The organism is Pseudomonas sp. AS2.8 (assembly GCF_014190935.1).
GTDB lineage: Bacteria > Pseudomonadota > Gammaproteobacteria > Pseudomonadales > Pseudomonadaceae > Chryseomonas.
Genome location: NZ_JACHVV010000003.1, coordinates 57,204 through 113,535 on the forward strand (window position 1 = coordinate 57,204; position 56,332 = coordinate 113,535).

The window sequence follows — 56,332 nt, forward strand, 5'->3', positions numbered from 1 at the left end:
GTCAGGCGCTTCATTGCAGTTTTCCTTTGGCGGGATCGCGGGAGCCCGGCTCGAACTTGGGCGGCGGATCGGTCACCAGACCGCGGATTAGGGATTCCGGATGACGGCCGAGGTAGTCGCCGAACACGCGCAGGGAACGCGCCATGCGCTGCATCTCTTCGAGGGTCTGGGTCAGATTCTGCTGCACTGGCGAATCGGCGCCCAGACTCTGGCTGGCGCTGCCGGTGAGCTGCTGCACGCCCATCAGGGTGGTGGTCAGCTGCGGCAGGACGCCGGCGTTGAGCTGCTTGAGGGTACCGCTGAGCTGCGCCAGGCTGGTGTCGAGATTCTTGCCGATGGAATCGAAGGGGATCTTGTCGATCTTGTTGACGATGCCGGCCATCTGCTCCTGCAGGCGATCGAAGCTGCCGGTGACGGTGGGGATCGACAGCGGCTTGGCCTGGGGATCGAAGGCCACCTTGGGCGCATTGGGCACGAAGTCGACGGAAATGTAGAGCTGGCCGGTCAGCAGGTTGCCGGTGCGGGCCTGGGCGCGCAGACCGCGCGCCACCCAGCCGGCGAACAGCTTGCCGTCGCGGTCCTTGGTCTCGATGCGCTTGCCGACGTCGCCCAGCCGCTGGGGATAGATGACCGCGCCGACGATCAGCGAGAAGCGATCCTGGGCGTCCTCGTAGTCGGGGGTCAGGGAGACCACCCGGCCGACGTTCATGCCGAGGAATTCCACCGGCGCTCCGGTCGCAAGCCCGCGCAGCGACTGCTGGAATCTCATCCGCACATAGAAGGGCTCGCCATCCGGCGGCGCCAGGGCGCTGGTCTGGTCGTCGAACAGGGTGAAACTCTGGTCCTCCTGGGCCTCTTGCGGATCCTTGGGCCATTCGGGGGTGACGAAGGCGATGCCGCCCGCCACCACCGTGGCCAGCGACTGGGTATTGAGCTTGAGCCCGGAGGCGCTGAGCGAGACATCGACCCCGCTGGCGTTCCAGAAGCGGCTGTTGGCGGTGACGAAGCGGTCGTAGGGCGAATCGACGAAGACCTGGGCGCTGACGCCCTTGCCGTCCGGATTGAGATGGAAGGACACCACCCGGCCGACCTGGATGCGCCGGTAGTAGACCGGCGAGCCGACGTCCAGCGAGCCGATGTCGTCGGCGGTGACGATGAATCTCTTGCCCGAGGCGCCGTGGATCAGCGCCGGCGGCTGCTCCAGGCCGCGGAAGTCGCGATGGGACTCGCTGGAATCGCCGATGTCGGCACCGATGAAGGCGCCCGACACCAGGGTGTCGACCCCCGAGACGCCGTTGACGCCGAAGCGCGGCCGCACCACCCAGAAGCGCGCGTCCTTGGTGGCGAAGCCCTCGGCGGACTTTTCCAGCTCGATGGTGGTGATCACCCGGTTGCGATCCGGCGCCAGCTGGATGTCGCTGACGGTGCCGATCACCACGTTCTTGTACTTGACCTGGGTCTTGCCGGCTTCCAGGCCCTCGGCGGTGAGAAAGGTCACCGTGATGGTCGGCCCGCGCGAGGCCCAGCTGTGGATCACCATGGACAGCCCGATCAGGGCCGCCACGATGGGCACCAGCCAGATCAGCGATACGCTCCAGCGACTGCGGCGTACCTCGGGGGTAGGCGCCAGGGCGTCGGGTTCATGCCTGTCCGTCATCGTTCACCTCTGCATCCCAGATCAAGCGGGGATCGAAACTCATCGCGGCGAGCATCGTCAGCACCACCACGAAACCAAAGAACACGATACCCAGGCGCGGCGCCGCCGAACTCAGGGCACCGAAGTGCACCAGCGCCGAGACCAGGGCCACCACGATCACGTCGAGCATCGACCAGTAGCCGATCAGCTCGACGAAGCGATAGAGCCGGGCACGCTGGGCGGTGGCCCAGTCGCTGCGGCGCTGGCAACTCACCAGCAGGGTACCGAGCACCAGAAACTTGATGGAGGGCACCGCCACGCTGGCGATGAAGATCACCAGGGCGACGCCCCAGGAGCCGTTCTCCCAGAATTCGATCACCCCTTCGAGGATGGTGCTTTCCGTGCCGCGGCCCAGGGTACCGGTGAACATCACCGGCAGGGTATTGGCCGGGATATAGAGGATCAGCGCGGCGAGCAGATAGGCCCAGGTCTTGGCATAGACATTGGGCTTGCGCCGGTGCAGCGCCGAGCCGCAGCGCGGGCAGCCGGCCTTGTGCCGGCGCGGCGCGGTGCAGACCTTGCCGCAGACGTGGCAGAGGCACAGGCCGAGTTCGTCGGCGCGCGGCGGCAACTGCGGCGCGCTCAAGACTCGCGCTCCCCGACGGCGTCCCACAGCGGGTGCAGGTCGCGCTTGGCGATGATCAAGAGGACCACCATCAGCCCGACCATGCCGAACAGCCCCAGGCCCACCACCACGTGCAGCAGTCCGGCGAGCTTGATCACCGCCACCAGGGCGCCGAGCACGAAGACCTCGATCATGCTCCAGGGCCGCAGGTAGTGCAGGGTGACCATGGCCGTGGCGAAGCCGGGCGCGCGGCGGCCGAGCTGGGCGAAGCCGAGCACCCAGAGCAGCAGGACGATCTGCAGCAGCGGCACCACGAACAGGGTCATGGCCACCACCAGCGCCATGGGTCCGGCAAAGCCGCGACTCATGGCGACCACCGATTCCAGCAGGGTCGCCTCGCTGTGCAGGCCGCGAAAGCTGAGTTGCAGGATCGGCCCGACATTGGCGATCACGAACAGCACCGCCGCGGCGATCGCCAGCGCCAGCAGGCCCTGGATGTCCAGGCGGCTGGCGCGATAGAGCAAGGCGCCACAGCGCAGACAATGCGCCCGCTCGCCCACCGCGAGGGGTTCGAGGCGATGCACCGAATCGCAGTGCTCGCAGATCACCAGGCGCGTGCCGGCAGCAGGCGCGGAAGGGGACGGTGGCTGGACGGACATGGGTTACCCGGTGACGCTCCTGGAAGGGGGCTGCAGGTTGGACGCGCGAGTCTCGCGGTCGTTACCGCAACGCTGCGAAGACCGCTGAGCAAAAGGCCCCGGCATCTTACCTTCCTCGACGAAGGTATGCGCGGCCCGCTGCCGCGGACAAGTATCAAAACTTTTTGATGCTTTTCTTGCGAGGCCCGGGACGGGTCTCTAGACTAGCGCCCCATGAATCCGCTACGCGTGCCGGCGCTCGGCCAGGAACCAGGAGACACCCTCGCCGCCCTGTGCAAGGCCGGTGGCGATCCCCTGCGCCTGAACGTCCTGCGCGCCCTGCACAGCGCCTCCTTCGGCGTGCTGGAACTGGCGCAGATCTTCGCCACCGGCCAGTCCGGCATCAGCCACCACCTCAAGGTGCTGGCCCAGGCCCAGCTGGTGGCCACCCGCCGCGAGGGCAATGCCATCTTCTATCGCCGCGCCCTGCCGCGCCCCGGCAGCCTGGGAGGCGCCCTGCACGCCGCCCTGCTCGAAGAGGTGGACAGCCTGGCCCTGCCCGGCGCCGTGCAGGCGCGGATCGGCGAGGTGCATGCCCAGCGCGCGGCGGTGAGTCGCGACTTCTTCGCCCGGGTGGCGGAAAAATTCCAGGCCCAGCAGGACCTGATCGCCAGCCTGCCGCAGTATCGCGACGGCCTACTCAGCCTGCTGGACGCCCTGGCCCTGGATCCGCGCGGCTGCGCCCTGGAGGTGGGTCCGGGCGACGGTGCATTTTTGCCGGACCTGGCGCGGCGCTTCGCCCGGGTGGTGGCGGTGGACAACAGTCCGGCCATGCTCGAACTGGCGCGCCAGCGCTGCCAGCGCGACGGTCTCGGCCATGTCGAACTGCAACTGGCCGACGCCCTCGCCGAGCCGCTGCCAGCGGCCGACTGCGTGGTCCTCAACATGGTCCTGCACCATCTGGCCGCACCGGCGGAAGCCCTGCAGCAACTGGCCCGCCGCGTGGCGCCGGGCGGCAGCCTGGTGATCACCGACCTCTGCCCCCACGACCAGACCTGGGCGCGCGCGGCCTGTGGCGATCTCTGGCTGGGCTTCGACCAGGACGAACTGGCGCGTTGGGCCCAGGCCGCCGGCCTGCAGCCGGGCGAGAGCCTCTACCTCGGCCTGCGCAACGGCTTTCAGATCCAGGTGCGCCAGTTCGCGCGCCCGGATCAGGGAAACACCCCGTCATGAGGCCAACTGGCCAGTGGCGGGCGGACCCGACGCTCAAGGGCGTCATGTCCAGCAAGGAAACTGCTGTCTCGACCGGCCTGCGGGCCCCTACCCCTTGGTAATTTAGGAACCATTCGATGAGCGAATATTCCCTGTTCACCTCCGAGTCCGTGTCCGAAGGCCATCCGGACAAGATCGCCGACCAGATCTCCGATGCCGTGCTCGACGCCATCATCACCCAGGACAAGCACGCCCGCGTGGCCTGCGAGACCCTGGTCAAGACCGGTGTGGCCATCGTCGCCGGCGAGGTGACCACCTCCGCCTGGGTCGACCTGGAGCAACTGGTGCGCGACGTCATCGTCGACATCGGCTACGACAGCTCGGACGTGGGCTTCGACGGCGCCACCTGCGGCATCGTCAACATCATCGGCAAGCAGTCGGTGGACATCGCCCAGGGCGTCGATCGCAGCAAGCCGGAAGACCAGGGCGCCGGTGACCAGGGCCTGATGTTCGGCTATGCCTGTAACGAGACCGATGTGCTGATGCCCGCGCCCATCACCTTCTCCCACCGCCTGGTGGAACGTCAGGCCGAGGCGCGCAAGTCGGGCCTGCTGCCCTGGCTGCGTCCGGACGCCAAGTCCCAGGTGACCTGCCGCTACGAAGGCGGCAAGGTGGTCGGCATCGACGCCATCGTGCTGTCCACCCAGCACAATCCCGAGGTCAAGTACGCCGACCTGCGCGAAGCCGTGATGGAGCTGATCGTCAAGCACGTCATCCCCGCCGAGCTGCTGCACAAGGACACCCAGTTCCACATCAACCCGACCGGCCAGTTCATCATTGGCGGCCCGGTGGGTGACTGCGGCCTGACCGGCCGCAAGATCATCGTCGACAGCTACGGCGGCATGGCCCGTCACGGCGGTGGCGCCTTCTCCGGCAAGGACCCGTCCAAGGTCGACCGCAGCGCCGCCTATGCCGGTCGCTACGTGGCCAAGAACATCGTCGCCGCCGGCCTGGCCGATCGTTGCGAGATCCAGGTGTCCTACGCCATCGGCGTGGCCCAGCCCACCTCCATCTCGATCAATACCTTCGGCACCGCCAAGATCAGCGACGAGAAGATCGTGCAGCTGGTGCGCGAGCATTTCGACCTGCGCCCCTACGCCATCACTACCATGCTCGACCTGCTGCACCCGATGTACCAGGCCACCGCGGCCTATGGTCACTTCGGCCGCCACCCGCAGGAAGTCACCGTGGGCGACGACACCTTCACCACCTTCACCTGGGAACGCACCGACCGCGCCGCCGCCCTGCGCGCCGCCGCCGGCCTGTAACACGCCTCCCGGCAAACAGCCCCGCCACCTCCGGTGCCGGGGCTTTTTTCTGGGTCTGCAAGCGGGATCCCAGCGCTTTCTTGCGCCAGTCCACAGCCTGGCACGCGCGATGCAACCTCTGGGCGTCTGATGGTCAGAATGCCTCGTCTTCCCCAGGAGTCTGCTTATCCATGTGGCTGTTCATCACCAACTTCGGCGATTCTTCGGTGATGCTTCCCTGCGCCGTACTGATCGCACTCTGGCTGCTGGCCGGTCTGTCTGCACGGGCGGCGCTGCTCTGGTTGCTGCTGTTTGGTGCCGCCGGTCTCAGCGTTGCCCTGTCGAAGATCGCCTTCTTCGGCTGGGGCCTGGGCATCCCCCGCCTGGACTTCACCGGCTTCAGCGGCCACTCCATGCTGGTCGGCAGCGTGCTGCCAGTCCTCGGCTGGCTGCTGGCCAGCCGGGCGCGGCCGTCGCTGCAGCTGACCGCAGCCGCCCTCGGCGCGCTGTGCGCCCTGCTCATCGCCGTCTCGCGGGTGGTGCTGGGCTATCACTCGATCTCGGAAGTGGTGACCGGCCTGCCCATCGGCTACGCCGCCAGCGGCAGCCTGCTGTGGCTGCTGCGTGGCCAGGAGGTCAACCTCAAGCCGCGCCAGGCCGCGCTGGGCGCCAGCCTGCTGCTGTTGCCGCTGTTGCTGCTGCATGGCACCAACGCCCCGACGCAACGGGTGCTGGAACGTCTGGCGGTGAAATTCGCCGACGAGCAGAAGCCCTGGACCCGCGCCCATCAGCGTGCCGGGGTGGCACCGCTGCAGAATTGAGGGCTAGCACTCGGCGCGTGCAATAGACGGCACCGCGGCTGGCGAATACCCAGAGGACTCCTAGACTGGCAAGAGCCCCGACGTTCCCGGGGTGAACGCCAGGGCCTTTCGGCCCCTCCTAGTTAAGTCAGTCCTTGCCGCCGAGTCGTCCGCATGCGCTACTGCCTCCCCCTTGTCTGCAGCCTGGTGCTCACCGGGCTGCCCGCGTCACCCGTGGCGGCTGCCGAGTCCTTGCGGCTCTATACCTGGGAAGGCTACTTCAGCGACACCCTGCTGCAGCGCTGGGCCAAGGCCCATACCACCGTGCAGGAAATCCATTTCGACAGCAGTGACGTGCGCGACGCCACCCTGGCGCGCGGCGATGTCGATCTCGACCTGGTGGTGATCAACGAGGTCAGCGCCACCCGCCTCGGCCAGGACGGCCTGCTGATGCGCATCGATCCCCAGCGCCTGCCCCATCTGAGCGAGCTGGATCCGCGCTGGCGCCAGAGTTGCGGCGACTATGCCGTGCCCTACGTCTGGGGCACCCTGGGTCTGCTCTATCGCAGCGACCGCCTGACCCAGGCACCCTCGTCCTGGCAGCCGCTGCTGCAGCCGGAGCCGGCCCTGCACGGCCATATCGCCATGCTCGAAGACCATGACGATCTGCTGGTCGCCCCCCTGATCACCCTGGGCGCCGCCATCAACAGCGACGATCCCGAGCTGCTCCGACGCAGCTTCGCCCTGCTCAAGGCCCAGGCCCCGGCGGTGCTGACCTATCAGTACGTGGTCAGCGCCCTGCACAATCCGGCCTACAGCGATCGCATCGAGCTGGCCCTGGGCTATAGCGGCGACCAGCACCTGCTCAATGCCGCGACGCCCGGGCAGCCCTGGCGCTTCGTCACGCCCCGCGAGGGCAGCCTGCTGTGGGTGGACTGCGTGGCCCTGCTCAGCAGCTCCCGGCACCAGGCAGCCGCCTGGCGCTTCATCGATTTCCTCAATGAGCCGCGCAATGCCGCGCTGGCGACCGAGGAATTGCACCTGGCGACCCCCAATGCCGGTGCCCTGCGCCTGCTGTCGGCTGACCTGCGCCAGGACCCCAGCCTGTTCCCCCCCGACGACGTGCTCGCCCGCAGCCAGGTCTTTCGTGAAGGTCCGCCCGACACCTTCCAGACCCGGCAACGCATCGGCAGCGCTCTGGTAGGTCGCCATGACGCTCAATAGGCGCGCCCTGCTGCTGATCTTGCCGGTCGCCCTGCTCTGCAGCCTGACCCTGGTGGGGCTGGGCTACACGGTGCAGCGCGAGGCGGTGATCGGCCTCGAACGTTCGCGGCTCAACCACGACCTGGCGGCGCTGGAAACCACCTATCGCGAGTACGATCACTTCAGCCGCAACCTGCTCTATGCCCTGTCCAACAGCGCCGCCCTGGGCAACTTCCTGCGGCAGACCGAGGTGCCCTATCGCAACGAAGCCCTGGGGACCCAGCTGCAACTGGCGGTGCGCCAGCTGGCCGGCGACGATGCGCCCAGCCACATCTCCCTGGCCATCGCCCGCCCCGATCTCAGCCTGGCCTACTACTACGAGCGCAGCGGCGATCCCTTCGCCCAGCTGAGCGGCGTCCAGCGCCAGTTGCTCGCACGCCTGGCCAAGGAGCCGAACGGTCCGCTGGAGCGGCGCGACTATCTGCTCGACGAACAGGGACGCTCACTGCTGGTGGCGACCACCTCGCTGCTGCCGAGCACCGCCGGACCACCCCTGCCGGGCCAGCGCGGCCTGGCGATGACGCTGCAACTGGCGGTCAGCCCGGACCGGGTGGAGGCCCTGCGCCGCAGCCTGGAGCAGAGCTATGGCGCGCCCCTGGAATTCACCCGGACGCCGCCCGTCCGGACCAGCGACTTCACCGCCGTCGAGCGGCTATCGCCCGATCTCTATGTACGCCTGACCCCGGACCCGGGACGCCTGGATAAGGAGCTGCGTCGCCTGGCGATCGCCTACTTCAGCGGCGGTCTGCTGGTGACCCTGGCCTGCATCCTGGTGCTGATCGTGCTGATCCGCCGCTACATCACCCGGCCCATCGCCCGCCTGGACAGCCAGCTCACGGAGGTCCTGGAAGGCCAGCGCCAGGCGCTCGAAACCGGCGACGAACCCGGTGAGATCGGCCACCTGGGCGCCAACATGAAGCGCCTGCACGACAACAACCTGGCCATCCTGGCGCAATTGCGCACGGCCTTGCGTACCGATGTCCTCACCCAGATCGGCAACCGCCGCTATTTCCAGCTCATGGGCGAATCCTGGCTGGCGGGCAAGCCGGACGGTCGTCGTATCGCCCTGCTCTATTTCGGCCTGGACCACTTCAAGTCGGTGAACGACAGATTCAGCCACGAGGTGGGCGATGAACTGCTGCAGGCCGTGGCCCGGCAGACCCAGCACCTGCTCGAAGCCCATCAGGTGGACAACGAACTGGTGTTCACCCGCCTGGCGGGCGATGAATTCGCCATCCTGCTGCGCGGCCCGGCGGCGGCGACCGATGCCCTCGCCCTGGGCGAGCAGCTGCAGCAGAACTATGCCAACGGCACCCTGGTCGGCGAACGCCGCTATGCCGTGACCCTGAGCATCGGCCTGGCGGCCCCCGAGGCGCCGCTGGATCTGGCCGATCTGCTGGCCCAGGCCGACCTGGCCCTGGAGCGGGCCAAGAACGAAGGTGGCAATCGCCTGGTGCATTTCACCCCGGAACTGGCCGCGCGCCAGCGCCGCCAGGATATGCTCGACGAGCACCTGCGACGGATGAATCCGGACGAGGAATTCCATCTCGTCTACATGCCGGCGGTCGACAGCAACGACCAGGTGCGCTCCGCCGAAACCCTGCTGCGCTGGAATTCGCCACGTCTCGGCCCGGTATCACCGGCGGAATTCATCCCCATCGCCGAACGCCAGGGGCACTTCCGCTGGATCGATCGCTGGGTCGTGGACCAGGCCTGCCGCGAATATCCGGCGCTGCAGGAGGTGCTGGGCAACGAGCTAGTGCTGTCCGTCAACCTGTCGTCCGCGCAACTGGATCAGGCCGACATCGTCCCCTACCTGCGCGAACGGGTGCGCCACCATGGCGTCGATCCGGGCCGCCTGGAACTGGAATTCACCGAGACCTTCGCCGCCGAGCTGAACGAGCGGACCCTGGGACTGCTGCACGAATTGCGCGCCGAGGGCTTTCGCGTGGCCATCGACGACTTCGGCGTCGGCTACACCTCCATCCAGCAGGTCACCGACTATCCGGCCGACACCATCAAGTTCGACCGACTCATCGTCGAGCGCCTCAGCCAGCCCGGCAACCAGGCCAGCCTGGATGCGCTCATCGCCTTCTGCCATGCCCGCGACGCCCAGGTGATCGCCGAGGGGGTGGACACCGAACTCAAGCAGCTCTGCCTGCAACAGGCCGGCTGCGATCTCCTGCAGGGCTTCCTGGTCTGCCCGCCGCGGCGCCTGGACGAACTGCGCGACTGGCAGCGCCAGCGCCTGGGCGATCCCAGCCGGGTCTAGCGGCGCTACCCACTGACACGCCATCAGTGGGTAGCGCCCGTACCGTTGCGCTTAGAAGTCCAGCGACAGGCCCAGGCCCACACCCTGCTGATGGGTATCGCCCGCACCGGCATAGCTGTAGCCGCCGCGCAGGGTCAGTTCCGGGGTCAGCCGCTGGACCACGCCCAGGCTCAGCCGGGTGCGGTCGCTGTCGGGCTGGTAGCCGTCCAGGGTGTAGTCCAGGCCCGGGACACTGTTCAGGCGCATGGTCACGTCGCGGGTACCGTCGGAGAATTCCCGCTCGCGGCCCAGGTCGGCGAACAGCGCCGTGGCCGGGGCGAGTTGCCAGCGCCCCTGCAGGCCCAGCCCCAGCCGCCGCGAGGTGCTCGACTGGTCGTCGAATGCCAGCGCCGTGGCGTCGTTGCCGCGCTCCCGGTAGCCGTCCACCTGGACGCGGGCATAGTCGGCGCTGAGATAGGGACTCAGGTGCCAGGGACTGCCGGCCGCCGCCAGGTCATAGCCCAGCCGCGCCGAGAGGGCGCGCAGATCGCCGTCGGTGTCGCCCTGCTCGCTGCGGGTGGTCGGGCCGAGGGCGAAGCGACGGCTCAGGTCGTCGTAGTCCAGCCGGCCACCGGTGGCGGTGAGATCGCCCCAGAGACGCTCGCCCTGGTACTGGGCGAAGGCGCTGAGCAGATAGCTGTTGAGTCGATAGCTGGAATCGGCCGCGCCGGGCTCCAGGCGCTGGCGCGCGACACCGGCGGCCACGCCGAGGCGCCACTCCTCGCTGAGTCGATAGCTACCACCCAGGTCCAGGCTGTAGCCGTTGCCGTCGCCGCCGGCAGTGCTGCGCTGGTCGTCGACGTCCAGGCGCCGCGCGCTGGTATCCACATAGCCCTGCCAGCGCCCCACCGGCTGCCAGGCATGCCAGTCGCCCAGCCAGCGCTGGTGCAGGCCGTCCTGGTGCGCCCTGAGGGTGGACTGGGCCATCTCCGGCAGCAGGGTGACCTCCCAGGGCGCTGCCAGCAGCGAATAGGCGTAGTCGGCGATCAGCCGCTGGCCGGTGATGGTCGGGTGGACGCGATCGTTGAACAGCAGCTGGCTGGGATCGGCCGCCGCCGCACCCAGGCCATAGGTGGTGTTGCGGGTGCAGCTGTCGCCGCTGAAGCAGGTGCCGGTGAGATTCTGCCCGCTGGCCAGGCCATAGCGGCCCGGTTCGGCCACCACCTCGGCCAGCAGCTGGGGCACGTTGAGGCCGATGATCTCGGCGTCGATGCCGGCCAGACGCGCCACCAGCGCCTGGTTGTAGACCCGGCTCAGGGCCGAGCTGGCCGCCTGTTGCGGCGAACCGGCCAGGGCCGGGGTCTGGCCGATGTCGGGCAGCAGCCAGACCACCATATAGCGGGCGCCGGCCTGCTGCAGGGCAGCCACGCCGTCGCCCAGGCGATTGGCCGCCGCCGCCGCAGTGGCCGGCGAGGTGACCAGGCCCTGGAGGAAGTCGTTACCCCCGCCGCTGAGGTAGAACAGGGTGTTGGGATCCAGGCTCAGTCCCTGGCTGGCGAGTCCGGGCAGGTAGCCATCACGGCTGCGCAGGGTCAGGCCTCCTACCGCCACCACCGAGCCGTTGCGAGCGGTGATGGAATCGCGGATCTGCGCCGTGGTGTAGCCACCCGTGGCCCAGTTGTCGCCATCGCTCAGGCCGATCCGCTGGTTGATCAGCGAGGTCGAGGCGTCGAGGGTACGGACATCGAAGCCCAGTTGCTGGCCGAGCAGGATCGAGGACACCAGTCCGGTCACCGCACCGCTGGCCGGGCTGTAGCCGGGCCCAACGCGGTTGGTGAATCTGAGACTGGCGCCCGTGACCCCGGTGTCGGGAAATTGCCCGGCATCGAGCAGGCTGTCGCCGAACACGGTGAAGCCACTGTAGGGATTGGGAGCCGCCTGGACGGTTGCCGCGAGCGCCGTGGCCAGGGCGATGGCCAGCGGCAGGCGTTGCCTGAGGAAAGATGTCATGCCTGCATCCTTGGTTGTTGTTTTCGGAGCACACGTCAGGGCGTGTCGGCTCACGCTAGACGGTTTTTGTGACGTTGTATCTGGGTGTAAACAAAAAGGTGGAAGACGTTCATTCGGCCTGGACGGCATGCCAGACGGCTGTCGGCGATTCGACTGGAGGGGCGTGCCATGACTGTCGAGTCCGCTGATCAACCCATGGCAGCGCTTATCGGGGCGATGACGCTGAGCGCCCGTTCGGATAGCCCCCTCTCCCCCGGGGAGAGGGTTGGGATGAGGGAACGGCGAGATCCCTGTCCCGCCGGATACCTCACTGCCCCAGCTTGCCCGCTTCGCAACCGGTGCTGGCGCATTCGCGCAGGCGCTCCTTGAGCACCTCCAGGCGGCTGTCGGTCAGGCTGACGGCGCAGTCCAGGTTGACGAAGTAGCCATCGGCTTCCTCGCGGGCGCACTGGCTGTCGCGCTGCTTGATCCAGGCCAGCTGGCTCTGCTTGAGCACGGCCTGCTGATCGGCCGGCAGCTGCTTGCGCAACTCGCCATAGGTCTGGTTCAGCGACTTGTCGCTCTGGGCGAACAGGTTGCTGGCGCAGTAGACGGTATCGAAGGCATTGCGTGGCGTGCCGCAGCCGGCAGCCTGAGCAGTGGCGAAAACACAGAGACCGCTCAGGGTCAGGGCGGCGGCGAGGGTGGTCTTGAGCATGGCAGCATCCTGCAGAGGGGGCCGTCCCGAATGGCGCGGCCGTAGGGCAAACGCTAGCAGAGCCGCCAGTCATGCGCGCGGCATCAGCCGAAAAACGGGCAACAAAAAAGCGCCCGAAGGCGCTTTCCTGCATTACCGGAGCGGGATCAGACCTTGGAACGCTCGAAGCGCTTGCGGTCGTTCTCGTTCAGGTACTTCTTGCGCAGACGGATGGACTTCGGCGTCACTTCCACCAGTTCGTCGTCGGCGATGAATTCCAGCGCCTGCTCGAGGGTGAACTTGATCGGCGGCACCAGGGCGATGACTTCGTCCTTGCCCGAGGCGCGCATGTTGTCCAGCTTCTTGCCCTTGGTGGGGTTGAGCACCAGGTCGTTGTCACGGCTGTTGATGCCGCACAGCTGGCCTTCGTAGATCTCGTCGCCCGGCGCCAGGAACAGCTTGCCGCGGCTCTGCAGGGTTTCCAGCGAGTAGGTCAGGGCGGTACCGGTGGCCATGGACACCAGCACGCCGTTCTGACGGTTGGTCACTTCGCCGGCCTTGATCGGGCCGTAATGGCTGAAGGTCGAGGTCAGGATGCCGCTGCCCGAGGTCAGGGTCAGGAAGTTGTTACGGAAGCCGATCAGGCCACGCGCCGGGATGGTGTATTCCAGGCGGATACGGCCCTTGCCGTCGGGGATCATGTTGGTCAGATCGCCCTTGCGCAGACCCATCTGCTCCATCACCGAGCCCTGGTGCTGCTCTTCGATGTCGATGGAGACGTTCTCGTAGGGCTCCTGCTTCACGCCGTCCTTCTCGATGATCACCACTTCCGGACGGCCCACGGCCATCTCGAAGCCTTCGCGGCGCATGTTCTCGATCAGTACCGACAGGTGCAGCTCGCCACGGCCGGAGACCTTGAATTTCTCGGCCGACTCGCCCGGCTCGACGCGCAGGGCCACGTTGTGCAGCAGTTCCTTCTCCAGACGGTCCTTGATGTTGCGGCTGGTGACGAACTTGCCTTCACGACCGGCGAACGGCGAGTCGTTGACCTGGAAGGTCATGCTCACGGTGGGCTGGTCGACGGTCAGCGGCGGACGGGCTTCGACGTTCTGCGGATCGCACAGGGTGTCGGAGATGAACAGCTCGTCCATGCCCGAGACGCAGACGATGTCGCCGGCTTCGGCTTCGGCCACTTCCACGCGCTGCAGGCCGGAGTGGCCCATGATCTTGAGGATACGACCGTTGCGCTTGCTGCCGTCGTCGCTGATGGCCACGACCGGGGTGTTGGCCTTGATGCGGCCACGGGCGATGCGGCCGATGCCGATCACGCCGAGAAAGCTGTTGTAGTCCAGCTGGGAGATCTGCATCTGGAAGGGACCGTCCAGATCGACCTGGGGGGCCGGCACGTGGTCGACGATGGCCTGGAACAGGGCATCCATGTTGTCGTCCATCTTCTCGTGGTCCAGACCGGCGATGCCGTTCAGGGCGCTGGCGTAGACGATCGGGAAGTCCAGCTGCTCATCGGTGGCGCCGAGGTTGTCGAACAGGTCGAAGATCTGGTCGATGACCCAGTCCGGACGCGCGCCGGGACGGTCGATCTTGTTGACCACCACGATCGGACGCAGGCCGGCCTTGAAGGCCTTCTGGGTCACGAAGCGGGTCTGCGGCATGGGGCCGTCCTGGGCGTCGACCACCAGCAGCACGGAGTCGACCATGGACATCACGCGCTCCACCTCGCCACCGAAGTCGGCGTGGCCGGGGGTGTCGACGATGTTGATGTTGTAGTCGCCCCACTTGAGGGCGGTGTTCTTGGCCAGGATGGTGATGCCACGTTCCTTTTCCTGGTCGTTGCTGTCCATCACCCGCTCGTTTTCCGCTTCTTTGCGGTCCAGGGTGCCGGACAGGCGCAGCAGCTTGTCGACGAGGGTGGTCTTGCCATGGTCGACGTGCGCGATGATGGCGATGTTGCGTAGATTCTCGATCACAGTGGTGTTCTCGGTATAGAAATGAAGGAGCTTCAGCCAGCAGGCTGACAGCCGGAGATTGCAAAGGCGCGAAACGCGGCCGACCGGTACGCGGCCGGAGGGCTAGAAGAGGTCGGGAGGGCGGTGGCGGATACTGCCACCCAGCAGGCCCGGCTGCTTAGGCCGGACGATAAACGCGCACATTGGCGTGCCCTTCGGTGAGCAGGTGATGGGCGTGCAGCCGGCTCATCACCCCGCGGTCGCAATAGAGAAGGTACTGGCGATTCTCGTCCAGTTCCTTGAAACGGCTGTTGAGTGCGAAGAACGGCATGGTCTGCACCTCGATGCCGGGCAACTCCAGCGGCTGGTCTTCCTGGGCGTCGGGATGGCGAATGTCCACCACGACCTGCCCGGGCAGCGGCTGATCCACCTCTTCCACCTGCACGTCCTTGCCCAGCTCCTCGATCACCTTGTCGACGGTGATGAAGCGCGCGCGTTCCAGCGCGGCGTCGAGCACCGCCAGGTCGAACTTGCCTTCCTCGTGCTCCACCCGCAGGGCCTTGGCCTTGGTGGTGGGATTCACCGAGATGATGCCGCAGTACTCGGGCATGTGCTTGGCGAAGTCGGCGGTGCCGATGCGCTGGGCGGTGTCGATGATGTCCTGCTTGTGGCTGGCCAGCAGCGGGCGCAGCACCAGGGTATCGGTGGCCTTGTCGATCACCGCCAGGTTGGTCAGGGTCTGGCTGGAGACCTGGGAGACGGCCTCGCCGGTCACCAGCGCCTCGATCTGCAGCTGCTCGGCGATGCGACTGGCCGCGCGCAGCATCATGCGCTTGAGGATCACGCCCATGTGGCTGTCGTCGCACTGGGTGAGGATCTGCCCCACCACTTCCTCGAAGGGCACGCTGATGAACAGCACACGCTGGGAGCGCCCGTACTTCTCCCAGAGATAGTGGGCCACTTCCATCACGCCCAGTTCGTGGGCGCGCCCGCCGAGATTGAAGAAGCAGAAATGGCTGACCATCCCGCGTCTCATCATCTGGTAGGCGGCCACGGTGGAATCGAAACCACCGGACATCAGCACCAGCACCTGCTCCAGGGCGCCCAGCGGATAACCGCCCAGCCCTTCGTGGTGCTCGTCGATGATGAACAGCTGCTGGTCACGGATCTCCAGGCGGACGTTCACCTCGGGATTCTTCAGGGCGATGCCGGCGCCGCCGCAGCGTTCGCGCAGGCCACCACCGACATGGCGCTCGACGTCCATCGAGGAGAAGTCATGGCGACCGGCACGCTTGCAGCGCACCGAGAACACCTTGCCGCGCACCCGCTCGCCGAAGTGGCGGACGCACAACTCGAGAATCGAGTCGAAATCGCCCAGCGGATACTCGTGCACCTCGAGGAACTGGCCGATGCCGGGGGTGCAGGCCAGCCGCTGCTTCATCTCCGCCAGCAGCCGCGGCTCGTCGAGCGCGGTCTCCAGGGTGATGTTGTCCCAGACCCCTTCCACGCGGACATCCGGATCCAGATCGCGCAGCACGACACGAATGTTCTTCACCAGCTGGCGAATGAAATTCTTGCGCACCGGGCGACTCTTGATGGTGATTTCCGGAAAGACCTTGATGATGAGCTTCATGAGCGGGAAACGGGGGGCGGGTAACGCGAAAGAAAAGGGCGAATATCATACCTGAAAACCATCACGCACTCGAATCCAGCCGACAAAATCACCTGCGGCGCCATTTGAGTGCAGAGACGAATTTACAAGCACCAATTTGGTGCGTAGATACGCCGCCGATTGGCCTGAAAACGGCACGACTGGCGTCAGGATGGGCTTCCAGCCCATTTGAGGGCACTGGCATACAACTTGCTCTCTTGTGAGGCAGCCGCCCCTGGGCCAGCATAGGGCGCTTTTCGTGGAACGCCGGTCGCTGACCAGGCAGTACGGAAGCGCCCCTCAAGGGCACAGCTGATACCGGGAGTACCGCCAACCGCTCCCGGCCGAAATTCCTCTGGAGGAAACCATGTCGAAGGCTGTTCAACTGATCAAAGAAAACGACGTGAAGTGGGTAGACCTGCGCTTCACCGACACCAAAGGCAAGCAGCAACACGTCACCATGCCGGCGCGTGACGCGCTGGACGAAGACTTCTTCGCCCACGGCAAGATGTTCGACGGCTCCTCCATCGCCGGCTGGAAAGGCATCGAAGCCTCCGACATGATCCTGCTGCCCGACGACAGCACTGCCGTTCTGGATCCCTTCACCGAAGAGCCGACCCTGATCCTGGTCTGCGACATCATCGAACCCTCCACCATGCAGCCCTACGAGCGCGACCCCCGCGGTATCGCCCGTGCTGCCGAGGAATACCTGAAGTCCACCGGCATCGGCGACACCGTGTTCGTCGGCCCTGAGCCCGAGTTCTTCATCTTCGACGAAGTGAAGTTCAAGTCGGACATCTCCGGCTCCATGTTCAAGATCTTCTCCGAGCAGGCTTCCTGGAACACCGATGCCGACTTCGAGTCCGGCAACAAGGGTCACCGTCCGGGCGTCAAGGGCGGCTACTTCCCGGTACCGCCGGTCGATCACGACCATGAAATCCGTACCGCCATGTGCAACGCCCTGGAAGAGATGGGCTTGGTCGTGGAAGTCCACCACCACGAAGTGGCGACCGCTGGCCAGAACGAGATCGGTGTGCAGTTCAACACCCTGGTCAAGAAAGCCGACGAGACCCAGACCCTGAAGTACGTCGTGCACAACGTGGCCGATGCCTACGGCAAGACCGCCACCTTCATGCCCAAGCCCCTGTACGGCGACAACGGCTCCGGCATGCACGTGCACATGTCCATCTCCAAGGATGGCAAGAACACCTTCGCTGGCGAAGGCTATGCCGGCCTGTCCGATACCGCCCTGTACTTCATCGGCGGCATCATCAAGCACGGCAAGGCGCTGAACGGCTTCACCAACCCGTCCACCAACAGCTACAAGCGTCTGGTGCCCGGCTTCGAAGCCCCGGTCATGCTGGCCTACTCGGCTCGCAACCGTTCCGCCTCCATCCGTATCCCCTATGTGTCGAGCCCGAAAGCCCGTCGCATCGAAGCCCGCTTCCCGGATCCGGCTGCCAACCCCTACCTGTGCTTCGCCGCCCTGCTGATGGCCGGCCTGGACGGTATCCAGAACAAGATCCACCCCGGCGATGCCGCCGACAAGAACCTGTACGATCTGCCGCCGGAAGAAGGCAAGAAGATCCCGCAGGTCTGCGGCAGCCTGAAGGAAGCCCTGGAAGCCCTGGACGCCGGTCGCGCGTTCCTGACCAAGGGCGGCGTCTTCACCGACGAGTTCATCGATGCCTACATCGAGCTGAAGTCCGAGGAAGAGATCAAGGTGCGTACCTTCGTGCACCCGCTGGAATACGACCTGTACTACAGCGTCTGATCCCGCTGCGGTAACGCCAAGAGGCCTCCTTCGGGAGGCCTTTTCTTTTGCCTTGGGAAAACCGCTGCGACCGACGCCAGCGCGGAGCGGCCGAGCTGCCTACCTGCCCACACGACGCGCCTGCTACCCTTGATCTCCATCGCCCGGCCGAGATTCCGCCATGCCTCGCCTGCTTGCCTGCTGTCTGCTCTGCCTCGCCTGCTCCGCCCAGGCCGCGATCTACAAGTCGGTGGATGCCGAAGGCAACACGGTATTCAGCGACCAGCCCTCGGCCAACGCCAAGCCGGTGCAGGTGGCGCCCACCAATACCGTGGACAATCCACGGCCGGCGCCGCCCATCCCCAGTGCGCCTGCGGCGGCGACCCCTGCCGGTCCGGCCTTCAGCCGCCTGGAGGTCAACGTGCCCGACGATGAGGCCATCCGCGCCAACAACGGTACCTTCTCGGTGGGGGTAGCCGTGGAACCGGCCTTGGGTGCGGGGCAGTCGCTGCAATTGCTGGTGGACGGCGCCCCCTATGGCAGCCCCGGCCAGAGCACCCGCTTCGGCGTGGCCAATCTGGAGCGCGGCGAGCACCGCTTCGCGGCCCAGGTGCTGTCCGGCAACGGCGAGGTGATCCAGACCAGTGCCGAAAAGATCGTGACCGTGCAGCGCATCAGCGTCAACAGCCCGGCCCGCTGATGCGTCCGCTCCTGATCCTGCTGCTGCTCTGCCTGCTGCCGCCCGCCCAGGCGGCGGTCTACAGCTATGTCGACAAGGAGGGCAACCGCGTCTACACCGACCAGCCACCCAAGGGGGTCAAGGCGACCCAGGTGCCGATCACGGTGCCCAACAACCTCAACCAGCAGGGCCAGCCGACCCGCAAGCTGAGTCCGACCCCCGCCGCGCCGGTGGCCAGAACGCCCAAAGCAGCGCCCTTCCGCTACCAGATGCTGCGCATCCTGGTACCCGAGCCGGATGCCACGGTGATCGATCAGGAAGGGCAACTCATCGTCAGCCTGGTCAGCGAGCCGGCGTTGCAGCCGGGGCACAGCTACCGGCTGCTGCTGGACGACAAGGAAGCCGGTGCCGGTCGCAGTCCGGTGTTTCCCCTGGGCAACCTGGATCGCGGCACCCACAGCCTGGTGGCGGAGATCCTCGCCGCCGATGGCAACGTGCTGGAGCGGACGCCGGCGCAGCCCTTCCATCTGCGCCGCCCCTCGCTGGAGCAGAAACGCCTTGCCCATCCCTGCAGCGACAAGGATTGGGGCAAACGCCCGGAATGCCCGCTGGACATGAAACCGCCCGAACCCAAGAAATCCTGGCTACCCTTCCTCTAGCGCACCTATTTGGTGCGCTTTTTCATTGCGCACCATCTTGATACAAATCCGGTTTCGCTCCGCCAGTCGCGCGGCGGCTGTTAGTGCACGTTACAGCCATCTGCCCTAACTCGGGGCGTCTTGGTTTGCTTCTTGCATTTTCCTATCGTCCCTATAGCGCTGTGGCCCCTCATGCCTACCGACGTCATCCACCGACTCCTGCTCGACAACCTCACTACCGCGGTCATCCTGCTCGATGCGGAGTTGCGCCTGGAGTACATGAACCCGGCGGCCGAGATGCTGCTGGCCATCAGTGGCCAGCGCAGCCATGGCCAGTTCATCAGCGAGCTGTTCACTGAATCGCCCGAGGCCCTGCAGGCCCTGCGTCAGGCGGTGGACCATGCCCACCCCTTCACCAAGCGCGAGGCGCTGCTGATCTCCACCTCGGGCAACAGCCTCACGGTGGACTATGCGGTGACCCCGATCCTGGATCGCCACAACACCCTGCTGCTGCTGGAAGTCCATCCTCGCGACCGCCTGCTGCGCATCACCAAGGAAGAGGCGCAGATCTCCAAGCAGGAGACCACCAAGCTGCTGGTGCGCGGCCTGGCCCACGAGATCAAGAATCCCCTCGGCGGCATCCGCGGCGCGGCCCAGCTGCTGGCGCGCGAGTTGCCGGAAGAAGCGCTCAAGGACTACACCAACGTCATCATCGAGGAAGCCGACCGGCTGCGGAATCTGGTCGATCGCATGCTCGGCCCCAACAAGCTGCCGAAGCTCGCCATCACCAACGTCCACGAGGTACTCGAACGGGTCTGTAGCCTGGTGGAAGCGGAAAGCCAGGGCCTGATCAATCTGGTACGCGACTACGATCCGAGCATTCCCGACCTGCTGATCGACCGCGAGCAGATGATCCAGGCGGTGCTCAATATCGTGCGCAACGCCATGCAGGCCATCTCCCAGCAGAACGAACTGCGGCTGGGCCGGGTGACCCTGAGAACCCGCACCCTGCGCCAGTTCACCATCGGCCACCACCGCCATCGCCTGGTGTGCAAGGTGGAGATCACCGACAACGGCCCGGGCATCCCCCAGGACCTGCAGGAAACCATCTTCTATCCCATGGTCAGCGGTCGCCCCGACGGCACCGGCCTCGGGCTCGCCATCACCCAGAACATCATCACCCAGCACCAGGGGCTGATCGAGTGTGAAAGCCATCCTGGCCACACCGCCTTCAGCATCTTCCTGCCGCTGGAATAACGAGGAGTACGCATGAGCCGTCAGGAGACCGTCTGGATCGTCGACGACGACCGTTCCATCCGCTGGGTCCTGGAAAAAGCCCTGCAACAGGAGGGCATGACCACCGTCGCCTTCGACAGCGCCGACAGCGTCATGACCCGCCTCGGCCGCCAGCAGCCGGACGTGGTGATCTCGGACATCCGCATGCCGGGGACCAGTGGCCTGGACCTGCTGTCGCGCATCCGCGAGATGCACCCGCGCCTGCCGGTCATCATCATGACCGCCCACTCCGACCTGGACAGCGCCGTGGCCTCCTACCAGGGCGGCGCCTTCGAATACCTGCCCAAGCCGTTCGACGTCGACGAGGCCGTGGCCCTGGTCAAGCGCGCCGGGCAGCACGCCCAGGAGCAGCAGGGCTTCGCCGAGCCGGCGCACCTGACCCGCACCCCCGAGATCATCGGCGAGGCGCCGGCGATGCAGGAGGTGTTCCGCGCCATCGGCCGCCTCTCGCACTCCAACATCACGGTGCTGATCAACGGCGAATCCGGTACCGGCAAGGAGCTGGTCGCCCACGCCCTGCACCGCCATAGTCCGCGCGCCGCGGCGCCCTTCATCGCCCTGAACATGGCCGCCATCCCCAAGGACCTGATGGAGTCCGAGCTGTTCGGCCACGAGAAAGGCGCCTTTACCGGCGCCGCCGCCCAGCGTCGCGGCCGCTTCGAGCAGGCCGATGGCGGCACCCTGTTCCTCGACGAGATCGGCGATATGCCTGCCGACACCCAGACCCGGCTGCTGCGGGTGCTGGCCGATGGCGAGTTCTATCGCGTCGGCGGCCACACCCCGGTCAAGGTGGACGTGCGCATCATCGCCGCCACCCACCAGAATCTCGAAGGCCTGGTACGCGAGGGCAAGTTCCGCGAAGACCTCTTCCATCGCCTCAACGTCATCCGCATCCACATCCCGCGCCTGGCCGATCGCCGCGAGGACATCCCCGCCCTCGCCCGCCACTTCCTCGCTCGCGCCGCCCAGGAGCTGGCCGTGGAGCCCAAGACCCTGCGCGGCGAGACCGAGGAATACATGAAGGGCCTGCCCTGGCAGGGCAACGTGCGCCAGCTGGAGAACACCTGCCGCTGGATCACGGTGATGGCCTCCAGCCGCGAGGTGCTGATCGACGACCTGCCGCCGGAGCTGCTCAACCAGCCCCAGGACGCCGCCCCCGCCGCCAACTGGGAGCAGGCGCTGCGCCAGTGGGCCGACCAGGCCCTCACCCGCGGCCAGTCCAGCCTGCTGGACAATGCCGTGCCGGCCTTCGAACGCATCATGATCGAGACCGCCCTCAAGCACACCGCCGGTCGCCGCCGCGACGCCGCCGTCCTGCTGGGCTGGGGCCGCAACACCCTGACCCGCAAGATCAAGGAGCTGGGCATGAAGGTGGACGGGCCGGATGAAGAGGGGGAGGACTGAGGGTTCTCTACCGTGCCGTAGGTTGGGCTGAGCGTAAGCGAAGCCCAACGCTTTGGACTATTGGTGCCCTAGCCGGTTACCGAGTTTTGCTGGTACTTCTTGTTTCGCTCTCCCGAGCGACTCACTTTTGCCAGTCGCGGCTGCGCGCCCCGGACAAAAGTAAGCAAAAACGCTTGCCCCACCATCCGGCCCTCCGCTGCGCTCCGGGTCCGCTCGCACCAGCGCTGTTCCGGGGTCGGTCCAGATGGGCCGTCCGTGGCCCGTTAGGCCTCTCGCCTCATCCCTGCGGCTCGACCCACTCCACGGCACTGGCGCTCGCCCTCCTGAACGGGGCGATTCGCCAGCCTGAAAGTGTTGGTTGAAGAACACGTCACTAGTAGCCCGTAGCGTGGACAACGGCGAAGCCTTGTCCAAGGTGATCGGTCTTACGCGCCAATGGAAAACGCTGCGCGGTTTTCCATGCTACGAATCCTTTGAACAGCGAAGTCTCAGGCTTGAGCCCCGTCCCTGTCAGTGAGGCCGAGTTCCGGTGTCGTGGCGGGGGTTGCGAGGCAAAACGCCGAGCAAGGCGCGAGGGGCAGGAAGCCCCTTCGTGCCGTGCCTTGGAGCGGCGCCGGAGCGAGGCGACCCGGAGCGTAGCGAAGGGCCGAAACGTGGGGACAGCGTTTTTGGTTACTTTTGTCCGGGGCGCGCAGCCGCGATTGGCAAAAGTGACTCGCCCGGGTGGGCGAAATAAAACCATCAGCAAACCGCTGATAATTAGCTTAGGCAGTGACAAGCCCAAACCCGAGACGTTGGGCTTCGCCAGCGCTTAACCCAACCTACGAAATCCTTCAGCACCACCCAACTCCAAAACTTGGCACAGCTCCTGCAATGTCCTAGGTAACTACCCTTTTGGGGACCTCGGTACAGGCAGGCTGGGGAATCCCCTCTTTTCTTCTTGAGGCCATCACCCAGTGTGATGGCCTCTTTTTTTCGCCCGCGAAAAGCTGCAAACCCCAAGCTAGAGCGCCTCCTACCTGATAACCAGATAAACGGGCTTGGCAAAGGCAGACAAGGCGTCAGGGCAACCCGGCACCCTACCCCGTTCCGCTCTGGTGCAAACCAGCGGTCTTTTGCCTGATAACGGGGCATTTCAGGGTGTCAGCGGGACCTCGACGTGGAGCACCCAATCCTCGCCGGCTTCGACGATCCGATCACTGGCCTGCAAGGCGCCGCCGACGCCTACCAGCAGCACCTTCAGGTCCTGCCCCTCCTGCCGTACCGTCCAGGAAAAGCTGCCGCCCGGCCGCGTCACCCGTCCCTGGCGTTCGCCGCCGTCCCAGCGGGCGCGGGGCAGGCGCAGGCTGAGGGCGCCGTCGGGGCGATAGCGTTCGTAGAACAGCGAGCGGTCGGCGGTGATCAGCAATTCGAAGCGGCCGGCTTCCTGGCGACTGGCCACGTCCAGGATGACCGGGCGGCGGGCCTCGGCCGACCAGGGATCGGGATGGGTGCGCTGGTACACCAGCTGGCCGAGGATCATGCCGAACAGCCCGGCGCCCAGGGCGGCCGAGGCCAGCCAGAGGGTCAGGCGCTGGCGCTGGCCCCGCCATTCGGCCCTGAGCAGATCGGGATCTTCCACCCGCGCCAGTTCGTCCCGGCGCGCGCGCCGTTCGCGCAGCAGCCAGTTGACCAGCCGGCGCCAGCCTCTCATCGCCCTACCCCGTTCGCGACGCCGCGCCAGCGGCGCAGTACCATAGGCGCTTTGCCAGGCGCCCTGCCCTTCATGTTCGACATCATCCTCTACCAACCGGAAATTCCGCCCAATACCGGCAACGTCATCCGCCTGTGCGCCATCACCGGCTGCCGCCTGCACCTGATCGAGCCGCTGGGCTTTGCGCTGGACGACAAGAAATTGCGTCGTGCCGGCCTGGACTACCACGAGTGGTCCAGCGTGCGGACCCATGCCAGCCTCGCGGCCTGTATAGCAGATTTGCAGCCGCCCCGACTGCTGGCCTTCACCACCAAGGCCAGCCATCCCTTCACCGAGATCGCCTATGCACCGGGCGATGCCCTGCTGTTCGGTCCGGAAAGTCGCGGCCTGCCGGCCGAGGTGCTGGAGTCGCTGCCGCCCGAACAGCGGCTGCGCCTGCCGATGCTGCCCAATCGCCGCAGCCTCAATCTGTCCAACACCGTCGCCGTGGCAGTCTACGAGGGCTGGCGCCAGCTGGGCTTCGCCCCACCGCCGGGCTGACCGCCAGAACCTTCCCGCCAGACGCGTCGTCCCATGACCTACAGGCACATCGCCAGACAGTCACGTGAGGCGCACCATGAGCAAGATCGGCAAACCCAGGGTTGAACGCTATGACGCGCCTTCCGGGGGCTGGGGCTCGGCGCGCTCGGTGACCGAGATCGTCCTGCGTGAACGGGTGCCGCTCAAGTCCGGCGCCCTGCTGGCCCGGCAGAACAAGCACGGTGGCTTCGCCTGCGTGAGTTGCGCCTGGGCCAAGCCGGGCAAGCCCCATCCGCTGGAATTCTGCGAGAACGGCGCCAAGGCCACCGCCTGGGAGGTCACCAGCAAGAGATGCGGACCGGAATTCTTCGCCCAGCATTCGCTCAGCGAACTGCGGGGCTGGCGCGACTATGACCTGGAAGAAGTCGGCCGCCTGACCCATCCGCTGCGCTACGACGCCGCCAGCGACCGCTATCGTCCGGTGAGCTGGGCCGAGGCCTTCGCCGACATTGGCGCCGAACTCAAGGCACTGGAGCCGGATTCGGTGATCTTCTATGCCTCGGGTCGCGCGGCGCTGGAGACCTCCTACCTCTATCAGCTCTACGCCCGGCTGTACGGCACCAACAACCTGCCGGACAGTTCCAACATGTGCCACGAGAGCACCTCGGTCGCCCTGCCCAAGAGCATCGGCGTGACCGTGGGCACCGTGACCCTGAACGACTTCGATCAGGCCGACTGCCTGCTGTTCTTTGGCCAGAATCCGGGCAGCAACAGCCCGCGGATGCTGCATGACCTGCAGGAGGCGCGCAAACGCGGCGCGCCCATCATCACCTTCAACCCGCTGCGCGAACGCGGCCTGGAAACCTTCGTCAATCCGCAATCGCCGGTGGAGATGCTGACCGACCAGCCCACCCAGATCAGCACCCAGTACCACCAGCTCAAGCCCGGTGGCGACACGGCGGCCCTCGCGGGCATGTGCAAGGCCTTGCTGGCGGCCGATGATCTCGCTCGCGAACAGGGCCAGCCGGCCGTGCTCGACCATGCCTTCATCGCCGAGCATTGCCATGGCTTCGCCGACTTCTGCGAGTGGCTGCAGCGCCAGGAATGGCCGCAGCTGGAGCGCCAGTCGGGTCTGACCCGCAGCGCCCTGGAAGCGGCGGCGGCGGTCTATGGCCGTTGTCAGAAGGTCATCGGCATCTATGGCATGGGCCTGACCCAGCACCGCCACGGCGTGGAAACCATCCAGATGCTGGCCAACCTGCTGCTCATGCGCGGCAATATCGGCAAGCCCGGCGCCGGCATCTGCCCGGTGCGCGGTCATTCCAACGTCCAGGGACAGCGCACCGTGGGCATCACCGAGAAACCGGAGCTGGCGCCGCTCGATCAGCTCGGCGAGCGCTTCGGCTTCGCTCCGCCACGCGACAAGGGCCGTAATACCGTGGAGGCCTGCGAAGGCATCCTCGACGGTTCGGTGAAGGCCTTCCTCGGCCTGGGCGGCAACTTCCTGCGCGCCATTCCCGAGACCAGCCTGATGGAACCGGCCTGGCGTACCCTGCGCCTGTCGGTGCAGATCGCCACCAAGCTCAATCGCAACCACCTGGTACCGGCGGACAAGACCTATCTGCTGCCCTGCCTGGGACGTACCGAGATCGATCGCCAGAATGGCGTGGAGCAAGCCCACAGCACCGAGGACAGCACCGGCTGCGTCCACGGCTGGCGCGGCGTGGCCGAGCCGCCGGAAGGCGAGCTGCTGTCCGAGACGGCCATCGTCGCCGGGCTGGCCAAGGCCACCCTGCCGGACAATCCCCGGGTCACCTGGGATGCCTGGGTCGCCGACTATGCCCTGATCCGCAACGAGATCGCCCTCTCCTTCCCGGAGATCTTCCACGACTTTAATGCGCGGATGTGGGAGGTGGGTGGCTTCCATCGCCCGCTGCCGGCGGCCAAGCGCGAATGGAAGACCGAGACAGGCAAGGCCAATCTCATCGTGCCGCGCAGCTTGGAGGAAAATCCGGACATGCCGGCGACCGGCCGCGATGTGCTGACCCTGATGACGCTGCGCAGCAACGACCAGTTCAACACCACCATCTATGGCTATCACGACCGCTTTCGCGGGGTAAAGGGTACCCGCGCGGTGCTGCTGATGAATCGCAACGACATCGAACGCCTGGGCCTGGCCGAAGGCGACAAGGTGCAGGTGTCGACGGTGGCCGACGACGGCGTGCGTCGCGAAGTGGGTCCGCTGCGGGTCACGCCCTACAACATCCCGGAAGGGGCCTGCGGTGGCTACTACCCCGAATGCAACGCCCTGATCCCGCTCTGGCATCATGCCGAAGGCAGCAAGGTGCCGGCGGCCAAGGCCATCCCGGTACGCCTGAACAAGCTGATCGCGGCCAACGATGGCAGCTTTCCGGTGGAGCCGGAGGGGTATGGGGCGTCGTATTAGGTCCTGCTAGAGCCTCGCTTGGACGAGGCCATGGCCCGGTGGGGCTGACTGAGACAGCTCCATCGTCGAAGCCCAGCAGCAGAGCCTGCCTGTTGGGCTTCGCTGCGCTCAACCCAACCTACGAAAGCTCGTCGTAGGTTGGGTTTAGACGGCTCCCTCGTCGAAGTCCAACGGATACACGAATGGCGGGCTTCGCTGCATTCAGCTCAGCCCGACGTCTCCTCAGCCTATGGTCATCAGACTGGCATTGCCGCCGGCCGCTGCCGTGTTCACGCTCAGGGCGCGCTCGATGAGCAGGCGCTCCAGCGGAATAGCGGTCTCGCCACGGGCCAGACCCTGGACACCGACGATGGGACCACTGCGCTTGGCCACCTGCTGGCAGACCTGGCGCAACTGATCGGAATCGCCGTGGTGCAGGACCGCTTCGAAGGCGACCTCGTCCTTGCGCCAATCGGCTGCCACCTGGACCCGCGTGCGCACGGCGTGCGGCAGACGCGTCAGGAGCGTCTTGTGCGCCTCCTCGACCAGCGCCGTGCTGCCCACCGCCATGACCGCCGCCAGTTGCAGCAGCAGATCGCTGTCGTCGGCCGCCAGGCACAGCACCCGGCTGCGCGGCAACAGGCTGTAGCTGTTGCGTTCACCGGTCGGGCCCGGCAGCAGGCGGGTCAGGCCGCTCAGGGATTCCTCGGCGAATCTCAGGCAGGCCTGTTCCAGCTCGCCCAGGCCTTGCTGCCTGGCCCAGTCGTGCAGGGCGCCCAGCGGATTGCCGGCCTGCTGCCGCAGGGCATCGCGCACCTGCCATTCGGCCTCGCCGGTGCTGCCCTTGGCCAGGGCCACGGCGGGATCGCCATCCGGACGGGTGCTGAGCAGGCGATAGAGATAGAGCGGGCCACCGGCCTTGGGACCGGTGCCCGAGAGGCCTTCACCGCCGAAGGGCTGCACCCCGACCACCGCGCCGACCATGTTGCGGTTGACGTAGAGGTTGCCGGCATGGGCGCGCTCGATCACCTTGGCGATGGTCTCGTCGATGCGGGTGTGCACGCCGAAGGTCAGGCCGTAGCCGGTGGCGTTGATCTGGTCGATGACCTTGTCCAGGTCCTTGCGGCCATAGCGCACCACGTGGAGCACCGGCCCGAAGACCTCGCGACCCAGTTCGGCCAGACTCTCCAGCTCGATCAGAGTGGGCATGACGAAGGTGCCGCGGTGGATGGCATCGCCTTCCACACGACCGCCCTGATGGACCCGGCGGCCTTTGCCTCTCAGGGTCTGGATGTGCTTGTCGATGGTGGTCTTGGCCTCGCCGTCGATCACCGGGCCGATGTCGATGGCCAGGTTCTCCGGGTTGCCCAGTCGGCATTCGGCCATGGCGCCCTTGAGCATTTCCAGCACGCGATCGGCCACGTCGTCCTGCACGCAGAGCACGCGCAGGGCCGAGCAGCGCTGACCGGCGCTGTCGAAGGCGGAAGCGACCACGTCGGTCACCACCTGCTCGGCCAGCGCCGAGGAGTCGACGATCATGGCGTTCTGGCCACCGGTCTCGGCGATCAGCGGGATCGGCCGGCCCTGGGCGTCCAGGCGTCCGGCGATGTTGCGCGCCAGGATCTGGGCCACCTCGGTGGAGCCGGTGAACATCACGCCCTTGACCCGCACATCGTTGACCAGGGCGGCGCCGATGGTGGAGCCCTCGCCCGGCAGCAGTTGCAGCACGCCTTCGGGGATGCCGGCCTCCATCAACAGGCGCACGGCCTGGGCGGCGATCAGCGGAGTCTGCTCGGCCGGCTTGGCCAGCACGGTGTTGCCGGCGGCCAGGGCCGCGGCGATCTGGCCGCTGAAGATGGCCAGGGGGAAGTTCCAGGGACTGATGCAGACCACCGGACCCAGGGGACGGTGGCTGTCGTTGGCGAAGTCACGACGCACCAGGGCGGCGTAGTAGCGCAGGAAGTCCACCGCCTCGCGCACCTCGGCGATGGCGTTGGCGTAGGTCTTGCCGGCTTCGCGCACCAGCAGGCCCATCAGCGGCTGCAGTTGCGCCTCCATCAGTTCGGCGGCGCGATCCAGGGCCGCGGCGCGCTGCTCGGGCGGGGTGGATTGCCAGATGGGCGCGGCGGCCAGGGCTTCTTCCAGGGCGATGTCGACATCGGCGCGAGTGGCGTTGCTGACCTGGCCGACGCGATCGCGGCGATCGGCCGGATTGAGCACCGGTTGCGGAATCGACGGCTCGCTGGCGCGACCCAGCAGCGGGCGGGCTTCCCAGGTGGTGTTGCCACTGGCCAGCAGCGCGGCCGACAGCGACCCCAGGCGGTGCTCGCTGGACAGGTCCAGACCGCTGGAATTGCAGCGCTCGGCACCGTACAGGGCGCTTGGGTGGGGAATGCGCGGATGCGGCAGGCCGATGGCGCCTTCGCTGGTGGACTGCTGCTCGATCTGCACCACCGGATCGGCCACCAGCTCGTCGAGGGAGATGGAGTGGTCGGCGATGCGGTTGACGAAGGAGGTGTTGGCGCCGTTTTCCAAGAGGCGGCGGACGAGATAGGCCAGCAGCGTCTCGTGGGTGCCCACCGGGGCATAGATGCGGCACGGCCGCGCCAGCTTGCCGTCCTTGACGCTGCCCACCACCTGCTCGTACAGCGGCTCGCCCATGCCGTGCAGGCACTGGAATTCATACTGGCCGGGGTAGTAGTTCTGCCCGCCGAGCTGGTAGATGGCCGCCAGGGTGTGGGCGTTGTGGGTGGCGAATTGCGGATAGATGGATTCCGGCGCCGCCAAGAGCTTGCGGGCGCAGGCCAGGTAGGCCACGTCGGTATAGACCTTGCGGGTATAGACCGGATAGCCCTCCAGGCCTTCCACCTGGGCGCGCTTGATCTCGCTGTCCCAGTAGGCGCCCTTGACCAGTCGGATCATCAGGCGGCGACGACTGCGCCGGGCCAGGTCGATCAGGTAGTCGATCACCAGCGGGCAGCGCTTCTGGTAGGCCTGGATGACGAAGCCGATGCCGTTCCAGCCGGCCAGTTGCGGTTCGAAGGACAGGCGCTCCAGCAGATCCAGGGAGATCTCCAGGCGGTCGGCTTCCTCGGCGTCGATGTTCAGGCCGATGTCGTAGCGCTTGGCCAGCAGGGTCAGCTCCAGCAGGCGCGGATAGAGCTCGCTCATCACCCGGTCGTACTGGGCGCGGCTGTAGCGCGGATGCAGCGCCGACAGCTTGATGGAGATGCCGGGGCCTTCGTAGATGCCGCGACCGTGGGAGGCCTTGCCGATGGAATGGATGGCCTGCTCGTAGGAGGCCAGGTAGCGACGGGCGTCGGCCTCGGTCAGGGCGGCTTCGCCAAGCATGTCGTAGCTGTAGCGGAAGCCCTTCGCCTCGAACTTGCTGGCGTTGGCCAGGGCTTCGGCGATGGTCTCGCCGGTGACGAACTGCTCGCCCATCAGGCGCATGGCCATGTCCACGCCCTTGCGGATCACCGGCTCGCCGCTCTTGCCGATGAGGCGATTGAGCGAACTGGTGAGGCCGGCCTCGTTGTGGGTCGACACCAGGCGCCCGGTCAGCAGCAGGCCCCAGGTGGCGGCATTGACGAACAGCGAGGGGCTGTTGCCCAGGTGCGGCTGCCAGTTGCCGGTGCTGATCTTGTCGCGGATCAGGGCATCACGGGTGCCCTTGTCCGGGATGCGCAGCAGGGCTTCGGCCAGGCACATCAGCGCGACGCCCTCCTGGGAGGACAGCGAGAATTCGCGGAGCAGACTCTGCACCATTCCGGAGCGCCCGGTTGCACCCTTGGCATTGCGCAGCTTCTCGGCGATGCGATGGGCCAGCTCGTGGGTGGCCTTGGCCTGAGCCACGGGCAGGCGCGCCTGCTCCAGCAGCAGCGGCAGCAGTTCTTCTTCCGGCCGGCGATAGGCGGCGGTGATGGCCGAGCGCAGCACGGACTGCGGCAGGATGCTCTCGGCGAATTCGAGGAACGGCTGATAGACCGGATCGGCCAGCGCCTCGACGGCTTCGTTGTCGCCTTCGGCCAGACGCTGGGCGATGCCCTGCAGATCGGCCAGGGTCGCACCGCTTTCCAGGGTTTCCAGATAGGTATAGATGGCCTGCTTGATCAGCCAGTGGGGCGTCCGATCGATACGGCGCGCGGCTTCCTTGAGGCGATCGCGGGTGGCTTCGTCGAGCTTTACGCCCAGGGTAGTGGTGGTGGCCATGCGCAGATCCTCAAGCAGAAGGCGTCGAAATTCGGCGCAGCTTAGCGCCGCCCGAAATAAAAGTGCAACTAGGTGCAACCTGCAAGGTTCTACCGTCGATCCGGTTGCACCAGCAACGGGGTAACAGAACGGAGAGCTATGCAGAGATCAGGCCAAGGGTTGCTACCGGGTTGAACCCCTGCCACCGGGGAGCTCGCCAGACGGAAAGGGACGAAGGCAGATCGTTAGCCTGGCAAGTGTTACCAGGCTTCACACCGACGCGAGGGCTTCAGGCCAGGGACGGAAAATGCGGCAATACGAATTCGCCCAGCTCCTGGACCACTTCGCTGGCTGGACGCCGTGAGGGCCGCAGGTTGAGGGCCAGGTGATTGACCCCTGCGTCCTGCAACTGCGAGAGGTAGTCCACCAGCGCCCGTCGCCCGCAGGACAGTCCTGCATGGATGGGCCGAGGCGGCTGGGCCGGATCGCTGGCCAGCTCGAAGAACAGCCCCTGGGCGAAGGGCTTGAACAACTCGCGCCCCCCGATCTCGTCCAGCGCCTCGCGCCAGACCCGCGTCAGGGCCGGGACGTGTTCGGCGGGCACGAAGTAGTAGAACCAGCCATCGGCCTTGGCGGCGATCCAGTCCACCGTCTGCCGACTGCGCCCGGTGACCAGCGCCGGGATGCGACCATGCACCGGTTTGGGTACCAGGTCGGCCAGCCCCTGCAGATCGCCGAAGCGGCGAAAGGCCCCGAGCGGGAAAGGGGTCTCGCCGGCCAGGCGAAACATCTCGAAGGCATCGCGAAAGCGCTCGCCCCGCCGCTCGAATTCGCTCTCCAGACCAAAGGCCGGGTACTCCACCGGACGATCGCCGGACGCCACGCCCAGCACCAGCCGGCCATCGCTCAACTGGTCGACCGAGGCCGCCATCTTCGCCAGGTGCAGCGGATGGCGCAGGGTGATGACGGCGCTGCCGGTGGCCAGCGTCAGGTGCTGGGTGATGCCCGCCAGATAACCCAGATAGGTGAAGGGCTCGAACACCTGGCCGGCATCGTTGAAGCCAGGGTCGTAGAAGGGCACGTCGCGCGCCCAGAGCGCCGCGAAGCCCAGCTGGTCGGCCAGCCGCGCCAGGCGCGCGTGGTCGCGCAAGGTCGGCATGGGATCGTCGGGATAGCCTTCCAGCGGCAGCAGAAAGCCCAGGGTCAGGCGACCCGGCGCGAACAGTCGCGAAAAGCCCGGATGCTGCAGAAAGGCGCGGCGACGCTCCGTGGTGGACATGGGGATTCCTTGCCGGAGAGGGAAAGCGGATGACCTTTCTATGGAGTCTAGCGCCCTTCCAGGGTTCGCCGGACAACCGATAGGAACGAAACACGGTTCATCCCTGCCATTGAAGGCTGCACCTGCCAGCTGTGAGGGGGTGACGCCTCCAGACAGCCTTCCTCGGCGGGTTCAAACCTGCAGAGCTTGATATTCGACCTTTGCCTCCAGAAGTAAAGAAAGACTAATAAAAAAGTAGCCTATCAAAAATAACACCACTTATTCACTCCAACTTCGAGTCGCACTTTGAAAAATCAATAGTCATCAAGGGCAGAAGTCAATAGTCAGCCAAATAATTGGAAATCTTCATATCCCCACAAATAGACTTACCATTACTTAAATATTGTAAATATAAGAATTTCCCGTATTACCCTCAGCTAGAATCCGACGCCTATCTTTTCTCTCTTCAAACCCCGGAACTTTCCGCCGAACATCGGGAATAGCCCCATGCAAATGAGCAACATGAGTGTTCGTACGAAGCTGTCTTACGGTTTTACCGCCCTGATCATCCTGACCCTGGCCATTGCCTATGCCGGCTGGGATGGCATCCAGGCCCTGGGACGACGTGGTAATCTCATCGAGCAGTTCACCCAGATCGGCCTGCTCACCCGTGACATGCGTAATGCCCGTACGGACTTCGCTCTGCTGCCGGAAGCGGATCAGGCCAATCGCTGGAAGCTGGCCATCGATGCCCTAGAACAGCAGCTGCAGGAAGCTCGCCCCCTGTTCAGACGCCCCCAGAGCCAGGCACTGCTGGCGCGTACCGAGCAGACCCTCAAGGAATATCGTGACCTCTATCAGCAGACGCTGAAGGTGACCCAGGATCGCACCACCACGGTGCAAGGTATCCGTGATACCGGCGACACCATGGACAAGCGCCTGCAGGAGGCTTCCACCGCACTGGACAGCGAGATCAACGATGGCGGTCTACAGCTGCCGCCCCTGCTGGCGGCGCTGCAAAAGCTGCGAATCGATCTGCGCGTCTACGTGCTCAAGCCTGCCGGTCAGCAGCAGGAGGCCCTGCAGGCTTCCTTGAGCCGGGTTGGCAACGTGCTCAAGGCCCTGCCAGCCAGCAACACCTCGACCTCGAGCTTGCAGCAGTTGCCAGGGCTCTACGACGACTATCAGCGTCAGGTGCAAAAGCTGTTCAGTATCCAGAAGCAGTATGAAGACGCGGATCAGGGTCTCTATCAGCGCATCCAGGCGCTGCTCAAGACCGCCGATGAGATGAAGCAGGTGCAGAACCAGTTCCGCCTCGGCGACATTCGCGACGCCAAGCTCATGCTCCTGGGCGGCCTGCTGCTGGCGGTGCTGCTCAGTCTGATCGCGGCCTGGATCATCACCCGCTCCATCGTGGCTCCGCTGCGCCAGACCCTGGCGACCGTGGAGCAGCTTGCCGCCGGTGATCTGACTGTCCAGACCCTGACGGATCGCAAGGACGAGCTCGGCCAGTTGCAGGCGGCCATGCACCGCATGATCGTCAATCTGAGCGATCTGATCCGCGAACAGAAGGATGGCATCGTCCAGGTGGCCAGCGCCGCCGAAGAACTCTCCGCCATCACCGAGCAGACACGCGCTGGCGCCTCGGCGCAGAAGATGGAGACCGAGCAGATCGCCACCGCCATGCAGCAGATGAGCGCCACCATCAATGAGGTGGCGCGCAATGCCGAACAGGCGTCGACGACCGCCCGCGAGGCTACCCTCAAGACCCGCGAGGGCGACGAGATGGTCAATCAGGTCGCCACCCAGATCCAGACCCTGGCCCAGGAAGTGGACAGCACCCAGGCCACCATGGAGTTGCTCAGGCAGGATGCCGACCGCATCGGCGGCGTGCTGGACGTGATCAAGGCGGTCGCCGAGCAGACCAATCTGCTGGCGCTCAACGCCGCCATCGAGGCCGCTCGCGCCGGTGAGGCCGGACGCGGCTTCGCCGTGGTCGCCGACGAGGTGCGCGGCCTGGCGCAGCGTACGCGCTCCTCCACCGACGAGATCGCCAGCCTCATCACCCGGCTGCACGGCAGCACCGACAAGATGAGCGCCGCCCTGGACCGCAATATCCAGCTGACCGGTGACAGCGTCGACCTGACCCGCCAGGCGGGCGTGGTCCTGGGCAGCGTCAGCAGTGCGGTGAGCGAGATCGAGGCCATGAACGAGCAGATCGCCACCGCGGTCGAGCAGCAGAGCGCGGCCAGTGAAAACATCGGCCGCAGCGTGGCCAAGGTCCACGAAGTCGCCGACCAGACCGCCGCCGCCACCGAGAAAACCGCCGGCTCCAGCACCGAACTGGCCAACCTGAGCCTGCAGTTGCAAGAGCTGACGGCGCGCTTCAAGGTCTGAGGCCTGTCCGGCTCTCGCTCCGCCGACGACGACAGAAACTCCTGGCCTGCCCTCGTCGTGGACAGAAACCCCCGGGCGTCGATGCCCGGGGCGCTCATTCAGGCATGGCGTCACAGGATGCCTTCCCTCTGCACTTCGGCGAAACTTCGACCAGGCAAAAGCCTAGAGCGAAAGAAGTCCTGCTATCGGGTGGATAACCAACTGCGAAGTTATGGGAGTAATGAATACTTCATCCTGACCGAAGTTCATCAGCGTTTGGACGAAGAGAATCTTCAACAGTCATAACGTGAAACAAGAGCGCCACGCCCCGCCATCCTTTAATCGGTTTAACGATATCCCTTATCTTCAGCTGATCGCTCCATCTGACATTCAGGTGTTTGTCACCGAACCGCTCTATAGAGCCTGCACAGGACTCTCGACGTCACTACCGCGGCAAGGCATGGCGTATTGCCGAGCACCTGCAACGAACGCTTTCCCAGCGCCGCTGCTGCTCAACCCTGGTCATCGTTCCGGTGATCCGCCCGCACCTGCAATCGCGGCCAGCGCCTGAGCCAGCCCTTGGTCGCGAGCCGCTGGCGAAAGGCAGCGGGCCGGGGCCGCCAGGGATTAAGCGTGACATGCAGGGCAAAGAGCCCTTCCTGGGCGAAGGGACTGACCACTTCGAGTTCGCCTTCGGCGGTCAGGCGCGCGGCCAGGGCAGACTCTACCTCGACCCAAAAACGCATGGCATCCAGGCTATCGCCATAGGGCACATCGTCATTGCGCAGGTGCATGGCGGCTTGATTGCGTACCGACCAGGGCCAACCCGGCGCCCGCTCCAACAGCAGCGTTTCGATCTCCCTGTCCCGCTCGGGTCGGCAGTCGGTCGCGTCGAAATAGATGACATCCAGATCCGCCAGCGGCGTCGACTCGGCATGGCCATGCAGCCGATCCCAGACCAGATTGCGCACGAAGCCCGCAGCCAGCCAGGCGTCGGGCAGGTGCAGGTCGGCGAGGACGCGCAGCAGGCGCAGACGCTCGGCATCGGCCTTCAACCAGGACCGGATCTGGGAACACATGGGGGTCATGGCAGGACTGGTCAGTCTTGAAATCCCGAAGATGACCGCCTGCACCGCCTTTCGCAACGCCCATCGCCAATAATCGCAATAACTTTTAGCTCTCTTAAGTTTTACCAGCAGATGTCGAAAATGTGACGGCTTCGCTTATTTACGTTTGCGAGGCCAACAGGACGTGGTGACCGGTCAGGACATGACCACTGGCAGCCCCCGCTGAAAAGAGGGCGCCGCACCTCGCTGCTCGCTACTGCCCAAGCTTTCCGAGGTGTGGATGTTTCGTAACCTGTCGCTGACGCTCAAGCTGTCGCTGCTGCCCGCGGCCGCTCTGCTGGGCCTGCTGCTCTACGTGGCCTATACCTCCGCCCAGCTGGCCGGCAACGATCAACGCCTCGACCAGCTGGAAAACCACAGCTATCCGCTGCTGGAAAAGGCCGACGCCGTACTCTTCCAGTTCTCCCGCTTGCCCGGCCTGTTCAACAGCGCGGTGACCGCCAGTGAGCTGGAAACCCTGGGCGAGGCGCGCAAGGTGGTCGACGACATCGACAGCCGCCTGCAGGAAATGGCCGACCTCACCCGCCAGACCTCGGCGCGCAACGACGAGATCTCCGGCTGGCGCCAGGGCATCCATCGCTATGCGGACAACGCCCTGGGCGCCTCCGAGCAGCTGATCAAGGGCAGCGGATCCTTCGACTCCCTGCGGCCCAATCTGGACCGCATGGCCACGGATCTCGCCGCTGCCCAGCAACTGGGCACCACCCTGCGCAGCCATGCCTATACCGACTTCCAGCAGACCCTGGCCCAGGCCCGCGACCAGAATGCCGACACCACCCGGGTCGGCATCTGGCTGAGTCTGCTGCTGGTGGTGATCCTGGCCGGCGCCGCCGTGCTGACCATCCGCAGCGTGCTCGGCAGCGTGCGTGAGGTGATCACCTCGCTGCGCGCCATCGCCGAGGGCGACGGTGACCTCACCCGCCGCCTGCAGGTCGGCTCGCGGGACGAGATCGGCCAGATGACCGCGCTGTTCAACGTCTTTCTCGATCAGCTGCAGGGCACCATCAAGGCCATCGTCGATGCCGCCCATCCGCTGGGCCAGGTGTCCGGCGAGCTGTATAGACTCACCCAGACGGTAGAGAACAACGCCCGTTCCCAGCAGGGTCACACCGAGTCCATCGGCCGTGACATCCAGACCATGAACACCAACCTGCACGAGGTGGCCGATCGCTCGCGCGAGGCCGCCGACCAGGCCTCCGCCGCGGCCGAGCAGTCCGCCGCCGCCCGTACCAGCATCGGCCAGCTGTCGCGCAACATGGGCGAACTGGACGACAGCGTGCGCCAGTCGGCCGAGTCCATGCAGCAGCTGGAACAGGAAACCCGCCAGGTCGGGCTGGTGCTGGACGTGATCAAGTCCATTGCCGAGCAGACCAATCTGCTGGCGCTCAACGCCGCCATCGAGGCCGCGCGCGCCGGTGAACAGGGCCGCGGCTTTGCCGTGGTGGCCGACGAGGTGCGCAATCTGGCGCAGAAGACCGCGCGCTCCACCGCCGAGATCCAGCAGATCATCGAACGCCTGCAGGGCAACGCCCAGCGCGTGCTGCAGGCCATGCAGGGCAGCCATACCCAGGCGCAGGTCAGCGCCAGCAGCTCCCAGGCCGCCACCGCCATGCTCGAAGGCATCGCCCAGGCCGTGGCACGCATCAACGACTACAACGCTCAGATCGCCCTGCTCACCGGCGAGCAGCTGAGTCTTTCCGATTCGATCAGCAGCGACACCCGCCGCCTGCAGAGCGATACCCAGTCCAGCGCGGACAGCACCACCGCAACCGCCCGCATGGGCGAGCAGCTGGTGGTGGTCGACACCGATCTCCGGCAGGCGACCTCGCGCTTCCGCATCTAGCTATCCCTTTACCGCCTTTCCCTATACCGAGAAACCTCTAGGAGCATTTCCATGGCTTTTGCACGTCTGCTCGCCTTCGGCGCGGCCCTCACCTGCGCGGGATCCGCGCTCGCCCTCGATCAGGGTGACTATCGCTTCAACGGCTTCGGCACCGCCGGCATCACCCACCTGGGCGGCGAAGACGACGGCCGCAGCTTCGGCATCAATGGCCAGACCAACGACCACTGGCGCGGCGATCAGCTGAGCAAGCTGGGCGGCCAGTTCCAGTACGGCCTGACCGACAAGCTGGATGCCACCGTGCAGGTCACCGCCAAGGCCGAGCAGGACCAGTGGAAGGCCAACCTGGAATGGGCCTACCTGGCCTTCCACGCCACCGACAACCTGACCTTCCGCGCCGGCCGCCTGCGCACGCCGGTGTTCATGTATTCCGAGACCCTGGACGTGGGTATCACCTACCCCTGGCTGCGCCTGCCCGACGAGGTCTACAGCCAGGTGCAGGTCTCCAACTACGAAGGCGCCGATGCCCTCTGGAGTCTGCCGGTCGCCTTCGGCACCCTGAACTTCCAGGTGAGCGGAGGCCAGGCGGTCAATCGCAACTACTTCGTCAACGACGACCTCTACGACATCGACTACAAGCGCATCGCTGCCGCCAACGTCAGCCTGGCGACCAACGAGTACGGCACCGTGCGCCTGGCCTACACCGAGTCCAGCATCGACCTGCACTATCCGCTGCTGACCTTGGACGATCAGAAGGGCAAGTTCACCTCGCTCGGCTACCAGTACGACAACGGCACCTGGCTGACCAGCAACGAATGGACCCGCCGCGTCATCGAGGGTGACAACCAGGGCAGCAGCAACGCCTTCTACCTGATGGCCGGGCGCCGCTTCGGTGACTTCCTGGCCCACGTGACCTATGCCCAGCTAGACGAGGAACGCGCCGGTCGCCAGAGCTCCTGGACCTACGGCCTGAACTACAACATCACCCCCAGCCTGGTGCTCAAGAGCGAATACAAGCGCGTCGACACCACCGGCGGCTACAGCGGCACCTTCGTCAAGACCGACAACGAGAGCATCGCCAATGCCGTCTACGACCGCAGCGGTGGTCGCTTCGGCGCGCCGGCGCGCAACTTCGACGGCGACATCATCAGCGTCGGCCTCGACTTCATCTTCTAAGGAATCCGCCCATGAGTTCTCTCCGCCTGCTCACCGGCGCCGCCCTGCTGTTCAGCGCCAGCCTGGTCCACGCCGAAGTCGCCGTGATCGTCAATCCGGCCGCTGCCAAGACACCCGGCCAGGATGAAGTGGCCAACATCTTCCTCGGCAAGGACAAGTCGCTAAAGGGCGTCGACCAGAAGGACTGGTCGGCCACCAAGGAGACCTTCTATGCCAAGGTCGCCAACAAGAACGAAGCCCAACTGAAGTCCTACTGGTCGGGCCTGGTGTTCACCGGCAAGGGCCAACCGCTGCCCAGCGTGGCCGGCGACGCCGCCGTGGTCGCCCAGGTGGCCGGCGAAGCCGACGCCATCGGCTACGTGGACAAGGCCGCGGTCACCGACAAGGTGAAGGTCCTCTTCACCCTGCAGTGATGGCCGCACCATGAAAAAAGCCGTCTCGCGACGGCTTTTTTCATTTCTACACCGGCCTCAGGCCACCGAGGCGATGCGGTTGCCGGCGCTGGCTTTCTCGACCTTGATGGCGACGAACTTGGAGGTGGGCGTGAAGCTGCCCTCGCCGTAGCTCTCCAGGGGCACCAGCGGATTGGTCTCCGGATAGTAGCCGGCGGCCTGGCCGACCGGGATGTCGAATGGCAAGGCGGTGAAGCCGCGGACTCGGCGCTCGATACCGTCGTCCCACAGGGCGACCAGATCCACCTTCTCGCCGGCGGCCACGCCCAGGCGATCCAGATCGGCCTGGTTGACGAAGACCACGTCGCGCTGGCCCTTCACGCCGCGATAGCGGTCGTCGAGGCTGTAGATGGTGGTGTTGTACTGGTCGTGGGATCTCATCGTCTGCAGGATCAGGTCGGGCTTGATGCCCTGGCGGCGGACCGCGTCCGGCAGCAGGTCATGCAGCAGGGCATTGGCGGCGAAGTTGGCCTTGCCGGTGGGGGTGTTCCACTCCCGGCGCCCGGCCTTGTTGCCCAGGTAGAAGCCACCGGGTGCGGCCAGCCGGGCATTGAAGTCCTGGAAGCCGGGGATGACGTCGGCAATCAGATCGCGGATGCGGTCGTAGTCCTCGATCAGCCAGTCCCAGTCCACCGGGTGGTTGCCCAGGGTGGCCTTGGCCAGCCCGGCGACGATAGCCGGCTCGGACTTCATCTGCGACGACAGCGGCCGCAGGATGCCGGCCGAGGCGTGCACCATGCTGAAGCTGTCTTCCACGGTGATGGCCTGCTTGCCGCCCTTCTGTACGTCCGTCTCGGTGCGACCCAGGCACGGCAGGATCAGCGCCTGCTGGCCGGTCACCAGATGGCTGCGGTTGAGCTTGGTGGCGATGTGCACGGTCAGCCGGCACTTGCGCAGCGCCTTGTGGGTGCGCGGGGTATCCGGGGTGGCCTGGGCGAAGTTGCCGCCCAGGGCGATGAAGACCTTGGCCTGGCCCTGCTCCATGGCGGCGATGGCCTCCACGGTGTTGTGCCCGCGCTGGCGCGGCGGCTCGAAGGCGAAGCGCTTGGCCAGGGCGTCGCTGAGCCAGGCCGGGGCCTTCTCGTCGATGCCCATGGTGCGGTCGCCCTGGACGTTGCTGTGGCCGCGCACCGGGCAGAGACCGGCGCCGGGTCGGCCGATGTGGCCGCAGAGCAGCTGCAGGTTGGCGATCTCCTGCACCGTGGCCACCGAGTGGCGATGCTGGGTGATGCCCATGGCCCAGCAGATGATGACCTTCTCGGCGCGGGCATACATGCGCGCGGCCTGCTCGATCTCGTGCAGCGACAGCCCCGACTGGCGCTCGATCAGCTCCCAGGAAGTGGCGTCGACCTGGGCCAGGTAGTCGTCCATGCCGAGGGTATGGGCAGCGATGAAGTCATGGTCGAAGACGCGCTTGCCACCCTTGGCGGCGGCTTCGCGCTCCCACTGCAGCAGGTACTTGGCGATGCCGCGCAGCGCCGCCATGTCGCCACCCAGGGCCGGGCGGAAGTAGGCGGTGTTGGTCGGCCGCGAGTCGTTGGTCAGCATCTCCAGCGGATTCTGCGGATGCTGGAAGCGCTCCAGGCCGCGCTCCTTGAGCGGGTTGAAGCAGACCACCTGAGCACCGCGCTTCACCGCGTTGCGCAGGGTCTCGATCATGCGCGGATGGTTGGTGCCCGGATTCTGGCCGATCACGAAGATGGCGTCCGCCTCGTCCAGGTCGTGATAGGTCACGGTGCCCTTGCCGACGCCGATGCTGCGGCCCAGGCCGACGCCACTGGCCTCGTGGCACATGTTCGAGCAGTCGGGGAAGTTGTTGGTGCCGTAGGCGCGGACGAACAGCTGATAGAGGAAGGCCGCCTCGTTGCTGGCGCGCCCCGAGGTGTAGAACTCGGCTTCGTCGGGGCTGGCCAGGGCCTTGAGCTCCTTGGCGATCAACGCGAAGGCGGCGTCCCAGGCGATGGGCACATAGCGATCGGTGGCCGCGTCATAGCGCAGCGGCTCGGTCAGCCGGCCCTGGTATTCGAGCCAGTAGTCGCTCTGCTCCAGCAGCGAGGTCACGCTGTGGCGGGCGAAGAAGGCGGCATCGACGCGGCGCTTGGTGGCCTCCCAGTTGACCGCCTTGGCGCCGTTCTCGCAGAACTTCACCAGGCCGTTTTCCGGGGCCTCGCCCCAGGCACAGCCGGGGCAGTCGAAGCCATGGTCCTGGTTGGTCTTGAGCAGCGTGCGCAGATTCTTGAAGGCGTTGCCGCTGTCGAGCCAGAAGTGCACCACGCTCTTCAGGGCGCCCCAGCCGGCGGCGGGGCCTTGATAGGGTTTGAAGGACTGCTGAGGTTTGTTCATGGCGATTCCCGTGGGATCAAGGGGCCACCGGCGCCGGGGCATAGACCCGCGGAGGCGACCGGTGTGGCAGATGGATCAGATTGAGACGATGGCGACGCGCCCACTCCACCGCCAGCCCGGTGGGGGCCGACAGGGTGATGAGGGTGGCGAGTCCGGCCCGCACCGCCTTGTGGATGAGTTCGAGGCTGCAGCGACTGGTGACCACCACGCAGCCCTCGCGCACCGGCTGGCGCTGGCGCAACAGGGCGCCGATCAGCTTGTCCAGCGCGTTGTGGCGGCCGATGTCCTCGCGGCACAGGGTCAGTTCGCCCTGGCCATTGATGAACAGCGCGGCATGCACCGCGCCGCTGCGCTGGCCCAGGTCCTGGGCGGCATCGATGCGCTGGCGCAGGTCGTGCAGGTGAGCGGCCGGCGGCAGCGGCACCTTGCGCAGGCGATCCAGCTGCGGCAGCGCCTGTTCCAGGGCCTCGACCCCGCACAGGCCGCAGCCGCTGGTCCCGGCCAGCTGGCGACGCTGCTGCTTGAGCGCCCAGAAGGTACGGCTGCTGATCTCGACGTCGACATTGAGGGCCTCGCCCACGCGCCGCACCTGGATGCCATAGATGTCGTCGATGGCATCGACGATGCCGGCGCTGAGGCTGAAACCGACCACGTAGTCTTCCACGTCGGCCGGAGTCGCCATCATCACCGCATGGCTGATGCCGTTGTAGGCGATGGCCAGCGCTACCTCCTCGGCCAGCAGCTGTTCACCCCCTACGGCAGGCTGCTCCAGCTCGGCGAAGGCATAGCCGGCGGGGGACGCGGCAACGAGGTCTGGCGATTCCTGGGACATGGGCAAAAACGACCTGCGGCGGTTTGACACAGATCAAAGATTAACCAGCACATCCCGGGGCGTCTAATCGCTATGACCGATGCCTTGATAAACGCTATCTATCACTCCCAGCGTAGAGCGCCTTGACCGCCTGGAAACAGGCATCGGCGACCGCCAGTCGGGGTTCGGTCCGACGAATGAGCAGGCCCAGGGGGGTCAGGGTACGGGCCGTGTCGATGGGGATCAGCCGCGCATGAGGGGTGAGACGATCGAAACCGCCGGCCAGGGGCACCACGGCGCAGCAGAGACCGGCATTGACCGCCTGCAAGAGCAGGTAGACCGCATCGGTCTCCAGCACCGGCTGCGGCGTCAGCCCCAGGCTGCGAAAGCCGTGGTCCACCGACTGGCGGAAATGCATGGCGCCGGTCAGCAGGCCGAGCGGCAATCCGGCCACCGCCTGCCAGTCCAGCGCGGCCTGGTCGAAGCTGAAATGCCGCTCGTCATAGAGCAGGCCCATGCGCGTCTCGGTCAGGGTCAGACTGTCGAAGCGCGCCGGATCCAGGTGCTCCAGGTAGGAGATGCCCAGCTCCAGGCGATTGCTGGCCACGGCTTCGAGGATGCGCTCGGTGCTCAGCACCTGCAGCTGGAAATGCAGCTTGGGGTGCAGCAGGCGCAGGTGCTGCAGCAGCGGCATGGGATCGAAGCTGGCCAGCGGCACCAGGCCGACCCGCAGGGTGCCCACCAGTTGCCCCTGGAAGGCCTGGGCCTCGGCATAGAGACCGTCGTGGGCGGCCATCAGGGTACGCGCCCAGGCGAGGATGCGCTGACCGGCCTCGGTGAAGCCCTCGAAGCGCTGCCCGCGACGCACCAGCTCCACCCCCAGCTCGTCTTCCAGGCCACGCAGGCGCATGGACAGGGTCGGCTGGGTGACGTGACAGCGCGCCGCGGCCTGACCGAAGTGACGCGTCTCGTCCAGGGCGATGAGAAAGCGCAGTTGCTTGATATCCACTGATTACCTCCGGGCGCTCTGCCCCTTCTCCCCCGGGGAGAGAGCCGGGGTGAGGGTAGCCAGGACCGCGGCAGTCCTCACTGCGGCAACAACTCCCGATAGTCCCGCACCGCCTCGAACTCCTCGCTGTCCTTGGGTCCGCGCCGGCTGTCCGGCTCATGGATCGCTAAGAGGTGAGCGACGCCATAGTCGCGGGCGCTGCGCAGGATCGGCAGGTTGTCGTCGATGAACAGGGTGCGCGCCGGATCGAAGGCGAAGTCGGCCTGCAGGGCGTGCCAGAACTGCTGCTCTTCCTTGGGGAAGCCATAGTCGTGGGAGCTGATCAACCGGTCGAAATAGGGCGCCAGCTCGATGCGCTCCAGCTTCAGCGACAGGGAATCGCGGTGCGCGTTGGTGATCAGCGCCACCCGCTTGCCGGCGCGCTGCAGGGCGGCCAGGAAGGTGTCGGCGTCCGGACGCAGGGCGATCAGGTGGGCGATCTCTTCCTTGAGTTCGCGCATGGAAAAGCCCAGCTCGGCGCTCCAGAAGTCCAGGCAGTACCAGGTCAGCTTGCCCTGGTGACTGAGGAACAACGGCTCCAGCTCGGCCTTGGCCAGCGCCAGGGACTGGCCGTGGCGCTCGGCATAGCGCTGCGGCAGGTACTCCAGCCAGAAATGGTTGTCGAAATGCAGATCGAGCAGGGTGCCGTCCATGTCCAGCAACACGGTATCGATACGGCTCCAGTCGAGAGGGGTCATGGTGACTCCGGATCATGTAACAGGCGGGTTATCATACCCGTCCGCCCAGCCCAGGAGCCGTCCATGCGCCAGAAACCCACTGTTCTCGCCCGACAGATCGTGGCCAAGAGCCGTCTGTTCACCGTCGAGGAGATGCAGTTGCGCTTCGCCAACGGCGAGGAGCGCACCTATGAGCGCCTGGCCAACAAGGGCACCGGTCATGGTGCGGTGATGGTGGTGGCCCTGCAGGACGCCACCCGCGCCCTGCTCATCGAGGAATACTGCGGCGGCGTGGAAGACTACGAACTGTCGCTGCCCAAGGGCCTGGTGGAACCGGGCGAGGAGATCCTCGACGCCGCCAATCGCGAACTCAAGGAAGAGGCGGGTTTCGGCGCCCACCAGCTGGAATACCTCACCGCGCTGTCGCTGAGCCCGGGCTACATGAGCCAGCGCATCCACGTGGTGCTGGCCCGCGACCTCTATCCCGAGCAACTGCCGGGCGATGAACCCGAGCCCCTCGAAGTCAGCAGCGTCGACCTGCGCGAACTGTCGCAGCTGGTGCAGAATCCGCGCTTTTCCGAAGGCCGCGCCCTGGCCGCCCTCTACCTGGTGCGCGACCTGCTCACCCAACGCGGAGAACTGCCGGCATGATGGCGCCCGTTTCCATTACCGCTCCGCTGGTGCTCAACGTCATCGACCTGGTGCGCCAGGCCGGCGCGGCCATCCTGCCCCATTGGCGCCAGGGCGTGGCGGTGCGCCAGAAGAGCGACGACTCGCCGGTGACCGCCGCCGACCTCGCCGCCCACCGGGTGCTGGCCGACGGCCTGGCGCGGCTGACCCCGGACGTGCCGGTGCTGTCGGAAGAAGCCTGTGACATTCCCTACGCGGCGCGCAGCGCCTGGGACGTCTGGTGGGTGGTCGATCCCCTGGACGGCACCAAGGAATTCATCGACGGCAGCGAGGAGTTCACCGTCAACGTGGCCCTGGTCGAACGCGGCCAGGTGATCTTCGGCGTGGTCGGCATCCCCACCCGTGACGTCTGCTTCAGCGGCGGCCGCGAACTGGGCGCCTTCCGCATCCAGGGCGAAGACGGCCTCGAGATCGGCGTGCGCACCCAACCGGAAGAGGCCTTCACCGTGGTCGCCAGCCGCCGCCACGGCAGCCCGGCGCAGCAGCGCCTGCTGGAAGAACTGGGCACCACCTTGGGCGAACCCAAGCTGGTCAGCGTCGGCAGCTCGCTCAAGTTCTGCCTCCTGGCCGAAGGCCTGGCCGACTTCTATCCCCGGCTCGCCCCCACCTCCCAGTGGGATACCGCCGCTGCCCAGGGCGTGCTGGAAGGCGCCGGCGGCGAGGTCCTGACCCTTGACGGCCAGCCCCTCACCTACGAGATGCGCGAGTCCTTTCTCAATCCGCACTTCCTCGCCCTGCCCCGCGAGGCTGCCTGGCGGCAGCGGGTGCTGGAGCTGGCCGGGTCGTTGAACGACGCCTGAGGCCGTCAGGCCACCACCTTGGCCAGTTCCGGCACATCGCCGGACAGGCCCAGGGCGCGGCGGACGAACAGCGCCTTGGCTTCGAAATGGCGATCAACCTGCTTGAGCGCGGCGTTGCGCAGCCAGCGCAGCGGCAGGCGGTCGTCCTGGAACAGCCGCTGGAAGCCTTCCATCGCCGCCATCATCGCCAGGTTGTGCGGCATGCGGCGGCGCTCGTAGCGTTCCAGTACCCGCTGTTCGGCGATGGATTCGCCGCGCGCCTGGGCATGGCGCAGTTCCTCGGCCAGCACCGCGGCATCGAGAAAGCCCAGGTTGACGCCCTGGCCAGCCAGCGGGTGGATGACGTGGGCGGCATCGCCGATCAGGGCCAGACCGGGTTCCACATAGCGCTTGGCATGGCGCTGGCGCAGCGGGATGCACAGCCGTGTGTCGCTGCATTCCACCTTGCCCAGGCGCTGCTCGAAGGCCTCGCCCAGGGCCTGGCAGAAGGCGGCGTCGTCCATGGCCATCAGCCGCTCGCCCTGCTTGGGCGTGCAGGACCAGACGATGGAGCACCAGCGGGTATCGCCACCGCGGTCCAGTGGCAGGAAGGCCAGCGGGCCGTCGTCGGTGAATCTCTGCCAGGCGGTGCGCTGGTGCGATTCGGCGCAGCGCACGCTGGTGACGATGGCATGGTGCAGATAGTCCCACTCGCGGGTTTCCAGCCCGGCCAGGCGGCGCACGGCGGAGGTGGCGCCATCGGCGGCCACTACCAGCGGGGCGCGGATCTGGCGGTCGCCGGCCAGTTGCACCAGCCACTGATCGCCTGAGCGGCGCAGCAATTCCAGGCGCGCCTCGGGCAGCAGCAGGACGTTGGCCTCGGCCAGGCGTTCGAGCAGGGCGTCCTGCACCACACGATTCTCGACGATGTGGCCGAGCACCTCGGCATGCACGCTGGCGGCATCGAAATGCACGGCGCCGGTGCCGGAGCCGTCCCAGACGTGCATCGCCTGGTAGGGGCTGACACGCCGCGCCAGGATGCCGTCCCAGGCGCCGAGGCGCTGCAGGATGCGCTGACTGGCCAGCGACAGGGCGCTGACCCGGGGTTCGAAGGGCAGGTCGCTTTCGACCGCGCCGGGGGTGAGCGGGCCGCGGTCGAGCAGCACCACCGACAGGCCGCTGTCGGCCAGGGCCAGGGCCAGGGCGCTGCCGACCATGCCGGCACCGACGATCACCAGATCCGCATGGGTCAGCATGCTCGTTTCTCCTCGCAGGTCAGGGACGGGTACCCAGGCCCATGGCCTGGCGGGCGAAGGCACTCTTGGCCGGCGGGCACAGCTCCAGGCCGACCAGGCCCAGGTTGCGTCCGGCACTGAGCCAGGGCCGGCTGTTGGAAAACAGCCGGGTGATGCGATCGGAAAAGCCGATGGTCAGCTGCTGGTCCAGGCGCTGGCGCTGCAGGTAGTCCTGCAGGGTGGCGAAATCGCCGGGCACCGCGGCGCTTTCCAGCAGGCACTCGGCCAGGCTGTCGACGTCGCGCAGGGACAGGTTGAAGCCCTGGCCGGCGATGGGGTGCAGGCTGTGGGCGGCGTTGCCCAGCACCACCAGGTGCGGGCGGACCTGCTCGTTGGCTTCCAGCAGGGTCAGCGGATAGGCATGGCGGGTACCGACCTGGGTGAAGCTGCCCAGGCGATAGCCCACCGCCTGCTGCAATTCGGCGAGAAAGATGGCAGCGGGCGCCTGTTGCAGTCGCAGGGCCTCGCCGTCCGGCTGGGTCCAGACCAGGGCGCTGCGCTGGCCCGGCAGGGGCAGCAGCGCCAGGGGGCCGTGGGGGGTGAAGCGCTCGAAGGCGCGACCGCCATGCCCGAGGTTGGTCGAGACGTTGGCGATCAGCGCGGTCTGCTCGTAGACCGTCCGCCGCACCTCGATACCCAGGGACTCGCGCAGCGCCGAGCGCCCGCCGTCGGCCAGCACCGCCAGGCCGCACTCCAGGGTCGCGCCGTCGTCCAGCTCCAGGCGATAGCCGTCGGGGATGGGGGTGAGCGTGCGCACCTCGGCCGGGCAGCGCCAATCCACCACCTCGCGATCCAGCGCCTGCCAGAGCACCTGGCCGATCCAGGCGTTCTCCACCACATAGCCCAGCGCCGGCAGATTCTCGTCGCGGGCGAGCAGTTGGGTCACGCCGAAGCGGCCCTGGTCGGAGACCTGGATCTCGCGGATCGCCTCGGCATGCTCGGCCAGGGCGTCCCAGACGCCGAGGCGCTGGTAGATCAGCCGCGAGCCATAGGAGAGCGCCGAAGAGCGGGCATCGTAGCTGGGCTGATAGGTGTCGCCGGGAGCGAAGGGCTCCACCAGCAGGATGCGCCAGCCGCGCGCCTTGGCGCCGGCCTGCAGGGCCAGGGCCAGACTGGCACCCACCAAGCCGCCACCGATGATGGCGATATCAGGACGTTGCATGAGCGTTCTCCCGGCGGTCGCGCGCGGCCGCCATCAAGCCTTCGATCTCCGCGGCCGCCTTGGGCAGGCCGGCGGTCAGCACCTCGCAACCACTGCGCGTCACCAGCACCTCGTCTTCGATGCGGATGCCCAGACCGCGCCATTTGCGCGGCACCTCGGCCTCCACCGGGATGTACAGTCCGGGCTCCACGGTCAGCACCATGCCCGGTTCCAGCATCCGCCACTGATCGCCGATGCGGTATTCGCCGACGTCATGGACGTCCAGCCCCAGCCAGTGACCGGCGCGGTGCATGTAGAACTGCCGACAGGCACCCGCCTCGATCAGGTCGTCCAGTTCGCCCTGGAGCAGGCCCAGGGCCAACAGCCCCTCGGTGATCACCCTGACCGTGGCTTCGTGGGGTTCGTTCCAGTGCCGGCCGGGCGCGACGCAGGCGATGGCGGCCTGGTTGGCGGCCAGCACGATGTCGTACAGCTGCCGCTGCTCCGGCGAGAAGCGGCCATTGACCGGAAAGGTACGGGTCACGTCGCTGGCATAGCATTCCAGCTCGCACCCGGCATCGATCAGCACCAGGTCGCCGTCGCGCAGGGGCGCATCGTTGGCCTGGTAGTGCATGACGCAGGCATTGGCCCCGGCAGCGACGATCGAGCCATAGGCCGCCAGGCGGGCACCGCCCTGGCGGAAGCAATAGTCCAGCTCCGCCTCCAGGTGATACTCGCGCAGCCCCGGTCGGCAGGCCTGGATGGCGCGCAGGTGGGCGGCGCAGGTCAATTCGGCGGCGGCCTTGAGCAGACGCACCTCGGCGGCCGACTTGTACAGCCGGCTGTCGTGCAACAGGGTATCCAGCGCCAGCAGCTCCCGCGGCGGCGAGGCGCCCTGGTCGGCCTTGGCGCGGATCAGTTCGATCCAGTTGAGCAACTGCCGCTCGAATTCCGGGTGGGCGCCCATGGCGTAGTAGACCCGCTCGCGCCCTTCCAGCAGCCCGGGCAGGATGTCGTCCAGATCGCCGATGGGAAAGGCATCGTCGGCGCCATAGTCGGCCAGGGCCCCTTCCTGACCGGCGCGCCGGCCTTCCCAGCGCTCCAGCTCCGCATCCCGCTCGCGGCAGAACAGCAGGTATTCACCGTGGGCCCGGCCGGGAATCAGCACGGCCAGGGCCTCGGGTTCTGGAAAGCCGGTGAGGTACTGGAAGTCGCTGTCCTGGCGATAGGGTTGTTCGATATCGCGATTGCGCAGGCACACCGGCGCGGCGGGCAGCAGGGCGATGCCGCCGTGGCCGATCTCGGCCATCAGGGCGCGGCGGCGACGGGCGAATTCGGCCTTGTGGATCCGCGGCATGGCCGCTCAGTGCACCACGGGCGCGGGTTCGGGAATGGGACCGCGGCCATATTCGCCATAGAGCAGCAGCGGGGCGACACGCAGGTATTCGGTGACTTCCATGAAGTCGTTCTCGCCCTCTTCGCCTTCCTCGGCGGGCTCCTGGATCTGGGCGATGGCCGCCAGGTCCTCGAGCACCTCGCGCGCCTCGCCGGAGACCTCGCCGGTGCGCCCGGAGAGGCCGAAACCGGCCAGGAAGCCCTGGCACCATTGGCCCAGGGCCGCGGTGCGCTCGGCGAGCGGCACCTCGTCCGGCGGCAGCATCAGCACCAGGGCTACCTGCTGGCCGGCGAATTCCTGCTGCACCATGCCCAGCAGACCCGACAGCGCCGCCTGCAGCCGCTCGCCGGGCGCGCCCCCGAGCAGCTCGCTGGCCGCGGCCAGCCAGTCGTTCTCGTCGAAACCCGCGCCCCCGCAGACCCGCCCGAGCAGGTGACCGTGGAGTTCGGCGGGCGAGACCGGCAGCGCGGCCTCGGCGAGCAGGGTTGAGAAGGCGGCGTAGGCGGATGCTGAGCTGGACATGGCGTCGAGGGGAGGCGCTGGCTAGAATGAAGCCTTATCCTACGCGCTGACCCCGCCGGCGGCCAATCTCGTTGCACCCTTCTGGAGCTGTAGCCCTCATGCGCGAGTCTCGCGACACGCCCCTCGACGCCGATCTGGAAGCCCTCGGTGACCGTGTGGAGCGCCTGCTCCTGCGTCTTGAGGAATTGCAGCGGCAGAATCGACAACTGCGCCAGGGCGAGCGCAACTGGCGCCAGGAGCGCGCCGAGTTGATCGAGAAGAACGAATTGGCCAGATCGAAGGTCGAAGCGATGATTTTACGCCTGAAAGCCTTGGAGCAGGACTCATGAGCATCGAGACCGTGACCGTCCAGATACTGGAAAAGGAATATCGCATCAGCTGCCCGGCTGACGAGCGCGCCAACCTGGAGAGCACCGCTCGCTACCTGGACGGCAAGATGCGCGAGATCCGCGGCAGCGGCAAGGTCATCGGCGCCGACCGCGTGGCCGTGATGGCCGCCCTCAACATCACCCACGAACTGCTGCACCGCCAGGACGACGTCAGCCTGGAAGTCAGCAGCACCCGCGAGCGGGTCCGCGACCTGCTGGATCGCGTCGACCGGGCGCTGATCACCGAACACGACACCACCGCCTGACAGCCGAGTGGAGATAGGTGGGGGTTTGCATCCCGGCTCAGGGGCGTATACTGGAGGTCACTCTCTGGTGTGTGCGCCAGTCGGTCATGTCCCCGAGCCGATAAGCAACACCCCGGGGGTTGCTCGTCAGACTGGTGTGCATGTCCGCTACGGCGGAAAGCCTAAAGGTCTACGACTTCTCCCACCTTGAACCAAGGGTTCAAGGGCTACACCGGCAGCGGCATTCCGGAGAGCTCATTTTTTCCATGACCACCCCGCCTTCTCCCGATCTCAGCAGGCCCGCGCTGCGCAAGCTCCTTCGCCAGCGACGTCGCGCCCTCACCCCCGTCCAGCAACGCCAGGCCGCCCGCCAACTCTATCGGCAACTCGCCCAGCATCCGCTTTTTCGCCGTGCCCGGCATATCGCCTTCTATCTGCCCAGCGACGGCGAGATCGATCCGCGTCCGCTGCTCGCAGAAGCCCAGCGTCGCGGCAAGGCCACCTACCTGCCGGTGCTCTCGCGCTGGCCGCGGACGGCGATGATCTTTCAGCGCGTCGGTCGTGGCGAATCCTGGGTGCGCAACCGCTTCGGCATCGCCGAGCCGCGCCCGGATCGGCGCCTGGGTCGGCCGACCTGGGCGCTGAATCTGATCCTGATGCCGCTGGTGGGCTTCGATCCCCAGGGCGGACGCCTGGGCATGGGCAAGGGCTTCTATGACCGCAACCTGGCCTACCTGGCGCGCCGGCGGCAATGGCACAGTCCGCAGCTGATCGGCTGCGCTCATGAATGTCAGAAGGTGGAACGACTGGCACTGGCGGCCTGGGACGTGCCCATGGCGGCCGTGGTGAGCGATGGCGACTGGTACGCTCAACGGATGGGAGAGACTTCCCGCGGCGGCTGAGGGTCGCTGGCATAGCGGGCGTACTGCTGCTGGCTCTGGCGCTGCTCCCAGAAACTCTGGGTGTACCCGGTGGTGACCACGCCCAGGGTAAAGATCAGGACCAGCACCCACAACAGATCAGGTTTGCGTTTCATCGAGCTGGGCCACCCCCTTGCTGGCACCTTTGGGCAGGACAGGACGTCGCCCTGTTATGCTCAGCGCGTACGATCAGACTACATCCGGAATGGGCGGCATTCTGCGACAAGCGGTCGCCCCTTGCAATCGACCAGACCCTTTCCTGGAAGCTCCCGAGCCTCCATTCGTCAGGAGACGAACCGTGGCCTGCTGGCTGTTGAAATCCGAGCCCGATGAATTCTCGCTCACCGACCTGGAACGCCTGGGCCAGGCGCGCTGGGACGGGGTACGCAATTACCAGGCGCGCAACTTCCTGCGCGCCATGGCACCCGACGAGCTGTTCTTCTTTCATCATTCGAGTTGCGCCGAACCAGGCATCGCCGGCATTGGCCGCATCGTCGGCGAGGCCTTCGCGGATCCCACCGCCCTGGACCCCGAAAGCCCCTACCATGCGCCCAAGGCGAGTGCCGCAGACAATCCTTGGACGGCGCGCCAGGTGGCCTTCGTCGAAGCCTTTCCGCGGGTGCTGACCCTGCCGCGTCTGCGCCAGGTGCCGGCGCTCGCCGAGTTCGCCCTGCTGCGCAAGGGCAACCGCCTCTCGGTGATGCCGGTCAGCCCGGCGGAATGGGCGGCGATCGTCGCCGCGGCGCGCGGCTGAGCACTGGCCTCAGGGCTGGATGATCAGGTTGTTGAACAGCAGGTCTTCCACCAGCGGCTTGCCCTCCTCCTGGGTCAGGACGCTCTGCACCTGCTTGAGGGCCTCCTGGCGCAGCTTCTCGCGTGCTTCGACACCGGCCAGGGTCTCGTCGGTCTGCTGGGCGAAGAGCATCACCAGCTGATTGCGAATCAGCGGCTCGTGGAACTCGACCTTATCCTTGGCTTCCTTGCCGGTCATCATCAGGGCGATGTCGGCCTTGTAGTACTTGAGCTTGGGGCCGCTGCCATAGTTGCCGACCAGCGCCGGGGTCAGGTTGTAGAACTCGGTCTTGGGCGCCTCCCCTTCCTTCTTCTCTTCGTTCGCCCAGGCATTGAAGGCCAGGCAGAAGGACAGCAAAACGGCAGCGACGGCTTTCACGGCGAATCCTCTAGAAGTGAATGGCTGCAGCATAGCCAGCAGGATTCAAGGGGTCACCTCGAACCTGAGGGTTCCGATCACCTGGCCGACGTCCGTCACCACTTGCACCTGCCAACGGCCGGTTACGTCGCCGGGGAAGTTCTGCTTGTGGGTCCAGGCGCGATAACCGGCCTCGCGACCGCCGCTGATATCCAGCGGAATCCGATCCACCTCCTGACCCGCATGGCGCCAGACATGGTAGATGCGCTCGTTGAGGCCGCGCGGCGCATTGATGGCGGTGAAGGCATAGAGTCCCTGGGCGCGCAGCTGGGCGATGCTCAGGCTCTTCACCGCATCGCCGGGCTGGCGCTTGAGGCTGTCGAAGTTGGTGCTCATGCCCATGTCGGTCAGCCACAGGGTGGCCGGCGGCACCCAGGCGCGACCCAGCCAGCCGAAGGCGCCGATGGCCAGGCACAGACCCAGCAGCCCCAGCCAGCGCCAGCCCAGGCGTACCCGGAAGGCCACCGCCAGACTGGGAAAGGACAGCAGCACGGCGACGCCCAGGGCCAGTTCGTAGCTCTGGGTGGTGGTCAGGTGCAGGATGATCGGCAGGGCGGTGAGCAGCACCGCGAACAGCGTCAGGGTGTGGTAGCTGAGGAACACCCAGCGCCGCGGCGCCAGGGCCTTGTAGTAGAGCGGATCGATGATGGAGACCAAGGCGGCTGCGCCGAGCAGCCCGGTGAACAGCGCCTGGCCACTGTTCCAGGCCGTGGTGATGGCAAAGAACGGCAGGCAGAAGAACAGGCTTTCCTGGTGGATCAGCTGGGTGGCGTAGCGCAGCAGCGGCGGCGGCAATTCCCAGCCGAAGCGCCGGCTGATCCAGCCCCGCAGCACGTTTTCCAGCATCAGCCAGACCCAACTCGCCAGCATGACCACGGCCATCACCGGGGCGAAGCCCTTCTGCCGGTCCACCAGCAGGAAACTGCAGATCCCCGAAATGAAGCCGGCCAGGGCGATCAGTCGCGGATAGCGTTCGAACAGGGCAGTGGCCAGGTTCAGGGCGCGGGAGGACAGGACTTTCCAGGCAGGCATGATGACTCGCGAAAACAACGGCAAAGACGCGCCACCCTAGGCGCGCAACCCCCGTAGATCAAGAGGGAATCCGGGCTGCCGTTGCCACAGGGCGGAAAAGCCTGGACCCGCTGTAATATCATTGTAATATTCGAAAACGAACCTGGAATGTTCGCTTTCGATTAATACCTATAACAATACCGAGGCTCCCATGCTTGGAATCTTCGCCCCTGCGGCCCATCGCACGCCGCTGCCCGCCGATCGCATCGACCCCGTCTACCGCCGTCTCCGCTGGCAGATCTTTGCCGGGATCTTCATCGGCTACGCCGGCTACTATCTGCTGCGCAAGAACTTCTCGCTGGCCATGCCCTACCTGGTGGAGCAAGGCTACAGCCGGGGTGAACTGGGGGTGGCGCTGTCCGCGGTGGCCATCGCCTACGGCCTGTCCAAGTTCCTCATGGGGCTGGTCTCGGACCGCTCCAATCCGCGCTACTTCCTGCCCTTCGGGCTGGTGATGTCGGCGCTGGTGATGTTGCTGTTCGGATTCGCGCCCTGGGCCACCTCCAGTGTCAGCATCATGTTCGTCCTGCTGTTCCTCAACGGCTGGTTCCAAGGCATGGGCTGGCCGCCCAGCGGTCGCACCATGGTGCACTGGTGGTCGCAGAAGGAGCGTGGCGGGGTGGTCTCGGTCTGGAACGTCGCCCACAACGTCGGCGGCGGCCTGATCGGCCCGCTGTTCCTGCTCGGCCTGGCCTGGTTCAACGACTGGCACGCCGCCTTCTATGTCCCGGCCGTGGTGGCCCTGGCAGTGGCGGCCTTCGCCTTCATCGCCATGCGCGACACCCCGCAGTCCTGCGGCCTGCCGTCGGTGGAACACTGGAAACAGGACTTCCCCGAGGGCTACAGCGAAGGTCACGAACGCGAATTCTCCACCAAGGAGATCTTCGTCGAGTACGTGCTGAAGAATCGCCTGCTCTGGTACATCGCCTTTGCCAACGTCTTCGTCTATCTGCTGCGCTATGGCGTGCTGGACTGGGCGCCCACCTACCTCAAGGAAGCCAAGCACTTCTCGGTGGACAAGACCTCCTGGGCCTACTTCTTCTACGAATGGGCCGGCATCCCCGGCACCCTGCTCTGCGGCTGGCTCTCGGACAAGCTGTTCCGCGGCAACCGCGGCGCCACCGGCGTGGTGTTCATGCTCGGCGTGCTGGTCGCCACCCTGGTCTACTGGCTCAACCCGGAAGGCAATCCCGGCATCGACCTGGCGGCCCTGGTATCCATCGGCTTCCTGATCTACGGGCCGGTGATGCTGATCGGCCTGCAGGCGCTGGAACTGGTCCCCAAGAAGGCCGCCGGCACCGCCGCGGGCTTCACCGGGCTGTTCGGCTACCTGGGTGGCTCGGTCGCGGCCAACGCCCTGGTCGGCTACACCGTGGACCACTTCGGCTGGGATGGCGGCTTCATGCTGCTGATCGGCTCTTGCGTCCTGGCCATCGTCTTCCTGGCGATGACCCTAAGACACACCGGCATGGTGGCCAAGTCGGCGCGCTGAGCCTGGCGGCGGCCTCGTAGGTTGGGCTGAGACGGCCTCATCGTCGAAGTCCAACGTGGTCGGTGCCCAGAGCAAGACCTGTTGGGCTTCGCTGCGCTCAACCCAACCCACGGCGGCACCTCGGCGGTCCGCTATCGCTGGCGAGCCGGGGGCATAGACATGCGGCCTCGTAGGTTGGGCTGAGACGGCCTCATCGTCGAAGCCCAACGTGGTCGGTGCCCAGGGCAAGACCTGTTGGGCTTCGCTGCGCTCAACCCAACCTACGGCGGCACCTCGGCGGTCCGCCATCGCCGCGACAGGCTCAGCTCCGCGGCGCGTAGGCGAAGACGTCGGCGCGCATCTGGTGCGCATCCATGCCTGCGTCCACCAGGGCATCCAGGGTGGCATAGACCATCGCTGGCGAGCCGCTGGCATAGACGTGCAGGCCGCTCAGGTCGGCGAAATCCGCGCGCACCACCTCGTGCAGCAGACCACAGCGCCCATCCCAGCCGCAGGCATCGCTCACCACCCGGTTCAGGGTGAGATTGGGCAACTCCGCCCAGGCGTCCCAGGCCTCGATGGCATAGAAGTCGTCCGGCGTCCGTACCCCCCAGTAAAGGTGCACCGGCTGGGCGAAGCCCCGGGTGCGGGCATCCTCGATCAGGCTGTGCATCTGCGCCATGCCGGTCCCGGCGGCGATCAGTACCAGGGGACCGTCGGGCAATTCGGCCAGGTGGGCGTCGCCATAGGGCAGCTCGACCTGGGCCATGCCCTTGCCTTCCAGTTGCGCCAGCAGCGCCTGGCTGCTGGCCTCGCGAGCCAGCACGTGCAATTCCAGTTCACGCCCCTGATGGGGCGCCGAGGCCAGGGAAAAGGCCGACTGCTTGCCGTCGTCGCGCTGGATCAGCAGGTACTGACCGGCGTGATAGCGTGGCGGCCGCCCGGCCGGAGCACGCAGGCGCACCCGGCGGACATCGCCACCCACATCGTCCAGCGCCACCACCTGACAGGCCAGTTGGCGCACCGGCAACTCGCCGGGCGCCAGGACGCCGTCCCACTGCAGCAGGCAATCGCTCAGGGGCACCGCCACGCAGACATAGATCTCGCCATGATCGACGCTCTGGCCGTGCTGGCTGACCTGGCCCTCCACCAGCAGCGCGGCGCAGAGCTGGCAATTGCCGTTGCGGCAGCTGTGCGGCCCGCTGTAGCCGAGGCGCTGCGCGGCGGCCAGGATGGCTTCGCCGGGCTGGGTTTCCAGTACCGCACCCGAGGGCTGCAGGGTGACCTTCATCGTCGTCTCCGTTAGTCGATCCCGAGACTGGACCACATCTCGTCCACCCGTTTGACCACCGCTTCGTCCTTGACGATCGCCCGCCCCCACTCGCGGGTGGTTTCACCCGGCCACTTGTGGGTGGCATCCAGGCCCATCTTCGAGCCCAGGCCGGAGATCGGCGAGGCGAAGTCCAGGTAGTCGATGGGGGTGTT

Annotated in this window: 48 protein-coding genes, 1 other RNA gene and 1 pseudogene (2 of these 50 only partly in view); 25 read left to right on the forward strand and 25 right to left on the reverse strand. The window is 66.4% G+C overall.

Annotation, left to right across the window (positions count from 1 at the left end; translation table 11 throughout):
- The 4 genes in view from FHR73_RS12700 to FHR73_RS12715 are tightly spaced (each overlapping or abutting the next) and all read right to left on the reverse strand, a layout consistent with a single transcriptional unit that may run on beyond the window.
- Window positions 1–14, reverse strand: partial view of a membrane integrity-associated transporter subunit PqiC gene (locus FHR73_RS12700; protein ID WP_183631656.1) — the beginning only. The gene continues 586 nt to the left of window position 1, outside the view; only the first 14 of its 600 coding nucleotides appear in the window; it begins with the start codon at window positions 12–14; the stop codon falls past the left edge of the window.
- Window positions 11–1,657 carry an intermembrane transport protein PqiB gene (locus FHR73_RS12705; RefSeq protein WP_183631658.1) on the reverse strand — a complete coding sequence of 549 codons (1,647 nt, stop codon included), beginning with the start codon at window positions 1,655–1,657 and terminating at the stop codon, window positions 11–13. The genes FHR73_RS12700 and FHR73_RS12705 overlap by 4 nt, the downstream gene beginning before the upstream one ends.
- Window positions 1,641–2,282, reverse strand: coding sequence for a paraquat-inducible protein A (locus tag FHR73_RS12710; RefSeq protein ID WP_115945141.1), 642 nt, complete (start codon window positions 2,280–2,282; stop codon window positions 1,641–1,643). The genes FHR73_RS12705 and FHR73_RS12710 overlap by 17 nt, the downstream gene beginning before the upstream one ends.
- Window positions 2,279–2,920 (reverse strand): paraquat-inducible protein A, encoded by a 642-nt coding sequence (locus FHR73_RS12715; RefSeq protein ID WP_183631660.1) that lies wholly within the window; start codon window positions 2,918–2,920, stop codon window positions 2,279–2,281. Before FHR73_RS12715 ends, FHR73_RS12710 begins: the two co-directional genes overlap by 4 nt.
- A 213-nt stretch (window positions 2,921–3,133) precedes the next feature.
- Between FHR73_RS12715 and FHR73_RS12720 the strand changes: the two genes are divergently transcribed.
- From FHR73_RS12720 to FHR73_RS12740, 5 genes are all read left to right on the forward strand, one after another.
- Window positions 3,134–4,132, forward strand: a complete 999-nt coding sequence (locus tag FHR73_RS12720) for a metalloregulator ArsR/SmtB family transcription factor (protein WP_183631662.1) — start codon at window positions 3,134–3,136, stop codon at window positions 4,130–4,132.
- A 116-nt stretch (window positions 4,133–4,248) separates the two neighbouring features.
- The gene (metK, locus tag FHR73_RS12725) at window positions 4,249–5,439 is read left to right on the forward strand and encodes a methionine adenosyltransferase (protein ID WP_064307819.1); all 1,191 of its coding nucleotides are present in this window, start codon (window positions 4,249–4,251) and stop codon (window positions 5,437–5,439) included.
- A 170-nt stretch (window positions 5,440–5,609) separates the two neighbouring features.
- Window positions 5,610–6,239, forward strand: coding sequence for a phosphatase PAP2 family protein (locus FHR73_RS12730; protein ID WP_183631664.1), 630 nt, complete (start codon window positions 5,610–5,612; stop codon window positions 6,237–6,239).
- Window positions 6,240–6,392: 153 nt separating this feature from the next.
- Window positions 6,393–7,442, forward strand: coding sequence for a spermidine/putrescine ABC transporter substrate-binding protein (locus FHR73_RS12735; protein WP_183631666.1), 1,050 nt, complete (start codon window positions 6,393–6,395; stop codon window positions 7,440–7,442).
- Window positions 7,429–9,753 (forward strand): bifunctional diguanylate cyclase/phosphodiesterase, encoded by a 2,325-nt coding sequence (locus FHR73_RS12740; protein ID WP_183631668.1) that lies wholly within the window; start codon window positions 7,429–7,431, stop codon window positions 9,751–9,753. The genes FHR73_RS12735 and FHR73_RS12740 overlap by 14 nt, the downstream gene beginning before the upstream one ends.
- 51 nt (window positions 9,754–9,804) lie before the next feature.
- Here FHR73_RS12740 and FHR73_RS12745 read toward each other — a convergent pair whose 3' ends face one another.
- From FHR73_RS12745 to thiI, 4 genes are all read right to left on the reverse strand, one after another.
- Entirely contained in the window at window positions 9,805–11,742 is a 1,938-nt protein-coding gene (locus FHR73_RS12745; protein WP_183631676.1) for an autotransporter domain-containing SGNH/GDSL hydrolase family protein, read from the reverse strand.
- A gap of 307 nt (window positions 11,743–12,049) precedes the next feature.
- A complete protein-coding gene (locus FHR73_RS12750) occupies window positions 12,050–12,439 on the reverse strand; it encodes a lysozyme inhibitor LprI family protein (RefSeq protein WP_183631678.1) in 390 nt (129 codons plus the stop codon).
- 146 nt (window positions 12,440–12,585) lie between these two features.
- On the reverse strand, window positions 12,586–14,403 hold the full coding sequence (gene typA / locus FHR73_RS12755; RefSeq protein ID WP_183631680.1) for a translational GTPase TypA: 1,818 nt from the start codon (window positions 14,401–14,403) through the stop codon (window positions 12,586–12,588).
- 157 nt (window positions 14,404–14,560) lie between these two features.
- Complete coding sequence (gene thiI, locus FHR73_RS12760; RefSeq protein ID WP_183631682.1) at window positions 14,561–16,015, reverse strand: tRNA uracil 4-sulfurtransferase ThiI; 1,455 nt, start codon at window positions 16,013–16,015, stop codon at window positions 14,561–14,563.
- A 385-nt stretch (window positions 16,016–16,400) separates the two neighbouring features.
- On the opposite strand from thiI, the gene glnA reads away from it, so the two are divergent.
- The 5 genes from glnA to ntrC all read left to right on the forward strand — a co-directional run bounded on the left by glnA (window position 16,401) and on the right by ntrC (window position 21,803).
- Entirely contained in the window at window positions 16,401–17,807 is a 1,407-nt protein-coding gene (glnA, locus tag FHR73_RS12765; RefSeq protein ID WP_017639449.1) for a glutamate--ammonia ligase, read from the forward strand.
- 160 nt (window positions 17,808–17,967) lie between these two features.
- Window positions 17,968–18,486 (forward strand): DUF4124 domain-containing protein, encoded by a 519-nt coding sequence (locus FHR73_RS12770; protein WP_183631684.1) that lies wholly within the window; start codon window positions 17,968–17,970, stop codon window positions 18,484–18,486.
- Window positions 18,486–19,124 carry a DUF4124 domain-containing protein gene (locus tag FHR73_RS12775; RefSeq protein WP_183631686.1) on the forward strand — a complete coding sequence of 213 codons (639 nt, stop codon included), beginning with the start codon at window positions 18,486–18,488 and terminating at the stop codon, window positions 19,122–19,124. The genes FHR73_RS12770 and FHR73_RS12775 overlap by 1 nt, the downstream gene beginning before the upstream one ends.
- 171 nt (window positions 19,125–19,295) lie before the next feature.
- The gene (glnL, locus tag FHR73_RS12780; protein ID WP_183631687.1) at window positions 19,296–20,360 is read left to right on the forward strand and encodes a nitrogen regulation protein NR(II); all 1,065 of its coding nucleotides are present in this window, start codon (window positions 19,296–19,298) and stop codon (window positions 20,358–20,360) included.
- A gap of 12 nt (window positions 20,361–20,372) precedes the next feature.
- Complete coding sequence (gene ntrC, locus FHR73_RS12785) at window positions 20,373–21,803, forward strand: nitrogen regulation protein NR(I) (RefSeq protein ID WP_007161316.1); 1,431 nt, start codon at window positions 20,373–20,375, stop codon at window positions 21,801–21,803.
- A 1,135-nt stretch (window positions 21,804–22,938) separates the two neighbouring features.
- Here ntrC and FHR73_RS12790 read toward each other — a convergent pair.
- Window positions 22,939–23,496 carry a hypothetical protein gene (locus FHR73_RS12790; RefSeq protein WP_183631690.1) on the reverse strand — a complete coding sequence of 186 codons (558 nt, stop codon included), beginning with the start codon at window positions 23,494–23,496 and terminating at the stop codon, window positions 22,939–22,941.
- Window positions 23,497–23,568: 72 nt separating this feature from the next.
- Between FHR73_RS12790 and FHR73_RS12795 the strand changes: the two genes are divergently transcribed.
- Complete coding sequence (locus FHR73_RS12795) at window positions 23,569–24,036, forward strand: tRNA (cytidine(34)-2'-O)-methyltransferase (protein WP_183631692.1); 468 nt, start codon at window positions 23,569–23,571, stop codon at window positions 24,034–24,036.
- A gap of 85 nt (window positions 24,037–24,121) precedes the next feature.
- On the forward strand, window positions 24,122–26,461 hold the full coding sequence (locus tag FHR73_RS12800; protein WP_183632737.1) for an FdhF/YdeP family oxidoreductase: 2,340 nt from the start codon (window positions 24,122–24,124) through the stop codon (window positions 26,459–26,461).
- Window positions 26,462–26,683: 222 nt separating this feature from the next.
- Here FHR73_RS12800 and putA read toward each other — a convergent pair whose 3' ends face one another.
- Together putA and FHR73_RS12810 are read right to left on the reverse strand one after the other, a co-directional pair.
- Complete coding sequence (putA, locus tag FHR73_RS12805) at window positions 26,684–30,652, reverse strand: trifunctional transcriptional regulator/proline dehydrogenase/L-glutamate gamma-semialdehyde dehydrogenase (RefSeq protein ID WP_183631694.1); 3,969 nt, start codon at window positions 30,650–30,652, stop codon at window positions 26,684–26,686.
- A gap of 268 nt (window positions 30,653–30,920) precedes the next feature.
- Entirely contained in the window at window positions 30,921–31,910 is a 990-nt protein-coding gene (locus FHR73_RS12810) for an LLM class oxidoreductase (protein WP_183631696.1), read from the reverse strand.
- 501 nt (window positions 31,911–32,411) lie between these two features.
- On the opposite strand from FHR73_RS12810, the pseudogene FHR73_RS22815 reads away from it, so the two are divergent.
- A pseudogene (locus FHR73_RS22815) lies at window positions 32,412–33,428 on the forward strand (methyl-accepting chemotaxis protein); the annotation flags it as partial.
- A gap of 144 nt (window positions 33,429–33,572) precedes the next feature.
- Window positions 33,573–34,286, forward strand: a complete 714-nt coding sequence (locus FHR73_RS22820) for a methyl-accepting chemotaxis protein (protein WP_409258685.1) — start codon at window positions 33,573–33,575, stop codon at window positions 34,284–34,286.
- Between the two features lie 491 nt (window positions 34,287–34,777).
- Here the strand turns inward: FHR73_RS22820 and FHR73_RS12820 are convergent, their stop codons facing one another.
- Window positions 34,778–35,344, reverse strand: coding sequence for a nucleotidyltransferase family protein (locus FHR73_RS12820; protein ID WP_183631705.1), 567 nt, complete (start codon window positions 35,342–35,344; stop codon window positions 34,778–34,780).
- A gap of 268 nt (window positions 35,345–35,612) precedes the next feature.
- On the opposite strand from FHR73_RS12820, the gene FHR73_RS12825 reads away from it, so the two are divergent.
- From FHR73_RS12825 to FHR73_RS12835, 3 genes are read left to right on the forward strand one after another with little or no spacing between them, the layout of a single operon-like run.
- A complete protein-coding gene (locus FHR73_RS12825; RefSeq protein ID WP_183631707.1) occupies window positions 35,613–37,235 on the forward strand; it encodes a methyl-accepting chemotaxis protein in 1,623 nt (540 codons plus the stop codon).
- 51 nt (window positions 37,236–37,286) lie between these two features.
- Window positions 37,287–38,408, forward strand: coding sequence for a hypothetical protein (locus tag FHR73_RS12830; protein ID WP_183631709.1), 1,122 nt, complete (start codon window positions 37,287–37,289; stop codon window positions 38,406–38,408).
- 11 nt (window positions 38,409–38,419) lie between these two features.
- The gene (locus FHR73_RS12835; protein WP_183631711.1) at window positions 38,420–38,821 is read left to right on the forward strand and encodes a phosphate ABC transporter substrate-binding protein; all 402 of its coding nucleotides are present in this window, start codon (window positions 38,420–38,422) and stop codon (window positions 38,819–38,821) included.
- Window positions 38,822–38,878: 57 nt separating this feature from the next.
- On the opposite strand, the gene FHR73_RS12840 is transcribed toward FHR73_RS12835, so the two are convergent.
- From FHR73_RS12840 to yrfG, 4 genes are all read right to left on the reverse strand, one after another.
- The gene (locus FHR73_RS12840; protein ID WP_183631713.1) at window positions 38,879–41,203 is read right to left on the reverse strand and encodes an FdhF/YdeP family oxidoreductase; all 2,325 of its coding nucleotides are present in this window, start codon (window positions 41,201–41,203) and stop codon (window positions 38,879–38,881) included.
- Window positions 41,204–41,219: 16 nt separating this feature from the next.
- Window positions 41,220–42,035: a formate dehydrogenase accessory sulfurtransferase FdhD gene (gene fdhD / locus FHR73_RS12845; protein ID WP_183631715.1), complete on the reverse strand. Its 816-nt coding sequence runs from the start codon at window positions 42,033–42,035 to the stop codon at window positions 41,220–41,222.
- Between the two features lie 94 nt (window positions 42,036–42,129).
- Entirely contained in the window at window positions 42,130–43,023 is an 894-nt protein-coding gene (locus FHR73_RS12850; RefSeq protein ID WP_183631717.1) for a LysR family transcriptional regulator, read from the reverse strand.
- A 77-nt stretch (window positions 43,024–43,100) separates the two neighbouring features.
- Entirely contained in the window at window positions 43,101–43,760 is a 660-nt protein-coding gene (gene yrfG / locus FHR73_RS12855; RefSeq protein ID WP_007161327.1) for a GMP/IMP nucleotidase, read from the reverse strand.
- A 63-nt stretch (window positions 43,761–43,823) separates the two neighbouring features.
- Between yrfG and nudE the strand changes: the two genes are divergently transcribed.
- Both nudE and cysQ read left to right on the forward strand, forming a co-directional pair.
- Complete coding sequence (gene nudE / locus FHR73_RS12860; RefSeq protein WP_183631719.1) at window positions 43,824–44,390, forward strand: ADP compounds hydrolase NudE; 567 nt, start codon at window positions 43,824–43,826, stop codon at window positions 44,388–44,390.
- Entirely contained in the window at window positions 44,387–45,229 is an 843-nt protein-coding gene (gene cysQ / locus FHR73_RS12865; RefSeq protein ID WP_183631722.1) for a 3'(2'),5'-bisphosphate nucleotidase CysQ, read from the forward strand. Before nudE ends, cysQ begins: the two co-directional genes overlap by 4 nt.
- A gap of 5 nt (window positions 45,230–45,234) precedes the next feature.
- On the opposite strand, the gene FHR73_RS12870 is transcribed toward cysQ, so the two are convergent.
- The 4 genes from FHR73_RS12870 to FHR73_RS12885 are packed head-to-tail and all read right to left on the reverse strand — an operon-like array spanning window position 45,235 to window position 49,562.
- Window positions 45,235–46,464: a 2-octaprenyl-3-methyl-6-methoxy-1,4-benzoquinol hydroxylase gene (locus FHR73_RS12870; protein WP_183631724.1), complete on the reverse strand. Its 1,230-nt coding sequence runs from the start codon at window positions 46,462–46,464 to the stop codon at window positions 45,235–45,237.
- A gap of 19 nt (window positions 46,465–46,483) precedes the next feature.
- Window positions 46,484–47,665: a 2-octaprenyl-6-methoxyphenyl hydroxylase gene (gene ubiH / locus FHR73_RS12875; protein ID WP_183631726.1), complete on the reverse strand. Its 1,182-nt coding sequence runs from the start codon at window positions 47,663–47,665 to the stop codon at window positions 46,484–46,486.
- On the reverse strand, window positions 47,652–49,001 hold the full coding sequence (pepP, locus tag FHR73_RS12880; RefSeq protein WP_183631728.1) for a Xaa-Pro aminopeptidase: 1,350 nt from the start codon (window positions 48,999–49,001) through the stop codon (window positions 47,652–47,654). The genes ubiH and pepP overlap by 14 nt, the downstream gene beginning before the upstream one ends.
- Window positions 49,002–49,007: 6 nt before the next feature.
- Window positions 49,008–49,562 carry a UPF0149 family protein gene (locus tag FHR73_RS12885; protein ID WP_183631730.1) on the reverse strand — a complete coding sequence of 185 codons (555 nt, stop codon included), beginning with the start codon at window positions 49,560–49,562 and terminating at the stop codon, window positions 49,008–49,010.
- 98 nt (window positions 49,563–49,660) lie between these two features.
- On the opposite strand from FHR73_RS12885, the gene FHR73_RS12890 reads away from it, so the two are divergent.
- The 4 genes from FHR73_RS12890 to FHR73_RS12905 all read left to right on the forward strand — a co-directional run bounded on the left by FHR73_RS12890 (window position 49,661) and on the right by FHR73_RS12905 (window position 51,077).
- Complete coding sequence (locus tag FHR73_RS12890; RefSeq protein WP_007161334.1) at window positions 49,661–49,891, forward strand: TIGR02449 family protein; 231 nt, start codon at window positions 49,661–49,663, stop codon at window positions 49,889–49,891.
- The gene (locus FHR73_RS12895) at window positions 49,888–50,196 is read left to right on the forward strand and encodes a cell division protein ZapA (RefSeq protein ID WP_007161335.1); all 309 of its coding nucleotides are present in this window, start codon (window positions 49,888–49,890) and stop codon (window positions 50,194–50,196) included. The genes FHR73_RS12890 and FHR73_RS12895 overlap by 4 nt, the downstream gene beginning before the upstream one ends.
- Window positions 50,197–50,254: 58 nt before the next feature.
- Window positions 50,255–50,432: non-coding RNA, 6S RNA (gene ssrS, locus FHR73_RS12900), on the forward strand.
- Window positions 50,433–50,441: 9 nt separating this feature from the next.
- Entirely contained in the window at window positions 50,442–51,077 is a 636-nt protein-coding gene (locus FHR73_RS12905) for a 5-formyltetrahydrofolate cyclo-ligase (RefSeq protein WP_183631732.1), read from the forward strand.
- On the opposite strand, the gene FHR73_RS12910 is transcribed toward FHR73_RS12905, so the two are convergent.
- Window positions 51,044–51,211 carry a hypothetical protein gene (locus FHR73_RS12910; protein ID WP_183631734.1) on the reverse strand — a complete coding sequence of 56 codons (168 nt, stop codon included), beginning with the start codon at window positions 51,209–51,211 and terminating at the stop codon, window positions 51,044–51,046. The genes FHR73_RS12905 and FHR73_RS12910 overlap by 34 nt on opposite strands.
- Window positions 51,212–51,393: 182 nt before the next feature.
- Between FHR73_RS12910 and FHR73_RS12915 the strand changes: the two genes are divergently transcribed.
- Window positions 51,394–51,849 carry an EVE domain-containing protein gene (locus tag FHR73_RS12915; RefSeq protein ID WP_183631741.1) on the forward strand — a complete coding sequence of 152 codons (456 nt, stop codon included), beginning with the start codon at window positions 51,394–51,396 and terminating at the stop codon, window positions 51,847–51,849.
- Between the two features lie 9 nt (window positions 51,850–51,858).
- Here the strand turns inward: FHR73_RS12915 and FHR73_RS12920 are convergent, their stop codons facing one another.
- Window positions 51,859–52,266, reverse strand: coding sequence for a flagellar basal body-associated protein FliL (locus tag FHR73_RS12920; protein ID WP_183631743.1), 408 nt, complete (start codon window positions 52,264–52,266; stop codon window positions 51,859–51,861).
- 45 nt (window positions 52,267–52,311) lie between these two features.
- Window positions 52,312–53,337 (reverse strand): DUF5924 family protein, encoded by a 1,026-nt coding sequence (locus FHR73_RS12925; protein WP_183631745.1) that lies wholly within the window; start codon window positions 53,335–53,337, stop codon window positions 52,312–52,314.
- A gap of 190 nt (window positions 53,338–53,527) precedes the next feature.
- On the opposite strand from FHR73_RS12925, the gene glpT reads away from it, so the two are divergent.
- Window positions 53,528–54,868, forward strand: coding sequence for a glycerol-3-phosphate transporter (gene glpT, locus FHR73_RS12930; protein ID WP_183631747.1), 1,341 nt, complete (start codon window positions 53,528–53,530; stop codon window positions 54,866–54,868).
- Window positions 54,869–55,169: 301 nt separating this feature from the next.
- Here glpT and FHR73_RS12935 read toward each other — a convergent pair whose 3' ends face one another.
- Window positions 55,170–56,138 carry a CDP-6-deoxy-delta-3,4-glucoseen reductase gene (locus FHR73_RS12935; protein ID WP_183631749.1) on the reverse strand — a complete coding sequence of 323 codons (969 nt, stop codon included), beginning with the start codon at window positions 56,136–56,138 and terminating at the stop codon, window positions 55,170–55,172.
- An 11-nt stretch (window positions 56,139–56,149) separates the two neighbouring features.
- Window positions 56,150–56,332, reverse strand: the end of a protein-coding gene (gene ubiD / locus FHR73_RS12940) for a 4-hydroxy-3-polyprenylbenzoate decarboxylase (RefSeq protein WP_017639419.1). 1,284 nt of this gene lie beyond the right edge of the window; the window shows 183 of its 1,467 coding nt (coding positions 1,285–1,467); its start codon lies beyond the right edge, outside the window; the stop codon is at window positions 56,150–56,152.

What these genes read in the sequence shown, in the direction of transcription:
- FHR73_RS12740 (WP_183631668.1), top strand. Translation starts at nt 7,429, where the DNA reads ATGACGCTCAATAGGCGCGCCCTGCTGCTGATCTTGCCGGTCGCCCTG.
- FHR73_RS12840 (WP_183631713.1), bottom strand. Translation starts at nt 41,203, where the DNA reads ATGAACAAACCTCAGCAGTCCTTCAAACCCTATCAAGGCCCCGCCGCC.
- FHR73_RS12825 (WP_183631707.1), top strand. Translation starts at nt 35,613, where the DNA reads ATGTTTCGTAACCTGTCGCTGACGCTCAAGCTGTCGCTGCTGCCCGCG.
- glpT (WP_183631747.1), top strand. Translation starts at nt 53,528, where the DNA reads ATGCTTGGAATCTTCGCCCCTGCGGCCCATCGCACGCCGCTGCCCGCC.
- FHR73_RS12730 (WP_183631664.1), top strand. Translation starts at nt 5,610, where the DNA reads ATGTGGCTGTTCATCACCAACTTCGGCGATTCTTCGGTGATGCTTCCC.
- FHR73_RS12870 (WP_183631724.1), bottom strand. Translation starts at nt 46,464, where the DNA reads ATGCTGACCCATGCGGATCTGGTGATCGTCGGTGCCGGCATGGTCGGC.
- FHR73_RS12890 (WP_007161334.1), top strand. Translation starts at nt 49,661, where the DNA reads ATGCGCGAGTCTCGCGACACGCCCCTCGACGCCGATCTGGAAGCCCTC.
- FHR73_RS12715 (WP_183631660.1), bottom strand. Translation starts at nt 2,920, where the DNA reads ATGTCCGTCCAGCCACCGTCCCCTTCCGCGCCTGCTGCCGGCACGCGC.
- glnL (WP_183631687.1), top strand. Translation starts at nt 19,296, where the DNA reads ATGCCTACCGACGTCATCCACCGACTCCTGCTCGACAACCTCACTACC.
- FHR73_RS12790 (WP_183631690.1), bottom strand. Translation starts at nt 23,496, where the DNA reads ATGAGAGGCTGGCGCCGGCTGGTCAACTGGCTGCTGCGCGAACGGCGC.
- cysQ (WP_183631722.1), top strand. Translation starts at nt 44,387, where the DNA reads ATGATGGCGCCCGTTTCCATTACCGCTCCGCTGGTGCTCAACGTCATC.
- FHR73_RS12925 (WP_183631745.1), bottom strand. Translation starts at nt 53,337, where the DNA reads ATGCCTGCCTGGAAAGTCCTGTCCTCCCGCGCCCTGAACCTGGCCACT.
- FHR73_RS12835 (WP_183631711.1), top strand. Translation starts at nt 38,420, where the DNA reads ATGAGTTCTCTCCGCCTGCTCACCGGCGCCGCCCTGCTGTTCAGCGCC.
- FHR73_RS12795 (WP_183631692.1), top strand. Translation starts at nt 23,569, where the DNA reads ATGTTCGACATCATCCTCTACCAACCGGAAATTCCGCCCAATACCGGC.
- nudE (WP_183631719.1), top strand. Translation starts at nt 43,824, where the DNA reads ATGCGCCAGAAACCCACTGTTCTCGCCCGACAGATCGTGGCCAAGAGC.
- FHR73_RS12885 (WP_183631730.1), bottom strand. Translation starts at nt 49,562, where the DNA reads ATGTCCAGCTCAGCATCCGCCTACGCCGCCTTCTCAACCCTGCTCGCC.
- FHR73_RS12830 (WP_183631709.1), top strand. Translation starts at nt 37,287, where the DNA reads ATGGCTTTTGCACGTCTGCTCGCCTTCGGCGCGGCCCTCACCTGCGCG.
- pepP (WP_183631728.1), bottom strand. Translation starts at nt 49,001, where the DNA reads ATGCCGCGGATCCACAAGGCCGAATTCGCCCGTCGCCGCCGCGCCCTG.
- fdhD (WP_183631715.1), bottom strand. Translation starts at nt 42,035, where the DNA reads ATGTCCCAGGAATCGCCAGACCTCGTTGCCGCGTCCCCCGCCGGCTAT.
- glnA (WP_017639449.1), top strand. Translation starts at nt 16,401, where the DNA reads ATGTCGAAGGCTGTTCAACTGATCAAAGAAAACGACGTGAAGTGGGTA.
- metK (WP_064307819.1), top strand. Translation starts at nt 4,249, where the DNA reads ATGAGCGAATATTCCCTGTTCACCTCCGAGTCCGTGTCCGAAGGCCAT.
- yrfG (WP_007161327.1), bottom strand. Translation starts at nt 43,760, where the DNA reads ATGACCCCTCTCGACTGGAGCCGTATCGATACCGTGTTGCTGGACATG.
- ntrC (WP_007161316.1), top strand. Translation starts at nt 20,373, where the DNA reads ATGAGCCGTCAGGAGACCGTCTGGATCGTCGACGACGACCGTTCCATC.
- FHR73_RS12820 (WP_183631705.1), bottom strand. Translation starts at nt 35,344, where the DNA reads ATGTGTTCCCAGATCCGGTCCTGGTTGAAGGCCGATGCCGAGCGTCTG.
- FHR73_RS12895 (WP_007161335.1), top strand. Translation starts at nt 49,888, where the DNA reads ATGAGCATCGAGACCGTGACCGTCCAGATACTGGAAAAGGAATATCGC.
- FHR73_RS12935 (WP_183631749.1), bottom strand. Translation starts at nt 56,138, where the DNA reads ATGAAGGTCACCCTGCAGCCCTCGGGTGCGGTACTGGAAACCCAGCCC.
- FHR73_RS12750 (WP_183631678.1), bottom strand. Translation starts at nt 12,439, where the DNA reads ATGCTCAAGACCACCCTCGCCGCCGCCCTGACCCTGAGCGGTCTCTGT.
- thiI (WP_183631682.1), bottom strand. Translation starts at nt 16,015, where the DNA reads ATGAAGCTCATCATCAAGGTCTTTCCGGAAATCACCATCAAGAGTCGC.
- FHR73_RS22820 (WP_409258685.1), top strand. Translation starts at nt 33,573, where the DNA reads ATGCAGCAGATGAGCGCCACCATCAATGAGGTGGCGCGCAATGCCGAA.
- FHR73_RS12910 (WP_183631734.1), bottom strand. Translation starts at nt 51,211, where the DNA reads ATGAAACGCAAACCTGATCTGTTGTGGGTGCTGGTCCTGATCTTTACC.
- ubiH (WP_183631726.1), bottom strand. Translation starts at nt 47,665, where the DNA reads ATGCAACGTCCTGATATCGCCATCATCGGTGGCGGCTTGGTGGGTGCC.
- FHR73_RS12905 (WP_183631732.1), top strand. Translation starts at nt 50,442, where the DNA reads ATGACCACCCCGCCTTCTCCCGATCTCAGCAGGCCCGCGCTGCGCAAG.
- FHR73_RS12720 (WP_183631662.1), top strand. Translation starts at nt 3,134, where the DNA reads ATGAATCCGCTACGCGTGCCGGCGCTCGGCCAGGAACCAGGAGACACC.
- FHR73_RS12705 (WP_183631658.1), bottom strand. Translation starts at nt 1,657, where the DNA reads ATGACGGACAGGCATGAACCCGACGCCCTGGCGCCTACCCCCGAGGTA.
- FHR73_RS12745 (WP_183631676.1), bottom strand. Translation starts at nt 11,742, where the DNA reads ATGACATCTTTCCTCAGGCAACGCCTGCCGCTGGCCATCGCCCTGGCC.
- FHR73_RS12735 (WP_183631666.1), top strand. Translation starts at nt 6,393, where the DNA reads ATGCGCTACTGCCTCCCCCTTGTCTGCAGCCTGGTGCTCACCGGGCTG.
- FHR73_RS12775 (WP_183631686.1), top strand. Translation starts at nt 18,486, where the DNA reads ATGCGTCCGCTCCTGATCCTGCTGCTGCTCTGCCTGCTGCCGCCCGCC.
- FHR73_RS12810 (WP_183631696.1), bottom strand. Translation starts at nt 31,910, where the DNA reads ATGTCCACCACGGAGCGTCGCCGCGCCTTTCTGCAGCATCCGGGCTTT.
- FHR73_RS12770 (WP_183631684.1), top strand. Translation starts at nt 17,968, where the DNA reads ATGCCTCGCCTGCTTGCCTGCTGTCTGCTCTGCCTCGCCTGCTCCGCC.
- putA (WP_183631694.1), bottom strand. Translation starts at nt 30,652, where the DNA reads ATGGCCACCACCACTACCCTGGGCGTAAAGCTCGACGAAGCCACCCGC.